We start from the raw sequence: 54,361 nt of genomic DNA, 5'->3' as shown, positions 1-54,361 counted from the left end.
GGCCTGCCGTTCGCCTGGTGGCTGGCGCTGGGCGCGTTGGTGCTCGTCCCCCGGCCGCCCACCTGAAGTGGCGCAACCGCGGCTACGCCGTCGGCGAGAACCACGTCCTGACACGGAACGGGTTCTGGGTGCGGCAGACGAAGATCGTCCCCTACTACCGAGTCCAGACCGTGGTGAGTTCGTCGACGGTGTTCCAACGCCGTCGGCGACTCGCCACGGTGACGATCGACACCGCCGGCGCCCGAAGCCTCGTTGGCAACGACGCCAAAGCCGTCGACGTGGACGACGCGACGGCGACACGGCTACGCGAGGAGATCGCCGCGAGCCTGTACACGGCGCTGCGACGGCGTCGCCACGACGCGGGGCGACACGGGCGCCACGGCGGCCGACGGCAGTCGTCCGGCGAACCCGCGGCAGGGGAGTGAGATGCGGGCCGGGGCGCTCGTTCGGAACGGCTCCTGACCGTTCGAAACTGGCCGGACCCGTTCGGGACCATTCGGAACCGATCGGAACACCAGGGGTTCCACTTATCCCGTCGTCGGCACACCACTCGGTAGATGCTGCGAGACGCGACGGTGTTCGAGGACGAGCACCTCCCCAGGGAGATCGTCGGGCGTAACAGCCAGATGAACGAGGTGACCGACGCGCTCGCCCCCGTCGAGAACGGCGTTCGGGCGGAGAACTGCTTCCTCTTCGGCCCGAGCGGCGCCGGCAAGACCACCGTCGCCCGCGCCGCCGTGCGAGAGCTCCGACGCGAAGTGCTCGACGTGCCGACCGCCTACGTCAACTGCTGGAAGGACTACACCCGCAGCAGCGTGCTCGAGCGCGCCGCGAACACGCTCGCCGACGCCGCCGTCCCGAAGAACGCCCCGACGCGGGAGCTGCTCGACACGCTGCAGGACGGTCTCGACGCCCCCAGCGTCATCATCCTCGACGAGGTAGACCAACTGCAGGACTCGGACGTGCTGTACGACCTCCACTCCGTCCCCGGCCTCGCGTGGATCTGCATCGCCAACCGCGAGGTCGACCTGCTCGCGCGGCTGGACGAGCGGGTCCACTCCCGCATCTCCGTGGGCTACCGTGTCCAGTTCGATCGCTACACCGTCGACACCGTCACGGAGATCCTCGACCGCCGGACGGCACAGGGGCTCGAACCGGGCGCCGTCGAGCACGAGACGCTGCGACGGATCGCCGAGCTCGTCGACGGCGACGCGCGGCAGGCGATCACGGCGCTGCGCGTGGCCGCCCGCAAGAGCGAGCGCGAGGGGCTGTCGATGATCCCTCAGCGGCTCGTCGACGACGCCGTCCTCGACGCCGAGGCCGAGGTGCGCCGGAAAACCATCTCGAAGCTCAACGACCACCAACGCGTGCTGTACGAGTGTATCGAGGAGCACGGCCCGCTGATCCAGAAGGCGCTGTACCGCCGCTACCAGCAGGCCCATCCCGACCCGATCACCCTCCGTGCGCTGCGCAAGAACCACCTGCCGAAACTGGAGCACTACAACCTGATCGAGACGGAGCGAAGCGGCGACGGCAAGACCTACCTGCTGTCCTCGTAGGCCTCACGGCCACGCCGGATCGACGCCGACGAGCGCCGCGCTCCGCTCCCAGAGTCGCTCCCGGAGTGCCGGGTCGGTGGCCTCGGGGGCCGGCTCCTCGATCCCGTCGCCGGTCACGTACACCCCCGTCCGCTCGCCGAACGTCCGGTCGGTCACGAGCCGGACGAGCCGGTCGGCGGCCGCCTGCGGCGAGGTGCCGACGCCGGGGACGAGCCCTGCGAGCCGCACCAGCAGCCGTGTCCGCCGGGCGGCGTCGCGGAACAACCCTGTCGACGGGACGAACCCCGGGTGGAAGCTGTTGGCCGTGACGCCACTGTCGGCCGGGAGCCGCGCCGCGAGTTCGAGGGTGAACGCCATCAGCGCGAGCTTCGACCGGGAGTACGCCCGCCGGGCGTCGTACCCGGTCTCGAACTGGAGGTTCTCGAAGTCGAGCGTCGCCCGCCGGTGGAGCTCCGTGCCCGTGGTGACGATCCGGGCCGGCGCCGACGCACGCAGGCTGTCGAGCAGTTCGTGCGTGAGCAGATACGGCGCGAGATAGTTGACCGCGAACGTGCGTTCGATCCCGTCGGCTGTCTCGATCCGGTCGCTGCCCGAGAGGCCGGCGTTGTGGACGAGCGCGTCGATCCGGGCGTACCCGTCGCGGAGTTCGGCCGCGAGCGACCGCACGCGGGCCTGTGTCGCCAGATCCGCCCGGTGGAACCGGATCATCCCCGACGCCGTCGACGACTCGGCGGCGAGGGACTCGCCGGCGGCGCGGTCGCGCCCGACGACCGCGACGGTCCAGCCCGCGGTGGCCAGCGTCGTCGCCGCGATCCGGCCGATGCCGCTGGTGCCGCCGGTGAGCACGACCACGCCCCGGTTCTGGCTCATACGCCATCGTTCGACCGGCGGCGAAGTGAACGTTCGGGACCCGCGCCGGGCGAGAGGGGCACCATCAGCGTCGCTCCGGATCCCGACGACGACGCAGCCGACCGTCACCAGCCCGGTGGGTTCGACGCCGCGGGCGAGGGGACGCCGACCTCCCAAGCCCGTGCAGCGCAGCGACGACGACGCCTGCGGCGAGCCAGATACCCACCTCGGCGTCGATCACGCCGGTCTGGTAGCCGAGCTGGAGCGCCAGCCAGAGCAGCCCCGCGGTCGCGATCGCCCGCCTGCGGCCGTCGGCGAGCGTCAGCGCGCCGAGCAGTCGGACCAGCCCGTGTGGCAGATCGACACCGAGCGCCTGCGTGGGCATCGTGCCGACTTGCGGCGGGGAGTCGGCCGTCGGCGGCCGCCGTGGCGGGGTCGTGTGGGAGCGTCGTGGCGCTCGGCGCTCGCTCGTGACTGCGGGTGGGCCTGTGCGACGGCGCCGGCGGGCGGGCGCGGTCGTCCGACGCCCACGCCGGCGCCGTGGCTGGCCGCTCGTCCGGTGCGATCCACTCGAGGGTGCTCGCTGCGGATGCGTCATCGTACGCTCACTCGCCGCCACACCCCCATCAAGGCTCTCCGGAGGGTTCCGTTCGGTTCTGATCGCCCGGAAATCGACCGGCAGGGTCGCGAAACGAACGGTTCCGGTCGGGTTCCGCGCCGAGGACCGGCGACCGACCCCACCGTGTCCGCTGTTCCTCGGGAAGGATCACCGTGCCAGCGACACGCACGGAATGGACGACGGAGAGCCGTTTCCGGGACAGACTCACCGACACTCGCGTAGCCGGCACAGCTTGCCGGCATCGCTACGGGCCACACCACTGTGTCCGCGGTAGATGGCGCGAGAACGGCGGACATCGTGGTGTGGGTAGGAGCGACGGTCCCAAGCGACGCGGCGGGCACCGGGCGGGGCCGTTCGACGCCCGTACCAGAATTGTCAGGGGCGTCGAGCCCCAATCACTAGCGTGAATCACCCCGGAATCGACCGGCGCGGGCGTCGTCCCGCGCGGTCAGAACGGCAGGTACACCGGGACCTCGACGTGGGGGATTTCGATGCCGAACAGGCTGAGCGAGTGGGCGATCGGCATCCAGCCCATGACGAGGAAGGCGACGCCGAGAGCGCGGTGGAGCCGCTCCCGGTGGCGGTTGCCGATCGTCTGGATCACGGTGCCGTAGAGGAACAGCGTCGGGAACGTCCCCAGCCCCAGCAGCGTGAGCGAGACGGCGCCGACCCCGGGCGACCCCTGGGCGAACGCGTAGAGGAACGCGGGGTAGAGGATCGGACAGGGGAGCAGGCCGTGGACGAGGCCGAGCCCGAAGATCCCCGGGCCGTTGGCCCACTTCTCGACGTGCGCGGTGAGGCGGCCGTAGATCGAACTGAACCAGCTGCCGCCGCCACCGAACAGCCCGTGCCCGCCGAACTGGCCGAGCACGTACCGGGCGCCGACGACGAGGATCAGGACGCCGACGACCAGTCCGGAGACCGCCCGGACCGTGTCGCCGATGGCGGTGACCGTCGACGCGGCGCCGAACACCACCGAGCCGAGCAGGCCGAACAGCGCGCCGATAACGGCGTAACTAACCGTCCGGCCCGCGTTGAACAGCGCGTGTTGCCGCACCTCGTACAGACTGAGCACGTTCTCGCTCCCGCTCTCCATTCTGTCGGCGTACATCGTCACCAGCGGCCCACACATCCCCAGACAGTGGGCGCCCCCGAGCAGCCCGACGACGAGGAACACGACGGTCTCGACTTCGCCGGTCGGCAGCGGCCCGACGTGTGCCGGCGTCGGAATCATCGCGCCCCCCGGCCCGATCGGCCCGTCGACGACAGTCGATCACGGATCACGATGCAGGGCTACGGGCCCCACGGGGTTTTCAGTTCTGGTGTGACTCTCGAACGGCGCCGGGTGATCCGGCCATGACGGCGAGCGCCGACGAGGGCGAGTGTGCCCTCTGTGGCCTCTCGCTCTCGCGGGGTCGCGTCGAGGGCGAGGACGCAGTCTACTGCTGTACTGGCTGTCGGGACGTGCACGACGCCCTCGGCGACGCCGCGGTCGAGGCCGACGACGTGCGCGAGGCGGCCGCCGAGGACACCGCACTCGACGAGGAGCCGCCCGAGGGGTACGAGCGGTCGTACTTCCACGTCAGCGGGATGCACTGCACCACCTGTGAGGCGTTCCTGGAGTCGGTCGCGGGGGCCGAAGAGGGGATCGACGCCGCACAGGCCAGCTACGTCACCGAGACCGTCCGCGTCGATCACGACCCCGAGCAGGTCGACGAGTCGACCGTCCAGGACCAGCTGACGACCGCGGGCTACGTCGCCGACGACCGCGAGGAGGGGACGGCCGGCGCCCACGCCGAGGACACGCTGCTCTGGCGGATCGCCGCGGGCGTGATGCTCGGGATGGCGGTGATGCTCCCGTACTTCATCTACATCTACCCCGTCCACTTCGGGCTCTACCCGCCGTGGATCGAGGAGATGGCCCGCTCTCAGCTCCAGGGGGCGTCGTACTTCTACGTCGTCCTGTTCCTGCTGACCTCGCTGGTGTTGTTTGGCGTCGGGAAGCCGATCCTGCGGGGCGCGATCGTGAGTTTGCGCGCGAGATCGCCGAACATGGACTTGCTGGTGGCGCTCGCGGCCGTCAGCGCGTTCGCCTACAGCACGCTCGCGGCCGCGCTCGGCCGGATCGACATCTACTACGACGTGACCGTCGCGATCGTCGTCGTGGTCACCGCGGGCAACTACTACGAGTCCTCGATCAAGAAGCGCGCGATGGGGCTGCTCTCCGAGCTGGGCGACGAGCAGGTCTCCGAAGCGACGCTGCTCGACCCCGACGGCTCGACGACGACCGTCGACGTGAGCGACCTCACCGAAGGGGACCGCGTGCTTGTCCGGACTGGCGACCGCATCCCCGTCGACGGTACCGTCGTCGACGGGACGGGGACGGTCGACGAGGCGGTCGTCACGGGCGAGTCACTCCCGGTCTCGAAGGAGCACGGCGACCAGGTCGTCGGTGGCTCGGCGCTCTCGGACGGCTCGCTCACCATCGCGGTCGGCGAGGGCGCGACGAGCAGCATCGACCGCGTGACGAACCTGCTCTGGAACCTCCAGAGCGCCAACAGCGGCGTCCAGAAGCTCGCAGACCGGCTGGCCGTGATCTTCGTCCCGACGGTGGTGGTGCTGGCACTCGGCGCCGGAATCACCTACCTCGCCCTCGGCGCCGGGCCGACGCAGGCGGTGCTCATCTCGCTGACCGTGTTGCTCGTCTCCTGTCCCTGTGCGCTGGGGCTCGCGACACCGCTGGCGGTCGCCTCGGGGATCCGAGACGCCATCGAGCGCAGCATCGTCGTGTTCGACGAGACGGTGTTCGAGCGGTTCCGCGGCGTCGACACGGTGGTGTTCGACAAGACGGGCACGCTGACCACGGGCGATCTCGAAGTCACGGAGACAACGGCGCCCGAGAACGCACTCGCGGCGGCGGCCGCGCTCGAACGCCGCTCCTCTCACCCCGTCGCGACGGCTATCGCCGACGCCTTCGACTCCGAGTGGGACGGGGACCCCGTCGAGGCGTTCGAGAGCCACACGAACGGCGTCTCCGGCACCGTCGACGGCGAGTCCATCGTCGTCGGCCACCCCGATCTGTTCGACGAGCGCGGCTGGACCGTCAGTGACGACGTACGCGAGCGGGCGGCGGCGGTCCGCGAACAGGGGAACCTCCCGATCCTCGTCGGCCGCGACGGCGAGTCCGAGGGCGTGATCGTCCTTGGCGACCAGCCCCGAGCGGGCTGGGAAGAGACCGTCACCGGGCTCGCCGACCGCGGCGTCGACGTGGTGCTGCTCACCGGCGACGAGAACGAGGCGACGGCGACGTACCGCGACCACCCGGCGATCGATCAGGTGTTCGCCGGCGTGCCGCCGGAGGGGAAAGCCGAAACCGTGCGCCGGCTCGGCGCCGGCCGGACGCTCGCGATGGTCGGCGACGGCACCAACGACGGCCCCGCGCTGGCCAGCGCCGACCTCGGGATCGCGCTCGGCAGCGGCACCGCCATCGCCGTCGACGCCGCCGACGTGGCGATCATCGACGACGATCTAAGTTCGCTTGAGACCGTGTTCGACCTCTCGAAGGCGACCGGGACGCGCGTCAAACAGAACATCGGCTGGGCGTTCCTCTACAACGCGGTCGCGATCCCGCTGGCGCTCTCGGGGATGCTCAATCCGCTGTTCGCCGCGGTCGCGATGGCCGCCAGCAGCATCCTGGTCGTGACGAACTCCTCGCGCCCGCTGCTCGAGGAGTAGCGGGCCGGCGAGATCGTTTCTCTGTACGGATTTCGCGTAACCGCTCGAACATACCGACTGCGGACAGAAAAGTAGGCCTCAGTTCGCGCTCTCGATCACCGCATCGCCCTCGAGGATGGATCGCCGCGAAACGAGTTCGATCTCCGTCTCGAAGCCCATGGTCGTGCCGCCCTCGATCGCCTCGACGCGGAGCACCACGTCCTGCGGGCTCGCACAGCCGCAGTTGACGAACTCCTCCCACTCCTCGCCGACGGCGACCGGGCCGGCGTGGGCGCGCTGGAGATACTGCAGGTAGGTGCTGTCGTTCATGTTCTCCTGGAGCCAGGCGCTGTCAGCGACCCACCAGGTGCTGTCGTCGTCGGGATCGGCCTCCGGCGACCGGAACGAGAGGACGATCCGGTCGGCCTGGTCCTCGACGCTCGCCGGGTCGATCGTGTCGATCGTGTTTTCGGTCGTTCCCATCAGTCATCAGCCTCCATCGGCGGCGCCTCCGCGGCGGCCGCCGACGGCGCGGGCGTCGACTCGAGCCACTCCTCCGCGTCCAGAGCGGCCATACTGCCCATGCCGGCGGCGGTGACCGCCTGCTGGTACGCACGGTCCATTACGTCGCCCGCCGCAAAGACTCCCTCGGCCGCCGTCGCCGTGGTGGCCCACGAGTCGGCGTCGGTCGTCCGGACGTAGCCATCCGAATCGAGTTCGACCGGCGTGTCCTGCAGGAACGCCGTGTTGGGCTCGTGGCCGATGGCGTAGAACACGCCGCCCACGTCGACCTCCTCGACGGTCACGTCCTCGCCGTTCTCGTAGCGCTCGCTGGGGTACCCCTCGGGATGGGAGACCAGCCTCGCACCGGTCACGCCGGCCTCCTGGGAGCCGTCGATGGCCAGCAGTTCGGTGTTCCAGGCGAACTCGATGTCCGCGTGCTCGCGGGCCCGGTCGGCCATGATCTCCGAGGCCCGGAGTTCCTCGCGGCGGTGGACGACCGTGACGCTGTCGGCGAACTTCGCGAGGAACAGCGCCTCCTCCATGGCGCTGTCGCCGCCGCCGATGACGAGCACGTCGTCGCCGCGGTGGAAGGCGCCGTCACAGGTGGCACAGGTCGAGAGCCCGTACCCCATCAGCTCCTCCTCGCCGTCGGCGCCGACCCAGCGGGCGCTCGCGCCGGTCGCGACGATCAGCGCCCGCGTCCGGATCGTCTCACCCGTCGAGAGCGAGAGTTCGAGCGGCCGCTCCTCCACCTCGGCCGCTTCAATGCTGCCGTGCTGGAACTCGGCGCCGAAGCGCTCGGCCTGCTCTTTCCCGCGCTGGATCAGCTCCATCCCCCGACGCCCTCGGGGAAACCGAGGAAGTTCTCCACGTCGGTCGTGAGCGTCAGCTGGCCGCCCGGCTCGTCGCCCTCGAGGACGAGCGGGTCGAGGTCGGCGCGGGCCGCGTAGACGGCCGCCGAGAGACCGGCGACGCCGGAGCCGGCGATGACGAGCGATCGCGTGTCCCCAGCCATTTATTCGGCGTAGCGCTCGATCAGCGAGCGAAGCTGGTCCTCACCCTGGACGCCGACGATCTCCTCGACCTGCTCGCCGTCGGCGAACAGGACGAGCGTGGGGACGCCGCGGACGCCGTAGGAGCTGGCCAGCATCTGGTTCGCGTCCACGTCGACTTTCGCCACGGCCGCGGGCGTCTCCTCGGCCAGCGATTCGACGACCGGCTCGAGCATCTGACACGGGCCACACCAGTCCGCATAGAAGTCCGTGAGGACCACGTCGTTCTCGGCGACGATCTCGTCGAGGTCCGCCTCGCCGTCGACGTAGACTGGCTCGGTGGGCGTGTCGGTGCTTCCGTCCGCTGTAGAGTCAACTGACATCACGCTACCGTAGGCGACCTACAGTTGTTAAGGGTTGTGGGCTAATCGTACAATACAGCGATGCCGCGGGCACCGTACAAAAAGCAAAGACGGTATTTCCTTCGCCCGTGAAGAGTCGCGCATGGCTCCCGACCGTGAGTGCCCCGACTGCGGCGAACCGCTGGAAGCAATGACGCTACAGGGATCAAGCGCGCTCGGTGACGTGATGCTCGTCTCCGAGGGCGACGACGACGGCCTGCTCGGCGGGCTCCGTGCGAACGAGATCCTGAAGCCAGTGCCGTACGTCTGCCCAGCGTGTCGACGGACGCTGTTCTACGCGGAGGCGTAACGCAGCAGTAAACGAGTCCGGGGCGTTAGCTTTCGGCGGACTGCGATGGCGTGTACGACTGCTCGTACTTGTTCTCGAACTGCTGGATGAGCTGGCCCATCTTGGCGTACCAGTCGTTGAGGATCCGCTGCATGTCGTCGGCGATCTTCGTGGGGTCGGTCGGGTAGTAGACGTGGTAGTAGCCGCCCTGGTCGTAGTTGATCTGCTCCTTCTGGATGAACCCGGTTTTGAGCAGGCGCTGGACCGCTCGGTACGCAGTCGAGCGTTCGCGATCGACCCGGTCGGCGATCTCGTCGACCGTCAGCGGCTCGCTCGAATCGACGAGCGCCTCGAAGCACTCCCGATCGAGCTGCTTCAGCCCGTGGAAACACTCGAGCAGTCCCTCACACACCATATCCCGCTGCAGTTGTTCGGCCATTGCGTCCGGCATTAGTAGTTGGCCTACCACACTAGCGCCTAAAAGACTTGTGCGTGGGTTGTACAATCTTCCGACGGAGAACACGGCCGCCGCTCAGCGCTCGAACGGGGCGGTGTCACACAAAAAGGCAGCAGCGGTCGTCGGCGCGAGGCGTTCGAACGGCGTGTCGTTAGTGTGTGACGCTCGTCGTCGAGTCAGCCTCGGCCCGGAGCGCCCGAATGGAGCTGACCACGACGGCGCCGGCGACCAGCGTCGCGGCGCCGAGGATCACGACGAGGGAGACCGTCTGGAGCACCGGAATGTCCATGAAGTTCCCGATCTTCCGCAGGGCGACGGCGATCGCACCCAGCAGAAGCATCACGCCGAAGTACACCTTGATCTCGTCCTCGTCGACGAGGCTGGTCGCCGCGGCACCGATGCGGGCGCCACCAGCACTCCCCGCCAGCAGCGGGACGACGATCGAGAGGTTCACCGCGCCGTCCATCGCGTAGAGGAAGCTCCCGATCCCGCCCGAGAACACGATCTCGAACAGGTCGGTCCCGACCGCGATCGGGACGGGCACGCCGATCAGGTAGAACAGCGCGGGCATGCGGATGAAGCCGCCACCCACGCCGAGGAACCCTGAGAGCAGCCCCGTCGCGAACGCGACGAGGAGGATCATCCACAGCGAGACCTGGATCCCGCCACGGAGCTTCATCATCGGCGGGATGCGGTAGGACTGGATCTTCTTCGCGATATCCGGAATGTCGTCCGCGTTGATCTCGCCGTCAGCCTCGTCGTGATCGGGGCTGAGGCCACCGCCGTCGCCGCCTTTGACGGCATTGTAGGTGATGAACACGCCGATCCCGCCCAGCAGCAGGACGTAGATGACGCTCACGACCGTGTCAGCTTGGCCGATCGACTGAAGGTAGTGGAGGCCGATCTTCCCCACCTCGATCCCGCCGGTCGTGCCCGCGATCATCAGTACCCCGAGCTTGTAGTCGACCTGCCCGAGGTCACGGTGTTTCAGTGTCGCGATCACGGAGGTCGCGAACACGAACGCCAGTCCGGACGCGACTGCCACGTCGGTTTTGTACCCCATCACCATCAGCGCCGGCGTAACGAGGAACGACCCCCCATTCCGAAGAACCCGAACAGGAGGCCGATCAGCACACCGAAACCGGCGAACAGCGCCAGCAGCGCGACGGAAACGCCGAATAGTTCCATCATTATTTACCACCTATCGCGTCGATGAGCGTCGGGCCCACCACCCGCTCCAGCAGCCCGTAGCCCACGTACAGGATGATTGCTTCGAGTAGTACGACTCCGATGACGAGCAGGGCGCCGCTGATGCCCGTGGCACCCTCAAGCCCGAACATTGTTCGACACCTCGTGCGGTATTGTCTTGATCATGGATTACTGCTCATTCCCCGCTAATCCGCTACGGCATATAACGGTTGTGGGATGGAGATGCAATATTACTGCGGTGGATGCCACGGCTAACAGACGCGGATATACCGATAAGTTATCCGAATACCGGGGGTCTCGAGAGGGGGCTGAATAGAGGGGAAAACACGGGGTTCGAGGCTCGCGCGCGGCGGGGTATCGAACCGCTCCGATGGGCGACTTGTCGGGAGGCAAATCACTATATCCCTGTGGCACCAATATTGAACTATGCGTGCAATATATGCGACAGACCTCTCGGCAGCGAGTCGGGCGACGATCGAGAACGAGACCTGTCTGGACTGCCTCGAACGGATCGGCGTCGACGAGGTCCATCTGCTGACGGTCGTCCCCTCGAACGTCCACGCGGGGATGCCCGGGATGAACCTCGAACAGCGACGCGAGCGTGGGCTCAAGGAGTACCAGTCGGTGATGGAGGAAGCGGGGTTCGACGTCGAAACACACATCGTGCGCGGGACGCCCCACCGTCGTATCAACGGCGTCGCCGAGACCGTTCGGGCGGACATGACGATCATCGGCTCGCGGGGACAGAGCCCGCTCGAGAACCGCGTGATCGGGTCGACCGCACGGAACCTCGCGCGGACGACGGTCGTGCCGCTACTGGTCAACCGTATCGAACGCGAGGCCGAGGAGCCCGAGATGTTCCGTGAGCACCTGTTCCAGCGGATGCTCTACGCGACTGACTTCTCGGAGAACGCCGAGCGCGCCTTTGACGCGTTCAACTACCTCCGGCACGCGACCGAAGAGGCGACGCTCGTCCACGTACAGTCGCCGAAAGAGGAGCTCGAGCTCGATCCGCAGTCGGAGCTCGACGAACTCGCCGACACCCTCGAACAGTGGGACATCGACACCCGGACCGTCATCCGCGACGGCGATCCGTCCGAGGAGATCCTCGACGTCGAGGAATCGGTCAAACCGACGACGACGCTGATCGGCTCACGCGGTCGGAGTCGGCTCCGACGGCTGATGCTCGGCAGTGTCTCCGAAGATATCGTCGCCGGCGCGAAAGGGAACGTGTATCTCGTCCCGCCCGCGCGGACGGCGGGCTACAACCTGCTCTAAGGGTGGGTACCTACGGCAGCGGCAACACCACCACCGCGCCGTAGCCGAGGACGAACGCGAGGACGAACGATCCCGCCCAGGCGGCGACGGTCACCCCCAATTTTCGTGCGTCGACGGCCTCACCGCCACCGACGGCCGCGCCGCTGCCGATGATCGCGCTGACGACGATCTCGTTGAACGAGACCGGAACGCCCAGCAGCACGGCCACCTGTGCGATGAGGAACGACGGTACGAGCGCCGCGATCGAGCGTCGCGGCCCCAGCGAGGAGTAGTCCTGCGCGAGGGACTTGATCATCCGGGGCGCGCCGGTCCACGAACCCACGAGGATCCCCAGTCCACCGCCCGCGAGGACGGCGATCGGGGGATCACCCCCACGTCGTCGAGCAGGGGCATCAGCGGGCCGACCGCGAGGCCGACCTGGCTCCCGCCCGCGGAGAAGGCCACCAGCGACCCCAACGCGAGCAGGAACCGACGGAGGCCGCCTGCCTCGTCGCGCCGCACGTCCCACCCGACGAGGCCACCGACGCCGGCGGCCGCCACGAGCGTGATACCGACCGTGACGGGGAGACCAGTAACGCCGAGGGATCGCCCGACCGCGCCGGTGATCGATCCCGCAGTGCCGTTTGGCCCGAGCATGGTGAAGTTGACGTTGGCGAGGACGGCGCCGACGAGCGCTCCCAGGAGGGGGATACTGTACACCTCCGGCACCCCCTCCCGCGGCAGGAGGCTCGCGATACCGTAGGCGACACCGCCGCCGATGAAGGGGGTCAGCACCCAGACGGCGCCGACCTGCAGGTACTTCGGCCAGACGGGGCTGCCGCCGATCGCGAGCCCGACGCCGATGACCGATCCGGTGACGGTGAACGCCGTCGCGATGGGGTAACCGGTTTTGATACCGATGGCCATGAGGCCGGCCCCGATCAGGAGGACGAGGATGACGCCGCTGGCCGGTAGGCTGACGCCGCCGATCAGTCCACTCCCGATCGCTTCTGAAACGTTCGCACCCTGCGTCACGGCGCCCGCGAGCCCGAGGATACCGACGATGAAGGCGGCACGCATCGTCGAGATGGCGTTGGCACCGACCGCCGGCGCGAACGGAGTCGCACCGCTCGAGCCGGCGCCGATGACCCACGCCATGAACAGACTCGCGAGCCCGGCGACGAGGAATAGCGCAACTGTAGCTAGTTCCATTTGAGTAGCTAAAACGGATGAGGGGTTAAAAGGGTGAAACGTTAGTCCGCGCCCGCGAAGGCGGCCTCGGTGTCGGTGGACTGGCTCCGCCAGTACCCCTGGACGTAGGCGCCGAGGAACATCCCGGCGAGCGCCCAGAGGATCGTGACGTTGCCAGTGCCGAGGCTCGCGTAGGCCGCACCCGGGCAGATCCCGGAGAGCCCCCAGCCGACGCCGAAGACGGCGCCGCCGACGAGGACGTTCCGGTCGAACGGCTTCAGGCGGCGTTCGTACGGGTTGCCCGTCAGCGGCGCGGCGTCGCGGATCCGGGGCATCAGCGCGAAGGCGATCCCGGAGACGATCGCGGCGCCGAACATGACGAACGGGAGCCCGAGGTCGTCGAACTGCAGGAAGTTCAGCACGACCTCCGGCCGGGCCATGTGGCTGAAGCCGAGCCCGAACCCGAACACCAGGCCGCCGACGAACACCAGCGGCTTGAACAGTGGGTGTCGCTCGGTCATGGGCTCACCCCCAGGGCGGCGACGACTTGTGCCGTCCCGATCGCCACGGTCAGGAACGTTGCGACGCCGGCGAGCGACGTCTTCGACGCCGAGCCGACGCCACACACGCCGTGGCCGGACGTGCAGCCCTTGCCGATTCGGGTGCCGATCCCGACGAGGATCCCCCCGAAGAACAGCCGCCAGGGCTGGACATCAGTCGTCCAGAGCGTCACGCCGGCGACCTCGTAGAGCTGCCCGGTCGACCCCGCTTGGTACAGCGAGCTCGAGACGACGCCGGACTGGACCGTCGCGGCGAACACGAACGCGCCCAGGATGATCCCGGCTGTGAACACGAGCCGCCAGTCCCGCGAGGCGACGTACTGCTGGAACCGCGACTGGCTCGAGACGTACGACAGCGTCGACTCGAGGAACGTGCTCGCCCCGGCGGGGATCCCCGTTCCGATGTAGATCAGGACGGTTCCGAGCCCGACGAGCAGGCCCCCGACGGCGTACCGACTGATCCCGTTCGGGAACAGCTCGGAAGCCAACTGGAGCGGGACTGGATCAGCGACCATCGACGGAGTTAGTCACCCGCGAGCGACTCCTGGCTCGCGGCGCAGTTGTTCGGGCCGAGCTCGAGGGTGAACGCCTCGTCGTCGTCGACGGCCTTCTGGCCGAGGTTCGTCGCGATGATGTCCTCGTAGTTGGCCGGACGGGGCGGCATGTCCGAGAGGATGAGCTCGACGAACTCGTCTTCGTCCATGGTCAGCGCGTCCATCTCCTCCACCAGCTGGCCGATGGGCGCCGTGTAGGTGCCGTCGTCGGCCGACTCGGCCGCGTCGCTGAAGTGGGCGCCGCCGATCAGCGTGTCGTCGGGCAGCGTCAGCACGCGCTCCTGCAGGGACTCGTACAGCATGCGCGCCGCGTCGGGCGCGCCGTCGTCGCCCTCCTCGAGGTCGGGGCGGGCGACGCTCTCGATGAACAGCCCGTCACCCGTCGCGAGCAGGCTGTCGTCGACGAGGTAGGAGGTCATCCCGGTCGTGTGCCCGGGCGTGTACACCGTCTCGATGGTGGCGTCGCCGACCTCGAACGTGTCGCCGTCGGCGGCGGTCGTCAGCTCGTCGGCGTAGGTGACGCCGCGGTCGACGGCCGCCTCGGGGATGACGCCCTCGACGCCTTCCTCGTCCAGCGCGCGGACGCCGGAGATGTGGTCGGCGTGGATGTGGGTGTCGATCGCGTACTGCAGGTCGACGCCGAGCTCCTCGGCGTCGTCGAGGTAGCGGTCGGTGAACGCCCGCAGCGGGTCGATGATGGCGGCCTCATCGTCGTCGTAGACGAGGTAGCCGAGACAGCCCGAGGAGGGGCGCTGATACTGCAGCAGCGTGCCGGCGCCGTCGTAGTCCTCGACCTCGACGGTCTCGTAGATGCGCGCCCAGCCGTTCATGCCGTCCTCGAGCTGGTTGACATCGTAGTCCCGCTTGGACAGTTCGGCCGCGACGTACTCGCTGGAGCCGCCCTTCGCACAGAGCACGGTGACCTCGCGGTCGTCGGGCACCTGATCGAGCACGTCCTCGTCGATCTCGTCCTCGAGGAACTCGAAGTAGGGGATGTTGATCGACTCGACGGTCTCGCCGTCGATGCGCCATTCCTCGTACTCGGACTCCATCCGAGTGTCGAGCAGCGTGACGGATTCGCCGTTGTCGATGCGGTCCTTCAGCGTTTCCGGCGCGATCGAGTCGACCTCGACGTCCGGAGTCGGGAAGTCATCAGCGTCCATGTACACTCCATCGTATTAGGGCGGTTCACAAAAAGGTTTGCATAATAATCCACAGAATGTGCAATACCACCAGGCGATCGAACGCCGGGTAACGCTCGCTCACACGCGTAACAAACTATCTACAAATCGCTATCTCACCGCTGTATTGCGGTCGTTTTCCGAATCGGTATGCTTTTACACAAGGGTTTGGTATTGTGGGTTAGCTCCAATACAGAACAACGGAGCAGATCAACAATGAGTTCGCAATTCGATATCACGGAGACGCTCGACGTGAAAGGTGCATCGTGTCCCATGCCGGTCGTGAAGACGAAGTCCGCCATCGACGACCTCGCAGAGGGCGAGGTTCTCGAAGTCGTCGCGACGGACTCCGGCAGCATGAGCGACATCGAGGGCTGGGCCGACAGCACGGGCGGCGTTGAACTGCTCGACCAGGTCGAGGACGACGACGTGTTCAAGCACTACGTCCGCAAGACGGAGTAACTATGAGTACGGATACGCCCGAGGCGTCGGCGGACAACGCGCCCTCGCGTGCGGAACTCGCCGCCCGCGTCGAGGAGCTCGAGGAGGAGCTCGCCGACGTGTCAGCCGAGGTCGGCGACGACAACAAGAAGATGTCCATCATCTCGACGAAAGGGACCCTGGACATGGCCTACCCGCCCCTGATCCTGGCGAGTACGGCCGCCGCCTTCGGCTACGAGGTCACCGTCTTCCACACGTTCTGGGGACTGGATATCCTCCACGAGGAGCGTTCGAAGGACCTCAAGCTCAGTTCGGTCGGCAACCCCAACATGCCGGTGCCGAACGTCGTGGGTGCGATCCCCGGCATGGACCGCATGACCACGAAGATGATGGAGAAGAAGATCGAGGACAACGAGACCGCCTCGATCGAGGAGCTCATCGAGACCTCACTCGACATGGGCGTCGAGTTCCAGGCCTGTCAGATGACCATCGAGCTGATGGGCTACGACGAGGAGAAGTTCTACGACGGTGTCACCACCGGCGTCGGCGCCGCCACGGCCATTCAGGACATGGCCGAGGCCGACATCCAGCTCCTCGTCTGATGGGCAACGTACCCGCTCGGCCGGCAACGAAGGTGATCGACGCGCTCGCCGATCACGTGGGCGTCGACCCAACGGCACTCACGCCGCCGCTCGCGGCAGCCGTCGATCCGGACGCGCTTAACGCGCTCGTCGAACGCGCTGACACCGCCGACGCGGTCGCGGTCAGCTTCGACTACGAAGGTCACGAGGTCGTCGTCCGGGGCGACGGGCGCGCCGCTGTCCAGTAGTTTTCTGCATCGCTACCGAGCGACACAGCCGTCGCGAGTTACACACAGAAGGCGCCGTTGGCGCCGACGTTACAGTGAGTCGAGCACGCGCTCGAACCGTTCACTGACCTCGACGCCGATCGACTCGAGGTCGTCGTTCTCGGTTACGTCGAGGAGTTGCTCCGGATCGACGGCACTCACGACGACGCCCCCGTCGTCTTCCTCGTAGACGACGACGTTGCAGGGGAGAAGGGCGCCGAGTTCGACCTCCGTGCCGAGTCCCTCGAACGCCAGCCCGGGGTTGCACGCTCCGAGGATGCGGTACTGGCGGAACTCCTCGTCGAGCTTCTCGGCGAAGGTCGCCTGAACGTCGATATCACAGAGGACACCGAACCCTTCGTCACCGAGCGCCTCGATCGTTCGATCCACTACGTCGTCGAACGCACCGTCGACGTGCCGTTGTCGGGTATACTCCATGCGGGATCGTTTCGTCGGGGAACGGATTACTGTTTCGCGCGTACGGTGGTCGACAACCCGTCGTCGCCCAGCAACCGACCCGGTGGGGCGCCGGTGTCCCCGCGCCGTCCTGGCGGGTGGAGTGACACCGCCAGCCACTGCAACTGAGGTACCCAAGCAAGCTACCTTAGCTAAGGTAGCTAAGGCAACTTAGCCACCTACGGTAACTGAGGCCGTAACTACCGCGATAGCGTCGGTCGTAGGTAGATTCAAGGCAACCCGTACGAACGTTGTAGACAAGATGGGGCAACAGTCGGCGGAGTAGGTACCGTACCTACCTCAGGTGCCTTAGCTGCCTTAGCCAAACGGCGTCGGTCGGCAGGTGCCAACGCTGTCGCTGGGGCAAGGCTGCCCCGGACCGGGGCAGCTACCGCAGGTGCCTGAGCCACGGACGGTGCCGTCGCTGCCTCATCCACAAGCCAACCATGAGTGATCCAGCACCACGGGCGGTCAGCGTCGGCGTACTGAAGGGGGGTTCGGGAAGACCACGACCGCGATCAACACCGCGCGCGAACTCGCCCACCGGAACGGCAGCGCGCTCGTCGTCGACCTCGACGACAACGGGCACATGACCCGCCAACTCGGCTTCGAGGACGCGTTCGCCAGCGACACGAACCACACCCAGCGCGTGCTCGTCGACGGCGGCGATCCGACGGAGTACACCGAAACGGTCGTCGACGGGCTCGACCTGTTCCCGGCACATACCGAGTTGGAGTCCGTCGAGAACGAACTCCGGAACGCAACGATGGGCAGCGCTCGACTCCGAAAGCACCTCGTCGACCCGCTGCTCGGCGAGGAGTACGAGTACATCGTCGTCGACTGCCCGGCGAACCGCGGCAAGCTCAACGACAACGCCATGTACGCAACCCAGAACATCATCATCCCGCTCAAACCCGAGAGCGGCTACGAATCGGGGCTCTCGAACACGATCCAGCGACTGGTCGAGGAGGCCCGCGAGTACTTCGAACTCGACATCCTCGCCGTGACGCCGACGGCGCTGAACGGCCGCATCGACCAGGACACCCGCGATCGCGGGCTGCTCGAACAGCTCAACTCCCTCGACATCGCCGACGACATCGTCCCCTCGTACGCGCGGATCACCGAGGCGGACTGGGAGGCCATCGACGCCGGCGAGTACGAGGGCGACCTGCCGGGGATCCGGTTCCGCGGCGCCATCGACGCCGCGCACGACGCCGGGCTGCCGGTCCGAGACTACGACGAGAGCTGCGACCAACTCGAGAACTACGCCGAACTGGCTCAGATCGTCGAGCAGGGAGGGATCGACCGATGACGGGGTTCGACGACCTCAACGAGGCGGGGAAAGAGCAGGCCGCTGCCGACGAACAGGAGCCCGGCGAGGAGGAGACACCGGATTCGGCGGAGTCGGCCGACAAAGGGCGCCAAGAGCCTGCGTTCCCGTTCGACGAGTCGGTACAGGCCCAGATCTACCCACGCCAGTCGACGCACGAAGCGTTCGAGGATTTCCTCGACATCGACGTGAAGCGCCACCTACGGGACCGGGATATCCGCAACGAGACGGGCCGAGAGCTCCACGAAGCCGTGCTGCAGGTCGCGATGGACCATCCCGAAGAGATCGCCGAGGCGCTCGCTGCGAACCGTCGAGAGTAGCGCGGCCGGGAGGCTGTTTGCGGGCGGCGTTCTGTATCGCGTTATAAGGTTTACAACTGTGGTCGACTGGTGGCAGCGGCCTCGATCCGACGCCGGGCTCCCCCGCCTCACGTAACAGACGTACTGGCGTTATTTCTTGGGACCCACAAACATATATCGGCGGGAGCACAGCGTCCGAAAGTGAGCGATTCGGCATCGACGAACGGCCGACGAGGGAAGGTAGCGAGGCTGATCGAGGAGCACAGCCTCGAGGGAGTCGGAGACCGCCTCGAGCGGCGTTGGACCGCGGACGGCGACGAGCGGCTGAGCCTGCGCGACCTCGCTGGGGTGTTCAACCGGGAACTCCTGCGCGCCGCGATGAGCGAGGCGGGCATGCAGCCACTCGATGGGGACGTCGAGAACGTGTATCGGCTTCTGACCGACGAGGAGGTCAGCGGCGCCGACCAAACCCGTACCGAACGCCGACTCGACCGGGAGGGCGTCGACGTCGACCAGATCCGCCAGGAGTTCGTCACGTACCAGGCGATCCGGACCTACCTCAAACAGCACCGGGGCGCCTCCTACGACCCGGAGACGGGCGATCAGGTCGAATCGGGAAAGGAGCACATCCAGCGGCTCCGCGGCCGGGTCCGGACGGTCACCGACAGCAAGCTGTCGCAGTTGCGCCAGACCGACGAGATCGAGCTCGGTTCGTTCCGCACGCTCGTCCAGGTCAACGTGCTCTGTGAGGACTGTGGCACCCAGTACGACGTGGAGACGCTACTGGACAAGGGCGGCTGTGACTGCGGCGACTCGGAGAGGCCGTAGTTCTCCGGGATCGTCCCGTCGGGCGATCTGCGGGCGATGCTGGCGACGCCGACAAGTTTATACGATTTTCCCCTGACTAGCTGGCTATGCAGCGACAACAGGCCTCAGCTCCGAGGACGACTGTCCACGCCCGAAACATCGGGGGATTCAGGAGACGGAGGTCACCTTCGACCCCGGCGTGACGATCTTTGTCGGCCGAAACGCGACCAACCGGACCTCGTTTCTCAAGGCTGTGATGGCCGGCCTCGGCAGCGAGAACGTCGCGATGAAGGGCGACGCCGACGAGGCCGAGGTCACGATCGATCTCGGCGAGGAGACGTACACGCGGACGTTCTCCCGGCGGTCGGAGGGAGTCGACCGGGCCGGCGAGCCGTACCTCGACGATCCCGGGGTCGCGGACCTGTTCGCGTTCTTGCTCGAGTCGAACGAGGCCCGGCGGGCGGTCGCGACCAGCGCCGACCTGCGGGAGCTCATCATGCGCCCCGTCGACACCGAGGAGATCCAGGCCGAGATCGATCGCCTCCAGGACCGGCGTGAGTCGCTCGACGCCGAACTCGACGCCATCGACGACCGGAAAGGGGAGCTTCGCGAACTCGAAACCCGCCGCGAGACGCTCAAAGCGGAGATCGAGTCGACCAAAGCCGACCTGGAGGAGACGGAGGCCGCACTCGACGCCGCCGACGCCGACCTCGAGACGCGCCGTGAGGAGCAGTCCGAACTCGAGAACCGACTCGAGGAGCTCCGGGAGAAGCGCGCCGCCCTCGACGACGTCCGGTACGAGCTCGAAACCGAGCAAGAGAGCCTCGACGAACTCCGGAAGGAGCGCCGAGAGTGTGAGGACGCGCTGGACGAACTCGACGACGACGCGGACGCCGACGCCACGGCGATCGACAGTCGGCTCCGGGAGCTTCGGGAACGGAAGGGCGAACTCGAGACGCAGGTCGACGAGCTCCAGAGCGTCATCCGGTTCAACGAGGAGCTGCTCGAGGACGACGGGCCGACCTCGCCAGTCGCCGCGGGCGGCGACGACGGCGCCGTCACGGACCAGCTCGTCGACGACGCCGTCACCTGCTGGACCTGTGGCACGGCGGTCGACCCGGAGCAGATCGAGTCGACCGTCGCGCAGTTGCGCGAGCGCAGTCAGTCGACGGTCGGTGAGGTCGACCGCCTGGAGCGGGAGATCGAGGAGCTTCGCGCCGAGAAACGCGAGATCGAACAGCGCAACGAGGAGCGCGAACGGACCGAAAGCCGGCTGGCCGAACTCGACGGCGAGATCGAGCGGACCGAGGCCGCCGTCGACGACCTGCGGGACCGTCGCGAAGCGTTGACCGACGAGATCGAGCAGGTCGAAGCCGCCGTCGAGGAGCTGGAGGACGAGGCGCACGAGGAGATGCTGGACCTCCACAAGACGGCGAACGAACTGGAGTACGAACTCGGCCGGCTGGAGGGCGATCTCGAGGGCGTCGAGGCCGACATCGCCGAGGCCGAGGCCCACATCGGCGAGGAGAGCGACGTGGCGGCGGAACTGAACGACGTGAACGAGCAGATCGAACAGCTCCGGACCCGAATCGAGCGCATCGAACGGAACGCGGTCGAGGCGTTCAACGAACACATGGACTCGATCCTCGACCGGCTCGACTACGAGAACCTCGACCGGATCTGGATCGAGCGCGTCGAGCGCGAGGTTCGGAAGGGCCGCCGGACCGTGAGCGAGCGCGCGCTCGAACTCCACGTCGTCCGCACGACGGAGTCCGGCGCGGCCTACGAGGACACCGTTGCGCATCTCTCCGAGAGCGAGCGTGAGGTGACGGGGCTGGTGTTCGCGCTCGCGGGCTATCTCGTCCACGAGGTGTACGAGACGGTGCCGTTCATGATTCTGGACTCGCTCGAGGCGATCGACTCCGCGCGGATCGCGGCGCTCGTCGACTACTTCGCGGAGTACAGTCAGTACGTGCTCGTCGCGCTGCTCCCGGAGGACGCTGCGGCGCTCGACGACGCGTACGATCGGGTCACGGAGATCTGACGATCTCGCGGTTGGGGCGTCGCCGGCCGGCGGTACCATTAACAGCCCGGCCCCGACAGGATGGGTATGAGCGAATCGCCGTTCGCCGCGTTCGACGCGATCGACACCCAGATCCTGGTGATCCTCTCGGAGGATCCCCGGATGTCCTACCAGACGCTCTCGCGGCGGCTTTCGGAGGAAGGCTACGAGATGAGCGCCGAAGGGGTGCGCCGCCGCGTGACCGACCTGATGGCGGCGACGACGCCGTTTTTCCTGCTCAACCCCGAACAGCTCGCCTGGGAGATCGTCCGCATCTCCGTGCGGGCGACGGACGGCCCGGGCGACAAGGACGAGGCGTTCGAGCGCATCGCCGAGTTACCGTTCTGGCACGTCACCAAGGGGATCGGCACGTACGACATCTACGGCGTCGGGATGGCGCCGACGATCGCCGACGTCGAGGAAATGGTCGCCGAGATCCGGGGGTACGACTGCGTCGCGCAGATCGACTTCATCGTCGTGACCGACCGCCGAAGCGATCTCGAGGACTACTACCGACAGGAGCTGCGGGAGACCGACGACGCCTGAGGCCGGAGCTATTTCTGCCTCCGGCCGGTAGTCGGGCGCAATGAGCGATCACGGCTGTAAGGTGTGTCGGGTGCTCGACGACCGGGGGCTCGGACGGCTCGACGACGAACTCGTCGGGCGCTGGCACGGCGAGTCGGGCGAACGGATGGGCTACCGCCGGCTCGCAGACTGGCTGAACGCCACGTTGCTGCGCCGCGAAATGGAGCGTGCCGGCGTCGCGACCGGCGGCGGCGAGGCCCGCTCTCGGTACGACCGGCTGACGGGCGACGACGAGGCCACCGCCGCCGCGGTCACCGATCTGCTCCGCCGGGAGGGCGTCGCCGTCGACGCGCTGCGCGACGATTTCGTCTCTTACAGCGTCGTTCGGACGCATCTCCGGGACTGTTTGGACGAGGAACGCGAGCCCGCTCCGCCCGCGGAGTGGGAAGCCGACCGCCTCGAACAGCTAGCGACGTACACGGCCGCGGAAGCCAGCGACGCGGTCCGCTCGCTCGTCAACAAGGGCGAACTCGAGGCGGGTGGCGACATCGAACCCGAGGTCACCATCCGCGTCAGTTGCAGCGACTGCGGCGCCGCCGTGCCGATCGACGACGCGCTGGCGGCTGGCGCGTTCTGTGACTGCCCGGAGTGACTGTGCCACCGGATGACACAATTCCCGCGTCGGGATTTGGGATAGCCGATCATTCGAGGTCCTGGTACAACGGGTATGGGTGTTTTTACTAGCGGTTAATCGGTGAATAACTATTGAGTTCAAAAGAATGTCGCGCGAATTATCCAGTAGTGATCGACGGGGATTTGTCCCGAAAACGGCCTCGTGTCGGGTGGTCACGGCAGTCGTCGACGCAGGGAGACAGCGACGAAGTCAGCAAAAACAGCGCCAAATACCGCCGGAAAGCGAGCGATACCGAACTGGCGGGCGTTACCAGACCTGTTCGAGCACGCGGAGCACGTTCCCGCCGAGCACTTTTCGGATCTCCTCGTCGCTGTAGCCGTTGGCGACCAGCCAGCGCGGGATGTTCTGCCACGCCTCCGTGGGGTTCTCCAGGCCGTCGACGTACTCGCTCTCGAGCGTGGATTCGGGGAGTTCCATCCCGTGGAACTCCGAGAGCGTGCGCAGGAGTTCGGTGTGGTCGCCGTACAGCACGTCCGGCCCGAACGCCACGTGGTCGATGCCGATCAGGTCGACGACGTACTCGAAGTGCTCCATGTACGTCTCGATGTCGGGCAGATGCGTCGAGGAGAGCAGGCCGACGACGCCGCCCGTGTCGGCGATGGCCTCGAACACCTCGTCGGAGGTGCCGCGGGCGCCCATGCCAGCGCCCTTCGCCAGCGCGTGGGTGTCGAACACGGGCTGGTCGCTCACCTCGCACACGTCGAGTGAGGTCTGCGGGCTGGCGTGGCTGACCGAGACCGCCATCCCCACGTCGTTCATGCGCTCGACGGCGCGGGCGCCGAACCCGGTGAGGCCGCCGTCACGCTCGCGGATGTCGCCGCCACCGGTGCCCAGCGCGTTCGAGGTGTTGTAGGTGATCCCCATCGAGCGCACGCCCATGCCGTACAGCTGCTCGATGCGGTCGAGTTCGTTCTCGATCATCGCCGCCGACTCGACACACTGGACGACGGCGATCTGCCCGTTCTCCCGGGCGCGGTGGATGTCGTCGACGCTCCGGCACTGGAACGCGTACTCCGAGTGTGCGAGATCGCAGGCCCGCATGCTGACTTCGTGGGTGATGTCGTCCCACTTCCAGCCGTGCAGCGAGTGGACCGAGGAGAGCCCGTCCAACTGCATGTCGAAAACGGCGTCCAGCGGCGTCTCCGCGAGGAACTCGTAGGCGGTGTGGATCCGCCCCTCGCGGATGTAGTCGAACAGGTCCTCGTCGATGTCCGCAGGGAACTGGAACGCGTGCTCGTGCAGCGAGAGCACGGTGTCCTCGGTGAGTTCGGCCAGGCGTTCCTCCTCCTCGTCGGTGAGTTCGAGCGTCCGGGGCTCGAAGCCCGCGGTTTTCGAGGTGAGGTCGAAGTGGCGGTAGTCCTCGTCGGCCTCGAGGTAGTCGTACGGGTCGTAGCCGTCGTACTGCTTGTCTGCGCCCATAGTTCCCACAGGTGACGGAGCGCTACTTAGCCGTTTGGGTCGTCACACCGCCACACGGCGCGCGGCGGCCCTATCGCGGTAAGTGTGACCTGTACACAAGCTATTTGCCGGGCCGCCCGAGTGGGTATGCCGAGGATGTACGCAGAGATCAACGGGGCCGACCTCTACTACGAGGTCCACGGTCCAGAGGATGCGCCGGCCATCGTGTCGCTGCACGGCGGGCCGGGCATCAGTGACCACCAGAAAGGCAAGGAAGCCTTCGAAGCGCTCACCGACAACTACCGCCTAGTCGTGTACGATCACCGCGGCTGCGGCCAATCGAGTCTGACCGAGCCCTACTCGAACGAACAGTACGCGAAGGACTGCGAGGGACTGATCCAGCATCTCGGGCTGGATGAGGTGGTGCTCGTCGGCGGCTCCTACGGCGGCTTCATCACCCAGGAGTACGCCACCCGCTTCGGCGAGAAGGACCACTTCAAAGGGTTCGTCCTGCGGGACACCACGGCCTCCCACGCCTACGAGGACAACTCCGTGGAGAACGCCCGCGAGACCTGGGACGCGATGAAGGCTCGGAACTTCGACCTGCCCGACATCACCTGGGAGGAGTTCATGACCGTGATGGACGGCAACGTCGAGTCCGACGCGGAGTTCGAACGCATTTGGCTGGGGATGCTGCCGCTGTACGCGCCGACTCTCGACGAGTTCGACGTGGAGTCGGCCAAGGAGGCGACCGCCGAGCGCGACTTCCACCACGAAACCCACAACGAGATGTTCACCAACGCCTACCCCAACATGGACTACACCGACGACCTGCCGGACGTGGACGTGCCCGCGCTGGTCACTGTGGGCCGCCACGACTGGATCACGCCACCGGAGGCAAGTGTCGAGATCGCCGACTTGGTGCCGGACTCCCGGTTGGTGATATTCGAGAGTAGCGGCCACTCGCCGAACTTCGACCAGGCCGACCAGTACCTCGCCAGAGTCAGGGAGTTCTTCGACGAGATCGGGTACGGCGAACCCTACGCGGATCGGGAGGCCGAAGCTGTGACCGACGGCGGTGGCGCGCGGGCGGACGGTGACAGCGGATCGGCCGATTGGGGTGAGCGCCGATGACGGAGACGAGCGATCCGGACGTGATGAACCTCGCCGACGCCCTCTCGGTGACGTGGCGCCCGGGCGAGCCGCGACGACTCACCTACGTCGAGCGCGAACGCGGCGCCGATGCGGTCTACGACTACCGGTTCGACATCGACGCCTCCGAGCGCGTGGCCGCGTTCGACGAACGCATCTCCGGGCGCTGGGGGCAGGTGGACTGGTGCCCGGCGGGCCGGCACCTGCTCTACACCCGCGACGGCGACGTTCGCGTCTACGACACCGAGACCGGCGAGGAGTCGACACCGGCGCCGAGCGACGCGTTCGACAACGCGCCGCGGTTCTCGCCGGACGGCGAGCGCATCGCGTTCATTTCGAGCCGCGGCGACGCCGGCAACGACATCTGGGTGGTCGACAGGGACGGAAGCAACCTCGAACAGGTCACCGAGGGCGCGAACCCCCACGACGACAAGCGCTGGGAGCCGTCGTGGTCGCCGGAGGGTGACCGGATCGCCTACGTTGGCGCCGCCGACTGGCAGGGCCGTGACTGGGCCGACGAGGCCCACGTCGTCCACGTGGGGACCGGCGAGGTCGACCGGCTCACTCGCGGCCTGAGCGTCACGTCAGTGCCGTCGTGGTCGCCCTCGGGCGACCGCGTCGCGTTCTTCGCAAAGGAGGTCGCGGAACCGTGGTACCGCCACTCCGAGGACATCCACGTCCACGACCTCCGGAAAGGGAGCCGGGAGATCTACCCGGTCGAGGCATCCCACCAGTACAACGTCCAACAGCCGGTGTGGGACGGCGACGACCGCTTGTTCTTCCCGACCCGCGAGCGTGGGGAGCAACAGATCGAGGCGATGCTGCTCCACGACGAGAGCGACGCGCGGGGGATCCCGACCCGGGTGACGGTTCACGACGGCGTGTTCGGTGCCGGGCCGATCGCGCTCTCGCCGGACGGCGAGTACCTCGGCTTCTCGTACGCCGAAGCGGATCGCCCGCCCCACCCGCGGGCGATCCCCACTGCGGGCGGCCACGAGCAGCAGCTCCGCGACCCCGAGGTGCCCGACGGCGTCGTCGTCCCCGAGAACGTTACCTACGAGAGCTTCGACGGGCAGTACGTCAACGGCTACCTCTACAAGCCGGAGAGCGTTACCGAGGACGATCCGGCGCCGGCGCTGGTACAGGTCCACGGCGGGGGCCACTTCCAGTACGGCGACGGCTGGCATCCGATCGAGCAGTATCTGGCGGCCCATGGCTACGTCGTGTTCGCAATCGACTTCCGCGGGTCGGGCGGCTACGGCCGCGCGTTCCAGGAACTCTCGATGGGGACTGGCACGGCGGGCAGGTCGACGACGCCCGCGAGGCCGCTCGGTTCGTGCGGTCGCTGCCGTACACCACGGACGGTGTCGGTATCTACGGCGGGTCGTGGGGTGGCTTCATGACGCTGATGAGCGTCACTCGCTACCCCGACGTCTGGGACGCAGCCGTGGAGTGGTACGGCGTCTCGAACCAGTTCACCGACTACGAAGAGGTCGACCGCGTCGGCCGCCTGCTCACCGAGCGAGACATGGGCGGCACCCCGGAGGAGGAGGAAGAACTCTACCGCGCCGCCAGCGCGGCGTTTGCCCTCGACGACGTCGAAACGCCGCTCCGCGTCCTCCACGGCGCCGAGGACGAACGGGTCCCGATCAACCAAGCCGAAGCGCTGATCGACGAACTCGACGACGGCCCCGTTCCCTTCGACGCCACCATCTACGAGAACGAGGGGCACGGCTTCCGCGACGAAGCCAACCGGCGTGACGCAGTCGAGCGGACGCGGTCGTGGTTCGACGATCATCTCTGAAAGGCGGGAGTATTTCTTTTTCGACAGTTTCGAGCGCGGCCCTATGCTAACACTTATCCCTCGGGGCTCGTTCGCGTGGGATAGAGCAACATGCCAGAAGACAGCCCAGAGTTCGAGCAGTTGGTAGACCGTCGGTCGGTCCTCCGGTACGGCGTCATCGGCGGCACGGTGGCGCTCGCCGGTTGTACCGGCGGCGACGGCACGGAGACGGCCACCGGCTCGGCGACTGACAGTCCGACCGGCACCGCGGAGGGACCCCGCTCTCGACCGATGAGGACGTCCAACGCGGGGGGAAGCCGATCGTCGGCCTCGGCGCGGAGCCACAGGCGTTCAACCCGCTCGTCACCTCCGACGCCGACGCGTGGGCGATCATGGACCGTATGTATCCGTACCCGACGGTACGCGACCCCGCCGACGTGGAGAACACCCACCCCTACGTGTTCAACGATTGGTCGTTCGATCCCGATTCGCTCACCGGTGAGGTGACGCTGACCGAGGGGTTCCAGTGGTCCGACGGCGAGCCGCTGGACGCCGAGGGGTGGCGTGGTGGTTCCAGTACCTGATGGACCAGTCCGGCCACCGCTACGAGTCGAACACGAACCAGCTCGCGAGCATCGAGGCCACCGGCGACTACTCCTTGGAGTTCGAACTCGAGAGTAGCACGGCTGCGGTGTTCACGCCCGAGACCGGGGTGTTCGCAGTCCCCCTCCTGCCGGCACACGTCTGGCAGGAGGTCGACGACTACACCCAGTACTCGCCGGACGAACTCATCGGCGCACATGGGTTCGAGTGGTCGGACTCAAACCCCGGGAACTGGTACGAACTCACCGCCAACCCCGACCTGCTCCCCGACGAGATTCACGAGGGGCCGTTCATCGAAAACCTCCGGTTCCGCGTGTTCGGCGACATGACGACGCTGATCCAGGAGCTCCAGCGGGGCAACGTCGACTTGACGTACAGCTCCATCACGCCGAACCGTGCGTTCCAGCTCCAGGACACTGACTCGGTCAAGGTGTGGAACTCACGGGCGCGTGGCTACAACTACATCGCCCACAACATGCGCCGGGTCCCCTTCGACGACAAGCCGTTCCGCCAGAGCCTCGGGTTCATCTACCCGTACAACTACTTGCAGAGCCAGCTCCGGCGCGGCCTGACCGAGACCGGCGACTACGTCGCCGCGAAGGTGTACGAGCCGTGGCGTCCCGACAGCTTCGACCAGCCGATGGACCACGGCCCCTACAAGACTGACGACGGCGAGCTCGACGTGGAGCAGGCTCGTGAGTTCCTGCGCAACGCCGACGGCGACCACGAGTACACGTTCGGCCCGGTCGAGTCCGACGTGGTCACCGGCGATCAGGAGATCCGCGTCGACGGCGAACTGCTCACCGAGGCCCACACGAACAACGATGGTGAGGCCGGCCAGGGCCCGATCAGCCTCGTGATTACGCCACCCAGCACCGCGCCGGTCGAGGCGCAGGCGGGCGCCAGATTCGTCGAGAACCTCAACGAGGTGGGGATTCCCGCGGAGACCCAGCCGGTGGCCGAGGGGTCCCAGAACTCCCTCATCTGGGTGCAGGAAGACTTCGACATGTGGTCTTCGGGCTGGATCTGGATGCCCAAGCCCCACATGTACATGGGGTTCTGGCTCACGAGCGGCAGCGTCGACGCCGACTCGTCGAGCGACGAGGTCAACCTCAACCCGATGGGGTACACCAACGCCGACGACCTGATCTCGAAGGTGCAAACCACCTTCGAGCCCGACGCCCAGAAGGCGGCCACCAAGGAGGCGCTGGCCCGGGTGTACGAGGACCAGCCGGTGCTCGTGACGGAGTACCCCAACCGGCTCCACGCCTCCTCGAACGCGTTCGAGGGGTGGGTGAAGGTACCGGGTGGCATCACGCAGAACCCGTGGACCTACCTCAACGTCCGCGAAGCCTAACCCCCTCCACCGTCATGGTTCGAATAACCGGTCGATATCTCCTCCGCCGAGTGGCGATCAGCGTCGTCACGATCTACGTGCTCGCGAGCCTGCTGTTCGTCTTGATGCACGCGATGCCGGGCAGCCCGATCGACGCACTCGTGGGGCCGGGGATGACGAGCGAACAGATCGAGAACATCAAGCAACGGTTCGGCCTCAACCAACCCCTCTGGCGGCAGTACATCGAGTTCATCACCACCGTGACGCTGTTCGACTTCGGCTACTCTGTCCAGACGCTAGAGCCGGTTCGCGATCGACTGCTCGACCGGTTCGTGCCGACGCTGGTGCTGTTCGCGCCGGCGTTCATGCTCCAGTACTCGATGGGGACGATCATCGGGACCTTCCTGGGCTGGAAACGCGGCACGAAGACCGATCTCGGGGGTTCACGACGGGGCTGTTCATGTACTCCATTCCCTTCTTCTGGCTGGGGTGGATCCTCGTGGGCGTGTTCTCCTACGAACTGGGGCTGTTCCCCAGCGGGTCGATGATGCCGGCGTTCACCAGCAGCTTCGGCTGGGCCGGGGCGGTGACCAACCTCCTCTGGCACATGACCCTACCGGTGCTCTCGCTGGCGTTGGTCGGGTGGGCCGGCCCGATGCTGATCATGCGGACGACGATGCAGGACGTTGTCGACGCCGACTACGTCGACTTCGCCCGCGCTCAGGGGTACGACGAGCCGACGGTGATGACCCGGTTTGGGGCTCGGAACGCGCTCATCCCGGTCGTCACGCAGGGCATCATCGGCATCGCGTTCATGATCGACGGCTCGGTCATCGTCGAGACGGTGTTCTCCTGGCCGGGCATCGGCCAGCTCCTGGTCAACGCCATCTTCGCGAAGGACTTGCCGACCGCGCTCGCCGCGTTCTACACGCTCGGCGTGTTGATCGTGGTGCTCAGACTGATCACGGACGTGGTGTACACCATGATCGACCCGCGGATCGAGTTCGGGGGTGAGGCCTGATGGCCACCGAGACCAAAGAGGTCGAGGCGGACACCGGCAGCGCGGTTCGCGAACGGCTCTACCCGTTCGTCGTCGGCGCCCGTCGGACCTGGAAGCAGTTCACCCAGTCCAAACTGGGTGTGATGGGGCTGTTCATCATCGCGGCGATCTCCTTCATCGCGGTGTTCGCCCCGTACATCGCCCCGCACCCGCTGGAGTGGCAAGCCTTCGGCAACAACCCCACGTTCCAGCAGGCGAGCCAGCTCCCCCACCCGCCGGCGTTCGGTGACCCGTTCTTCGCGCCGCTGGGGACCGACCACCTCGGCCACGGGATCCTGACCCAGCTGATCTACGGCTCCCGGACGGCACTGTTCATCGGGCTGGCCGCGGGGATCCTCTCCTCGCTGGTCGGGGTGCCGCTGGGAGTGATCAGCGGCTACTACAGTAACACGTGGGTCGACGAAGGGATCCAGCGGGTCGTCGACGTGATGTACGGCCTGCCGTTCCTGCCGCTGGTGATCGTGCTGGTGTTCATCAACGGCGTCACGACGACGAACATCATCCTCGGCATCGTCGCGAAGTCGTGGCTGAACAACGCCATCGTCGTCCGCGGGCAGGTGCTCTCGCTGTCGAAGCGCCCGTTCGTGGAGGCTGCGGAGGCCAGCGGCGCGAGTGACTTCCGGATCATGTGGCGACACATCCTGCCCAACGTCCTGCCGCTGGGGTTCATCTACCTCGCACAGGACGCCGCGTTCGCCATCCTGATCCAGGCAAGCCTCGCGTTCCTCGGCCTCGCGGACTTCACGCAGGTGTCCTGGGGACGATGCTCCAGTGGATTCAGGTACAGGGGTACATCTACACGGCGCCGTGGTGGCTGATCCCGCCGGGAATCATGATCGCCCTGCTGGCGGCGTCGTTCTACTTCATCGGCTACAGCCTCGAAGACGTCATGAAACCCGGATCGAACCAATGAGCAGCACGACCACACCGACCACGACCGACGAGTCGCGCGGGACGGTCCTCGAGGTAGAGGACCTCTCAGTCACGTACCGCATGGAGGACAAACAGGACGTTCACGCCGTCCAGAACGTGAGCTTCTCGATCGAGGCCGGCAGCACGTTCGGCCTCGTCGGGGAGTCCGGCTGTGGGAAGACCACCGCGGCCCGCGCGCTCATCGGCTTGCTCGACGACAACGGCGAAGTGACGGGCGGGAGCGTCCGGAAGGACGGGCGCGACCTCACGGCGGTGAGCGACGAGGAACTGCGGGCCACGCGCTGGAACGAGATCGCGACCATCCCGCAGAACGTGATGAACTCGCTCAACCCCGTCGAGACCGTCGGCTCCCAGATCCTCGACGTGATCCAACTCCACACGGACCGCAGCCGGGAGGAGGCCCGTGACCACGCCGAGGACCTGTTCGAGCAGGTGGGGCTCACGCCCGACCGGATGGCGGACTACCCCCACGAGTTCTCCGGGGGATGCTCCAGCGGGCGGTCATCGCGATGGCGATGTCGTGTGACCCGGACCTGATCATCGCCGACGAACCCACGACCGCGCTCGACGTGGTCGTGCAGGACGAAATCCTCGCCGAACTGGAGACGCTCCAGCGCGAGATGGGGGTCTCGATCCTCGTCATCAGCCACGACATCGGCGTGATGGCCGAGACCTGTGACGACGTTGGCGTGATGTACGCCGGCGAGCTGATGGAGGTCGGGAGCGCCGAGGACGTGTTCGGCAACCCATCGAACCCCTACACGCTGGGACTGGCGAACTCGTTCCCGGACATCACCGATCCGGACCGCGAACTCGTGGACATCCCCGGCACCGCACCGGAACTGACGGGCGAACACCAGGGGTGCCCGTTCGTTGAGCGCTGCCCGTTCGCCACCGAGGAGTGCGAGCAGTACCGCCCGGAGCTGGCGTCCGCACCCGGGGCAGCCGACCACCGCTCGCGGTGTCACTTCGTCGACGAGGTCGACCGCCTCCGAGAGGAGGCCGCCGACCCCGAGACGTGGGGTGGCGCCGCCGGGGGTGACGCCGACGACGCGGAGCCCGGCGAGCGATCGGTGCTCGCGGCCGAGGGCGTTCGGAAGTACTTCGACGCCGAGAGCGGGCTGCTCGACTCGATCCTCGGCCGCGAGCCGACGCCGGTGAAAGCCGTCGACGGCGTCTCCTTCGACGTGAAGGAAGGCGAGATCTTCGGCATCGTCGGCGAATCGGGGTGTGGGAAGTCGACGCTGGGCCGGACGCTGCTCAACCTCCACCCGGCGACGGAGGGGACAATCTCGTTGGACGGCGACGCCATCGGCGACATCCCCAACGAGGAGTTCCGCCGCGCGGCCCAGATGATCTTCCAGGACCCGTTCGAGAGCCTGAACCCGCGGATGACGATTCAGCAGACGGTTACGGAGCCGCTGGCGCTGCTGAACCGCGACCTGAGCTACTCGGAGCGGACCGCCGTCGCCGAGCAGACGCTCGCGGAAGTGGGGCTCTCGCCGCCGGAAGAGTACCTGACGCGGTTCCCGGACCAGCTCAGCGGCGGCGAGCGCCAACGCGTCTCGATCGCGCGGGCGCTGGTCGTCGATCCGAGCTTCTTGCTCGCCGACGAGCCGGTCTCGATGCTCGACGTGAGCATCCGGGCGAGCGTCCTCAACATCCTCCGGCGACTCCGGCGCGACGAGGGGCTGACGCTGTCCATCATCAGCCACGACCTGAGCCTGATCCGGAACGTCAGCGACCGGACCGCCGTGATGTACCTCGGCGAGTTCGTCGAAGTCGGCGACACCGACCGACTGGTCGAGGATCCGAAACACCCCTACACAGCGGCGCTCGTCGACTCGGTCCCAGTGCCGGATCCGACGGTCGAACGCACGCCGGTGGACATCAGTGGCGAGCCGCCATCGCCGCGGGACCCGCCGTCCGGCTGTCGGTTCCACACCCGCTGTCCGGCGGTTATCCCGCCGGAGGAGTTCGAGTTCGCGGACGGTCGCTTCCGCCAACTGATGGACCTCCGGCAGGCCCTAAACGACGGCTCGGTCCGGGTCGACCGCGCGCGGAAACAGGCCGCGGACCCGGACGATCCCGAGTCGGTCGCCGCCGCCATCAAGCAGCGTCGGTTCGACGGCGCGTTCGTCGACCCCGACGCCGAGTCGGTCGTCGACGACGCGCTCCTCGCGTTGGCCAACGGTGACGACGACGAGGCGGCCCAGCGACTCGCCGACGCGTTCACGACGCCGTGTGAGCGTGACAGCCCGGAGCTGGTCGAGCTGGCGGACGGTCGGCAGGTCGCCTGTCACCTGTACGACTGAGGTGGCTCGACCGGCAGCCAAACCGCTGGACGGTTCCAGTTTGGCCGGCTCGCGGCGACACCGTTATGTGGTACCGCAACACGTGACTATCCAATGGCTGAAAGCGCAAACCCCGTGAGTCGACTGATCGCTGCCGGTGGACAGACGCTGTTCATGCTGACGCTGAGCGTCGCCGCAGTGCTGGCGGCGGTCGGGCTCTCACTCGTGGTTTTCGGCGCGTTCTCGGACCTCGTCGCGACGACGACGGACCGAGTGATGGTAGTCGGGATCGGCGCCGTCCTGATGAGCCTGGCCAGCGGCCTCGGGTACTCGGCGCTGAACTGAGGGATCGACCGCCGTCCGGAGTTGGGTCCAGTTGCGCCGGCCCGCAGCGGATTCAGTTGGGCGGGCCCAAGAGCCCGAGTCGGGCGTTCGCCTTACCAGACCGTTTCGAGCACCCGCAGCGTGTTCCCGCCGGTGACCTTGCGGATCTCCTCGTCAGTGTAGCCCTCGCGGACGAGCCACCGGACGATGTTGTGCCACGCTTCAGTGGGGTTCTCCATTCCCTCGACGTAGTCGAACTCGATATCCTGCCAGTCAGGGTACTTGTCGTAGTTCTTCCCCATGTACTTGTGGAGGCCGACGTGGTCGCCGTAGAGCGTGTCGGGACCGAACGACACGTGGTCGATGCCGACGAGGTCTTTGACGTACTCGAAGTGGTCCATCACGGACTCGATGGTGTGTTTCGGGTGGTCGGGCGAGGCGACGTTGTGCGGCGCCGATTGGATTCCGATGACGCCGCCGGTGTCCGCGACGGCCTCGAGCACCTCGTCGGCGTCGAGGCGAGTGATGTCGAGGAGTGCTCGCGCGCCGTTGTGTGAGAGCATCACCGGGTCGTCACTCGCTTCGCAGGTATCGAGGGTTGTCTGCCTGCTGGCGTGGCTCGGGTCGATCAGGATCCCGAGTTTGTTCATTCGCTCGACGGCGTCCTCGCCGAAACTGGTGAGGCCGCCGTCGCTGTCCTCGTCGTTGATACCGGTGCCCAGTGCGTTCGACTCGCTGTAGGTGATGCCGAGTGCGCGGACGCCGAGCCCGTAGAGGACGTCGAGCCTGTCGAGTTCGTTCTCGATCATCATGCAGCCCTCGATGCTCGGTACGATCGCGACCTGCCCGTTCTCGTGGGCCTGCCGGATGTCGTCGACGTCCCCGGCTCGAGTCACGAACTCCTGTTTGGCGATGTCGGCGGCCCTGATCCCCAGGTCGTGGACGACCTCGGAGAACTTCCACCCGTTTTTCGAGTGCATCCGGAGCACACCGTCGAGATGCCAGTCGAACACCGCGTCGAGGTTCGACGCCGCCAGCGCGTCGTAGGCGGTCATCGCCCGCCCCTGCCGGCAGTAGTCGTCGATCTCCTCGATGTTCTTGGGGAAGTAGAACGCGTGTTCGTGGAGCGAGATGATCGTCTCGGCCGCGGATAGTCGGTCTGCCCGCGCCGCCGCTTGCTCCCCGAGCGGGATCTCGTACGGGTCGTCGAAGTAGTGCGGGCCACGCTGGGTCTCGAACTGGTCGTAGTCCTCGCCAGCATCGAGATAGTCGAACGGCTCGTACCCCTGGTACTGCTTATCAGTCCCCATGGGTAGAGCTACCACTAAACCGGCATAGTTCTTTCGAGCGAACGCGTGAGGCCACAGTGGGTCTGTACGCACTACCGGGGCGGTCGAACGGCGACGGTTCGGAGCACCTGTTGCTGATGACCTCGTGGCCCGCAGCTAGCCCTGACAACGGCGGCACACGGTCGGGTACGGGTCCGAGATTGCCTTGAGCAGCCGACGCTGCGTGTGAGGGAACTCTTAGCGGGCCCACATCGGCGACTTCGGTTGCTCAAGCGGTCGATCACTCGTGGGAGCTGTGATCACTCGTACGCTGGACTCGGCCAGTGGCCGAAATGTAGGTGTTTCGTTATTTCGGGGGCGAAAATCCGGATGGACGGGAATTCTGTTCCATCCAGCGGAAAACTTAACCCCGACCCTTGCGAACGTGATGCACATACATGGCAAATAGTTCGAGCTCGTTGAAGTCAGTCGAGCGATCCTTTCGGATCCTCGAGTTCGTTCGAGACAACGAGCCAGTGTCCCTGACAACGGTCTCTGACGCGCTCGAGTTGTCAAAAAGCACGATCCACCGGCACCTCTCGACGCTGGTGTCGGCGGGCTACCTGATCCGGGAGGACGGCCAGTACCGCGTCTCCTTCGAGTTTCTCAGCTACGCGAACCAGATCCACTTGCGGGATCCGTCCTACCCGAAGATCAAGCGAAAGGTCCGTGAGCTCGCCGACGAGTCCGAGGAGCTCGTCCAGTTCACGACGAACGAGGAGCGCCGGCTCGTCTACCTGTTCAAAGAGACCGGGCGCAACGGGCTGCTCTCCCAATCGGACGCACGGACGTTCCGGCCGTTGCACTCGACCGCCGGGGGAAGGCCATCCTCTCGACGTGGCCACGCGAGAAAGTCGAGGCGTACATCGACCAGAACGGCCTCGAAGCGATCACCGAGCAGACGATCACCAGTCCCGACACGCTCTTCGAGCGGCTCGAGCAAGTCCGGGAACGAGGCTACGCGACCAACAAGGAGGAGACCGTCGAGGGGCTGGGAGCGGTTTCGGTTCCGGTCCAGGACCAGGACGACAACGTGATCGGGGCACTCGGCATCTCGGGCCCGATCAACCGTGTCGTCAACGACGACGGCGAGTACTCCCAACTGCTTCTGGACGCGAAGAAGGAGCTCGAACTCACGATTCGACTGCTGTAAGAGTGTGTTAATTATTGCCATAGTGAACCCGCGTTCCGGTACGAGAGATATTTCCGCTCGGTCACGAACGAACGGAGAATCTATCACAAGCGTACGGTTGTTATCTTGATTCAGTATTTCCCGCACAACAGAACTCTCATTTCGAAGAATGGGATGTGTTATTAGTTAACATGCATTTTCGGGAGGAATTACCCTACACCCGAGGTCAGAATACGCGTTCCGTCAGCAGAAAGCGGGGGCGGCTCAGTACCGCCCGGCAGACTGTTCCGTTCTCCGGGACAAATATCTACTCAGGCGGTCGTCGACCGCCTGTCGCCGTCAGTTCGGGAGCCGATCCCGGGCCGTTCGGAGTTCGTGGACCGTCTCGTTCTGGGCTCGCTTCAGTTGGACCTGGAGGAAGCGCGCGTCGTCGCCGTCGATGTGGGCGAAGTCGCGGGCCGGATCGTACCGCGGGACGGGGTTGCGGCTCGTCGCGGGGTCCTGCTCGAACTGCCCGTCCTCGACGAGGTAGAGCCGCGTCAGGGTTCGCGAGAGCGCCGTGATCGCCCGGTTCGCGGTCTCGGGGTCGATCTCGCCGGCCTCCGCCCGCTCCCGGAACGACGCGATCTCGTCACGAAGCGCCCGGAGCTCCTCGAGGGTCGGGCCGAAGTCGAACTGGTCGCCCGCGGCGTCGTCGTACTCCTCGACCTGGTCGATCAGCCGGTCCGCGTACCGGGTGTGATCGAACGGCAGCAGCTCCGCGTTCAACACGCGCAGGATGCTGACCGCGTAGATGCGGATGTCCCGCAGGAGTTCGTCCTTCCCGGCCTTGTCGAGCGTGTCCGTCGAGACGTGCCAGGCGTCGGAGTTGCCGCCACAGCCGCCGACAGGGTGGTAGCCGCGCTCGTCGCGGATCTCCTTCGGGATGTTCGAGCCGAGCATGAAGAACCCGGTCACGCCGATGTTGTCGAAGGAGTAGTCGCCCGCCCGGGGCGGGAACTGCTCCGCCGACGGGATGCCGGCCACGTCGTCGATGGCGTCGGTCACGAGCCCGTGGGCCTCCGGGGTCCAGCAGGACATGTCGGTGTACTCCGCGGAGTCCTTCGCGCCGGGGCTGTCCATGTTGACCTGGGCGACACAGCGCTCGGCGATCTCCAGGGCGTGCTCGTCAGTGTACCACGTCGACCCGGCGTAGCGGCCGGTCGAGTGCGCGGGCCACCAGCAGATCCGGATGTCGCGTTGCAGGTCGTCGCTGTGTGCCTCGAGGACGCGGGCGAGTTCCAGCATCCCCGCGTCGCCGGTGGCGTTGTCGGTGATCCCCACGTACCAGGAGTCGTAGTGGCCGTGCAGCAGCAGGAAGTCGTCGTTGTCGGGGTCGGCCTCGCCCTCGATCCGGGCTTCGACGATGGGGCACTCCATCCACTCGGTGGTGAGGTCCGTCGAGAGTTCGAGTTCGAGCCCTTCGTCGCTCTCGGCCCACTCCCGGAGGATCTCGCCGTCGTGTTTGGTGACGTTCGCGATCGGTACGTCAGGGACCCGTTCTTTCTCGTCGTACGGCGGCGCGCCGCCCCAGACGGGCGTGGCGATGCCGTCGTGTGGCTCCCGGCGGTGTTCGTGGATCGCGATCACGCCGCCGGCGCCTTTCTCCTCCAGCACCGTCGTGGCGCCGATCGAGAAGCTCCCCCCGTCGACGAGGGCGATCCGCCCTCGAGGTCGTCCAGATCCGCGAACGGCTCGCGGGGGCCGGCCTCCCCGTCGTCGACGAGGTCGCTGCTCGCCGTCCCGACGTACTCGACGTCCGCCTGGACCGTCGTCGACGCCGAGAAGCCGACGGTTTTGACGATGCCTGGCTCGAACGTCTTGTTGATCGTCCGGATCGTCGCGTCGTGTGGCTGGCTGATGTACAGCTCGGGGTCGTAGCGGTTGTAGTCGACGCCGAAGCTCTCCAGCCGGTCGGTCAGATACGCCGCAGCCGCTCGTTCGTCCTCGGAGCCGGAGAGGCGTTCGAGTTCGGAGAACTCCTCGAGGAGACTCCAGGGCTCCTCGATCGATATCTCGTCGACGATCCGCTGCTCCACGTCGCTCAGCGCGCTCCTGTCAGTGATTGCCTCGCTCATACGGGTGTGTGTTGCGAACCGAACTATTTGAATACTCGTATGGGGGTAACTATCACGGCGGGACCGCCGGAACGCTTAATTGGGTCGTTCGCAGTGATGTTCCCATGATAACGAGTGTCGAGGTCGTGAGTCGTGAGATTCCCTACGCCGACGCGTTCCCCACGTCGTACGACGACCAGAGCCCGACCCAGCACGTGTTCGTCCGGATCCGGACCGACGACGCGACGGGCTACGGCGAGGGGTCGGCGCTGAAGTGGTTCACGGGCGACACCGCCGACACGATGGCGGCGATCGTTCGCTCGGAGTTCGTCCCCGCTATCGAGGGCAAGCCCGTCGGCGAGGCGCTCGGTGACTGCCGGGAGCTTGCGAACCGGCTCCCGGGCAACCCCGGCGCGAGCGCTGCCGTGGAGATGGCGCTGCTCGACCTCCGCGCCAAGCAGATCGGCGTCCCGGTCCGGGACCTGCTCGGCCAACCCAGGCGGGAGTCGATCCCGTTGGCGTTCGCCTCGGGCGCGCTCCCGGCGGAGACGGTGGCCTCGAACGCCGTCGACGCCTTCGATGCGGGGTTCCGGACGTTCAAAATCAAGGTCACCCCTGACCTCGAGAGCTCGGCGGCGCGGATCAACGCCGTCACCCGGGAGCTGGCGGCGCGTGCCGATCCCGACGAGGTGTTCGTCCGTGCCGACGCGAACACCGGCTGGGAGTCCTACGAGCGGGCCACCAGCGCGATCGACCGAATCGACCGCCAGGCGTTCATCGAGTACTACGAACAGCCCGTCGCGGCCGACGCGGTGGGCGACCTTCGATCGCTGCGAACCAGCCGCGGCGTCCCCGTGTTCGCCGACGAGGCGGTCCACGGCGTCGACGAGGTACGCGAACTCACTCGCGAGCCAGCGGCAGTCTCGGGGGTCTGTGCGAAGCTGGCCAAAGCTGGCTCGCTGGGCGAGATCGTCCGCATGGGCGAGCTGGCGGCCGACGCCGGCCTGCCGGTGACGCTTGTCAGCGCGTTCGAGAGCTCTCTCGGCGTCGCAGCGAACCTCCACATCGCGTCAGTGCTGCCGACGCTGTCGTCGGCGGCGGAGTTGGGCGCCAACCTCATCGCAGAAGATCCGGTCGATCGGTCGATCGAGCGGGCGGCCGACACGCCGGTGCCGGAGGGGCCGGGGCTGGGCGTCGAACTCGACGACGCCCTGTTCGATTGAAATTAGGTCGGTGGCGTCAGTTCGGCAGCTGCTCCTGCAGCCGCCGTAGTTCGAACACTGCGTCGTTCTGGGCGCGCTTCAGTTCGACCTGGAGGAACCGGTACTCGTCGTCGTCCTCGTCGTACAGGTCGAACAGCGACGTGTTCTCGAACCGCGGGTACGGCGGTCGGTTGTACGCCGGGTCCTGCTCAAACTGCCCGTCGCTGACGAAGTTGAGCCGCGTCAGCGTTCGCGAGAGCGTCTTGATCGTCTCGTTGGCGGTCGCGGGGTCGACCTCGCCCGCCTCGACGGCGTCGTAGAACGCGTCGACGGCGTCGGCCACGTCGTCGAGGGCGTCGAGCGTCGGCCCGAAGTCGAACGCCTCGCCCGCGAGGTCGTCGTAGTCGGCGACGATCGATCGGTGGCGCTCGACGTTGCGGGTGTGGTCGTGCGGGAGCACGTCCGCGCGGAGCAGCCGCGAGACCAGCACCGCGTACATCCGGATGTCGCGCACCAGTTCGGGTTTGCCCGCCTTGTCGATCGTGTCGGTGCTGAGGTGCCACGCGTCCGCGTTGCCCCACAGCCGCCGACGGTGTGCCAGCGCATCGTCTCCCGCACGTCGGCGGGGATGTTCGAGGAGAGCGTGAACGCGCCGGAGAGCCCGAGGTTGTTGAACGAGTAGTCGCCGGCGCGGCGCGGGCGGTTCTCGCTGTAGGGCGCGCCGGTGGCGTCCTCGATGGCCGAGGACACGACGCCGTGCATCTCCGGCATCCAGCACGCCATGTCCACGTACTCGGTAGAGCCTTTCGCGCCGGGGCTGTCCATGTCGACGTGGGCCACGCAGTCCTCGACGAGATCCATCGCGAACTCGTCGGCGTACCACGTTGAGCCGGCGTAGCGCCCGGTCGAGTGGCCGGGCCACCACGCGACCCGGAGATCGCGCTGGAGGTCGTCACTGTGCTCGTCGAACACCCGGGCGAGCTCCAACAGCCCGGCGTCGCCGGTCGCGTTGTCGGCGATGCCGACCGCCCAGGAGTCGTAGTGGCCGTGCAGCAGGACGAAATCGTCGTCCTCGGGGTCGGCGTCGCCGGCCTCGATCCGCGCCTCGACGATCGGACAGGCCATCCAGTCGGTGGTCACGTCCGTTTCGAGGGTGACCTCGTGGGTCTCGTCGGCGTCGGCGTACGACCGCAGTTCGTCGCCGTCGGGCCGCGTGACGTTCGCGATGGGGACGTCGGGAATCCGCTCTTTCTCGTCGTAGGGGGCGCCCCACCCCAGACCGAGGTGGCGATCCCGTCGTGTGGTTCGCGCTCGTGTTCGTGGATCGCGATCACGCCGGCAGCGCCTTTCTCTTCGAGCACCCGCGTCGCCCGGATCGAGAGGCTCCCGGCCGCGGTCAGCGCGATCTTCCCGCGCAGGTCGCCGACGTCCCCGTAGGGGCGGGTGACGTTCACTGCGTGGTACTGGCTCTCGTCGTCGGCGCCCACGTCGCTCTGCTCGGCCTCGCCGACGTACACCAGTTCGCCGGTCACTGCCCGCGACGCCGAGAACGCGACCGTCTTCACCGGCCCCGGCTCGAAGACGCCGTCGTCGACGGTGATCGACGCGTCGTGGGGCTGGCTGATGTACAGTTCGGGGTCGTAGCGTTCGTACGTGACCCCGAACTCGTCGAGGCGGCCGGTGAGGTACTCGGCCGCGCGGCGCTCGTCTTCGGTACCCGAGACGCGCTCGAGTTCGGCGAACTCCTCGAGGAGCGCCCAGGGTTCGTCGATCGACACCGCGTCGGTGAGCCGTGATTCGTACTGGTCCAGCGACTTCTCGCCGGTGCGCTGCTGAGACATCGTGTTGGTAAGTCACAGCACACCACTAAAAGCTTCCGTGGGCTGCACTCCCCAGCGCGGTGCCGTCACGCCCCCGGCGTGACGACGACCTTGCCGAACACCTCGCGGTTCTCGATCGCCCGGTGGGCCCTCGGCGACGCGCTCGAGCGGCAGCACGCGGTCGATAACGGGCGCGACCTCGCCCCGTGCGATCAGCCGCCCGACGGCGCGGAAGTCGCGTCGATTGCCCATCGGCGTCCCGAGGATCCGTCGGTGGCGCTGGTACACCGAGCGGATGTCGATATCCGGGTCGGCGCCCGAGGTCGCGCCGCAGATCACCATCCGCCCGCCGGTCGCCAAGCTGTCGATGGACTGCTGCCACGTCGCCTCGCCGACGTGGTCCGCGACGAGGTCCACCCCGCGGCCGTCCGTGAGTTCGACCACCCGTTCGTCGAAGGGAACCTCGGTGTAGTCGATGACAGACGCCGCCCACTCGCCAGCCCGCTCGGCTTTCCAGTCGGCCGAGGTCGTCGCGTACACCTCGGCGCCGATCCGGTCGGCCAACTGGAGCGCGGCGTGGCCGACGCCGCCGCTGGCGCCGAGGATCAGCGCCGACTCGCTCGGTTCGAGCCCCCGCCGCTCACGAGCATCCGCCACGCGGTCGTGAACGAGGAGGGCCACGCGGCCGCGGTCTCCATGTCGACGTGTTCGGGGACCGGCTCGAGGTTCGCCGCCGGCACCGCGACGTACTCCGCCAGTCCGCCGGGGAAGTCGCTGCCGAACTTCCGGTCGTGGGGGCACATGGTCTGCTCGCCCCGCTCGCAGAACTCACACGCCCCGCAGCTCACGTGGTGGTAGACGTTGACGCGATCGCCGGGCGACCAGCCGTCGACGGCGTCGCCGACTTCGTCGACGACGCCGGCCATTTCGGTGCCGGGCCGCTTCGGGAACTCGTCCTCGATCTCCGGGTGGCCGGTGCGGGCGAACACGTCCGCGTGCTGGAGCGCACACGCCCGCACCTCGAGTCGCACTTCGCCCGGGCCGGGGTCGGGTCGCGGGCGGTCGCGGATCTCCAGTACCTCCTCCGGCGGACCACTCTCGACGATGTGAACAGTACGCATATTCCGTCCGTTGGGGGCCAGCACCATATCTCTATGCGGCGCTCGAGGATTCATTCGGCCTCACCAGACGCTGAGTGTACGGTTTCTCATGTGACCGCAACCCAAGATACTATATACCATGACAGATAGAACCAAACGTCAGCCTATGACCGACCAGAGACCGGACAACCCGCTACAGAGGCGCAACTTTCTGAAAAAGACCGGCGCGGTGGGAGCGACGGTGACGCTCGCATCGTTCGCCGGCTGTGCAGGCGACGGCGACGGCGATGGCGACGACACCGACACCGAGACCGTCGCGGGCGGCGGCGGCGACGACACCGTCCAGATGGAGGGGTTCCAGGTCCCCTCCGAGAACGTCGTCCCGCAGAGCGACCTGGACGACGCACAGGCGATCCCCGAGCTCACCCTGATCGTCAACCCGCCGGACGCCCAGCCCGACGACCACGAGACGTCGATGTTCGTCAGCGAAGAGATCGCCAAGCTCGGCCTCGACACGACCGTCGAGACGATGACGTGGCCCTCCCAGTCCTCGACCGTCTGGGACGGCACCGACTGGGACATGACGTTCTGGCAGATGGTGGGGCGCCCGTCCCGGCTGGACCCGGACGAGTTCTCCGTCCAGATGGGTCACTCGAGCTTCCAGGAGGGGTACAACTACTACTTCTGGGAGGACGACGAGTACGACGAGAAGGTGATGGCCCAGCGCGAGGAGCTGGACCAGGACACGCGTGAGCAGCTCATCAAGGAGTGTCAGCAGATCTTCCACGACCGGGGGCCGAGCACGTTCCTGATGTACCCCCAGAAGACGATCCCGTGGAACAGCGAGCGCTGGGACGGCGTCGTCGAGCTCAACGGGATGGGCGCGGTGAACATGCTGACGTTCTCCAACATCGAGCCCACCGGCGACCGGACGGAGCTCAACATCGCCTACGACCAGGAGCTGCAGGCGCTGAACCCGTTCGACCAGTCCGGCGAGATCGACATGATCCAGCACCGGATGATCTGGGACCGCCTCGCGTGGCCCAACGAGTCCGCGCTGCCCGAGCCCCGACTGGCCGAGGAGTTCAACTGGAAGGACGACACGACGCTCGAAGTCCCCATCAAGCAGGGGCACACGTTCCACGACGGCGAGCCCGTCACCGCCGAGGACGTGAAGTACAGCTACAACATCCACCGCGACTACTCGACGTACTTCTCGGGGCCGGTCGAGCCGGTCAACGAGATCACGGTCGTCGACGACCACACCGTCGAGTTCAGCTTCGACTACCACTTCGCGCCGTTCCCGATGGCGGCGATGGGCCGCATCGCGATCATCCCCAAGCACAAGTGGACCGACATCATCGAGAACAAGATGGACGTCGACAGCCCGATGCTGTACCAGGAGGACGAACCCCTCGGGTCGGGCCCGATGGAGTTCGTCCACTGGAAGTCCTCCGAGGAGGTCCGCCTGGAGCGGTTCGACGACCACTTCGACCCGATCGCCTACGAGGCGCGGAACTCCCGGATCATCCCCAGCGTCCAGACGATGCTGACCCAACTCGAGAACGGCACGCTGGACATGCTGGCGAACTACCGCGGCGACAAGGACGTGCTCAAGGACCGCGTCGAGTCCAACGACAGCCTCAGCATGGCTGCCACGACGACGGTCGGGTTCAAGCAGATCTCCTACAACAACGACCGGCCGCCGTTCCACATCGACGGGTTCCGCCGCGCGATGAACCACCGCTTCGACAAGGAGACGATCGTCAACGACATCTACAGCGGGTGGGGTCGATCGCCCCGAACAGCCTGGTCTCCTCCGCACTGGAGAGCTGGCACAACGACGAGCTCGAGCGCTACGAGTTCAGCCTGCAGGCCGCGGCGAACGAGCTCATCGAGGCCGGGTTCGTCTGGGACGAGAGCGACGGGATGCTCTACATGCCCGCCGACAACACCGAAGTCGGCAACTAACCCCCTCCATTTCGAACTATTATGGGACTAAAAGAATTTGTCACGAGACGTATCATCCAGATCGTCGTGCTCTACTTCGCGATCGCGACGATGCTGTTTTTCCTGTTCCGCGCGGCGCCGGGTGACCCGCTCGCGGCGTACATCGGGACAGGGTTCACGGAGGAACAAGCGGCCCAGATCCGGGCGACGTTCGGGCTCGACCAGCCGCTGCACGTCCAGTACTGGAAGTACATGACCAGCCTGGTCACGTTCAACTTCGGCCTCTCCTACATCACGGGTGATCCGGTCTGGGGGATCATCCAGGACCGGATCTGGAACACGCTGGTGCTGATGGGGACCTCGGTCGTACTCGCGTACCTGATCGGCGTGCCCTTCGGCGCGTACCTCGCCTGGAACCGCGGGACGAAACGCGAGCGCTTCGGCGTCGTGTTCGCCCTGATCTCCCGCAGCGCGCCGGTGTTCTGGACCGGGCTGCTGGGGATCTGGATCTTCTCGTTCAAACTCGGATGGCTCCCCGCGGGGTCGATGTCCCAGCCGGGGGTAACCTACTCGAGTAAGCTGGCGCAGTTCACCAGCCCGAGCTTCCTCCGGCACCTGATCCTCCCCGCGCTGGTCCAGGCGTTCTACTTCTACAGCCTCCCGGCGTTGCTCATGCGGAACAGCATGCTCGAGGTGATGAACGAGGACTTCGTCGACTTCGCGGAGCTCAAGGGGATCAGCGACTTCGCGGTGATGCTGAAACACGCCGCCCGGAACGCGCTGCTCCCGATCGTGACGGCCTTTGCCGTCGCCGCGGGGTTCGCCGTCGGCGGCAGCGTCGTCCTCGAGACCGTGTTCGCGTGGCCGGGGCTGGGCCGGGAGATGGTCCGCGCCGTCATCGCGAACGACTACCCGGTGGCGCAGGCGACGTTCCTGATCCTCGCCGGGCTGGTACTGATCGCGAACTTCCTCGCGGACTTGGCGTACGGCTACCTCGATCCGCGGATCACCTACGACTGACACATGAGTGACCAGAACACAACGGCCCTCGACTCGGAGTCGAACGTCGACGCCCTCGACACGGAGCTCTCGACGTGGCGCGAACGCCAGGCGGACGCGTGGCGTCGACGGCTCGCCTTCCTCAAGCGCGAGCCGATGGGGCTCGCGGGCATCCTCATCATGCTCGCGATCGTCCTCGTCGCCGTCTTCGCGCCGGTGATCGCGCCGTACAACCCGACAGAGACCGACTACGGCAACTCGCTGGAGCCGCCCACCGCCGAGCACCCGCTCGGCACCGACAGCGCGGGCCGGGACATCTTCAGCCAACTCGTCTTCGGCGCGCGGCCGGCGCTCCAGATCGGCCTGCTGAGCGCGATCAGCGTCGCCTTCGTCGGCATGAACGTGGGGTTGATCGCGGGCTACTACGGCGGCTACGTCGACGACGCGCTGATGCGGCTGGTGGACTTCGCCTACGGCATCCCGTTCACCCCGTTCATCATCGTCCTCGTGGCGCTGTGGGAGCCCTCGAAGTGGACGATCGTCGGCGCCATCGCGCTGCTGCTGTGGCGCCAGACCGCCCGTGTCGTCCGCTCGCACGTGCTGAACCTCAAGGAGAAGCCGTTCGTCAAGAGCGCCCGGACCGTGGGCGCCAGCGACCGGCGCATTATCTACAGACACATCGCCCCCAACGTCCTCCCGCTGGTGTTCCTCTACGGGAGTTTCGCGATCGCGTGGGCGATCCTGACCGAGGCGGCGATCAGCTACCTCGGCTTCGGTGACCCGACCGCGGTGACCTGGGGGCAGATGCTCCAGTCCGCCCAGCAGTCACAGGCGCTGGCTCGGGACGCCTGGTGGTGGTTCACGATGCCCGGCATCGCGATCATGCTGACCGTCATCTCGGCGTTCCTGATCGGCCGCGGCTACGAAGAACAACTGAACCCCGAACTCCAAGAGCCATGACACTACTCGAAGTCAACGACTTGCACGTGACGTACGCGGGCGATCCGGACGTCGAAGCCGTTCGGGGCGTCTCGTTCACCCTCGAAGAGGGCGAGACGCTGGGTATCGTCGGCGAGAGCGGCTGTGGGAAGACGACGCTCGCACAGGCCATCATGGGCGCGCTCCCCGACAACGGCCGGATCACCGGCGGCGAGATCATCTTCGACGGCCAGGACATCACCCACCTCTCGAACCGCGAGCGCCGCGAGATCCGGTGGGAGCGGATGTCGATGATCAGCCAGAGCGCGATGAACAGTCTCGACCCCGTCTACCGGGTCAAAGACCAGATCAAGGAGGCCATCCAGGAGCACCGTGACGTCTCGGACGCAAAGAGCTACGAACGCGCTCGGGAGCTGATGGAGCTAGTGGGACTCGATCCCGACCGTGTCGAGGACTACCCCCACCAGCTCTCCGGCGGGATGCGCCAGCGAGTCATTATCGCGATGAGTCTCGCGCTCGATCCTGACCTCATCATCGCCGACGAGCCGACGACGGCGCTTGACGTGATCATCCAGGAGCAGATCCTCTACCGGATCAAGGAGCTCCAGCGGGAGCTCGGCAACTCGATGGTGATGGTCACCCACGACATCAGCGTCGTCGCCGAGACGTGTGACAGCATGGTGGTGATGTACGGCGGCGAACTGATGGAGTCCGGCAACGTCGACGAGATCTTCAACAACGCACACCACCCCTACACGCTGGGGCTCCAGAACGCGTTCCCGAGCGTCGAGGGCGAGAAGCGTGACCTCACCAGCATCCCTGGGTCGCCACCCGACCTCTCGGAGCCGCTCGAGGGCTGCCCGTTCGCGTCCAGATGTCCGTTTGCGGCCCCGGAGTGTGAGGAGACGGTGCCAGTACAGGAACCGGTCGACGGTCACCGAGTTCGGTGTCACGAGCCGGTTCCGTTCGAACAGATTCGCGACCGATCCGGCGAGGACGAGACATGGCTATCACAGAACAAAGTCTGAACTGGGACTACGACGGTCCCATCATGGAGGTAACGGGACTCGAGAAGCACTTCCCACAGAGTACGGGGATCATCCACCAACTGATCGGAGGGGAGACGAGCCACGTCAAAGCCGTCGACGGCGTCGATATGGCTATCGAGAGCGGCGAGACGATGGGGCTGGTCGGCGAGTCCGGCTGTGGGAAATCCACGCTCGGCGAGGTCCTCATCGGGCTGCAGGAGCCCACTGGCGGCTCCATCAAGTTCCTCGGCACGGAGCTGGACTCGATGTCCGACAGCCAGCGCAAGGAGTTCCGCCGGAACGTCCAGATGATCTTCCAGGACCCCTACGAGTCCCTGAACCCGCGGTTCTCCGTCGAGCAGTGGATCCGCGAGCCGCTCGAGGTCCACGACATGGACAACCAGGACGAGCGCATCTACGAGGCGCTCGAGCGGGCCGAGCTGACGCCGCCGGAGAACTACATCGGGGAACACCCACACGAGCTCTCCGGCGGGGAGCGCCAGCGCGTCTCGATCGCTCGCGCGCTCGTCCTCGAGCCGAAGTTCATCGTCGCCGACGAGCCGGTGTCGATGCTCGACGTGTCGGTCCGGGCGAGCATCCTGAACCTGCTTCGCGATCTCGTCGACGACCTCGACATGGGCGCGCTGTACATCTCTCACGACCTCTCGCTGATCCGGCAGATGTGCGATCGGACGAGCGTGATGTACCTCGGGAAGGTGGTCGAGCGCGGGCCGACGGAACAGCTGATCAAGGGGCCCAAACACCCCTACGCGCGAGCGTTGCTCGACGCCGTCCCGGTTCCGAACCCGGACCACAACATCTCCGAACCGCAGCTGGAGGGTGAGCCGCCGGACCCCGTCGAACTCCCGGAGGGCTGTAACTTCCGGCCCCGGTGTCCGTTCGCCGCCGAGGAGTGTTTCGAGGAGCCGGGCCTCGACGCCTTTCAGACGGCCGACGGCGAACACGCGGCCGCGTGCTGGCGGGTCGAAACAGTCGACAACATGTAACCCCGTCGGCGCCGCACCGACGGGGTCGTCGCCAGCTACAGACTCTCGCGCCGCCGACTACAGGTCGTAGATGTCGGCGTACTTCTCCTGAATGCGGTCGACGAAGTACTCGGTGGTGAGTCGCTCGCCCGTCGCGACCTCCGGCAGCACGTCGGTCTGATACCGCTTCCCGTGGCGGTGGACGTGCTCCTCCATCCACTCGCGGATCTCGTCGAAGCGCTGCTCACGAACCAGTTCCTCGAGCGGGGCGCCGAAGTCTTCCTCGAGGGAGTGTTGAAGTTGGGCGGAGAACACCGTCCCGAGCGAGTAGCCCTGGAACGTGCCGATGCGGCCGATGCTCCAGTGGATGTCCTGCAGGCAGCCCTCGGTGTCGGTGTCGGGGCGGATGCCGAGGTACTCCTCGTACTTGTCGTTCCAGACCTCCGGCACGTCCTCGACTTCGAGCTCCCCGTTCAGGAGCGCACGCTCGATCTCGAACCGGACGACGATGTGGAGGTGGTACGTGACCTCGTCGGCCTCGACGCGGGTGAGGTTGTCCTCGTACACTTGGTTGGCGGCCTCGTACGCCTCCCGCGGCGTCACGTCCGAGAGCCGGGGGAAGTGCTTCTGAACGATCGGGAGGAACTGCTCCCAAAACGCCTCGGAGCGACCGACGTGGTTCTCCCAGAAGCGGCTCTGTGACTCGTGGATCGAGTGGCTCCGGGACTGGCCGAGCGGGCCGGGGAACCCGTCGGGGTCGAGCCCCATCTCGTACGTCGCGTGGCCGTACTCGTGAAGCGAGCTGTCCAGCCCGTCGATGGGGGAGTGATCGTGGAACCGGGTCGTGATCCGCATGTCGTACCGGTTGCCGTAGGAGAACGGGTGTGGCGACGTGTCGAGTCGGGCGCGGTCCCAGTCACACTGGACGAACGAGAGGGCGTCCTCCGAGAGCGCCATCTGGGTGTCCGCGTCGTAGGGGCCGCGCTCGACGAACGGGCCGGAGGGGTCCACGTCGCTCGCCCGGATCTCCTCGATGAGGGGGACGAGCGCCGCCTTCAGGTTGTCGAGCACTCGCTCGGCGGTGTCGACGCCGACGTAGGGCTCGTACTCCTCCAGCATGACCGCGAAGGGCTCCTTGTCGGGGTCGATCTGGTTGGCCTGCTCGCGCTTGAGTTCGAGCAGCTCCTCGAGGTAGGGAGCGAACGTGTCGAAGTCGTCGTTCGCCTTGGCCTCCTCCCAGGCGTCGTTGGCCTCGGAGATGACCGAGTTGATCTCCTCGGTGAGGTCCTGATCGACTGACGCCTTGCGCTCGTGTTCGCGTCGGACCTCCCGGACGACCGCCTGCTGGTCGTCGTCGAGATCGGCGTCGGCGACGGCGTCGAGCCACGCCTCCACGTCGTCGCCGGTGAGCGCCTCGTGCTGCAGCGAGGAGACGAGTCCACGCTGGGTCGACCGCGCCGGTGTTCCGCCCGGGGGCATCATCACCTGCTGGTCCCAGAACAGGAGGTTGTCCATCGTTTCGAGCGTCCCGACCCGCTCCGCGCGGTCGAGGAGTTGCTGGTACGCGTCCGCCGGGGATTTTTCGCCCATAGTGATACGTTACCGTACAACGACGAAAAGCTACCTCTACCCGTCACGCTGGCCGGTACCTCCACGTCGGGGCCGCACTCCGGATCCGGAGGTAGCTTTATCGCGGTACAGCCGTCAGGTCGAACCGTGACAGAAATTGCCTACCTCGTCCCGGGGCGGGGACTGGACGCGGCGGAGCTCGACCGCCGCGAGGGGATCGCCAACGAGCTGACCGACGCCGACGTGACCGTGATGGACGCCGACGACGGCCCGCTCTCGATCGAGAGCGAGGTCGAACACGAGTGGTGCGTGCGGAGCCTGCTCGGCCTCCTCAGGGAGACGGAAGACGACTACGACGGGTTCGTCATCGGCTGCTTCGGCGACCCCGGGCTGGCGGCGGCGCGGGAGTTCGTCGACAAACCCGTCGTCGGCCCCGCGTCGGCGACGTTCCACACCGCGGCACAGCTCTCCGATCGCTTCTCCTGTCTGACGATCCGCTCGACGCCGGCGTCGAAGCGCCGACAGATCTTCGCCGACGGCCTCGGCCAGCAGTTGGCGAGCGTCCGCGTCGTCGAACAGGGGGTGCTCGACGTGGACCACGAGTCCGAAGAGACCGTCCAGAAGATGGTCCGAGAAGCCGAGAGAGCGGTCGAGGCGGACGGCGCCGAGTCGGTCGTCCCCGGCTGCATGAGCCTCGCGTTCATGCAGGTCCACGACCGCATCGCCGACGGCCTCGGCGTGCCGTTCCTGGACCCCGTCCGGATCAGCCTCGGGACGGCCGCGATGTGGGCCGACCAGGGGCTGACCCACAGCCGGGTCACCTACCCGGCGTTCTCGGCGGATCGAGAAGCCAGCCTGTTCGAGTAACAGCGCGGCGGGCGCTACTCTCTGTGGAGGTGGCAGGCGGCGAAGCGAGTCCCCGAGCGGTCGGACTCGAGTTCGTACGCCGGCTCCTCCTGGGCGCAGATGCTCTGCTCGGCGAACGCTTCGGTGAGCAGGTCCGTCGCCGTCTCCCACTCCGCCGCGAGAACGTGATCGATCGCGTCCTCGACGACCGCACCCGGCTCGCCGTCGAGGCTCACGCCGTCGAAGAACTGGCTCTCGACGGCCGCGCGGTCGTCCGGGTCGAACGCGCGGCGCCTGACCGCGCGCATGAACTCCCGAACCGCCGCCCACTCCCCGTCGTCCAGATCGTACGCGTCCGGCGGGATGAGCTCCGGGCAGCGCGTCCGGAACCGACAGCCAGACGGCGGGTTGACCGGGTCCGGCACGTCGCCCTGCAGGATGGTTCGCGATCCGGCTTGGGAGGGGTCGGGGACCGGAATCGCCGAGAGCAGCGACCGGGTGTAGGGGTGCTTCGGGTCCTCGAACAGCTCCTCTTTCTCCGCCAACTCGACGATCTGCCCGAGGTACATCACCGCGACGCGGTCGGAGATGTGCCGGATCACCGAGAGGTCGTGGCTGATGAACAGGTAGGTGAGGTTGAACTCCTCCTGGAGCTCCCGCATCGTGTTGAGCACCTGTGCCTGGATGGAGGCGTCGAGCGCGCTCGTCGGCTCGTCACAGACGATGAAGTCCGGGTCGACCGAGAGCGCTCGTGCGAGGTTGATGCGTTGGCGCTGCCCACCGGAGAACTGGTGTGGGTAGCGGTTGTAGTGCTGCGGGTCGAGCCCGACCGCCTCCAGCAGTTCCCGCGCCCGCTCCTCGCGACCGGCCTTGTCGTAGAGGTCGTGGGCCTTCATCGGCTCCTCGACGATCGGCCCGACCTTCATCCGGGGGTTGAGCGAGGACTGGGGGTCCTGGAAGATCATCTGCTGATCCTTGCGCGTCCGACGCAGTTGGCCCTTGTCGAGCTCGGCGATGTTTCGCCCCTGGAAGTAGATCGCCCCCTCTGTCGGCTGGAGCAGGCGGAGGATCGTCCGCCCGAGCGTCGACTTCCCGCAGCCGGACTCGCCGACGAGCCCCAGCGTTTCCCCGCGTTCGATCTCGAAGGAGACCCCGTCGACGGCCTTGACGTGCTCGATAGAGCGCTTGAGCGGGAACCCACCGCTCAGGTCGAGTTCGACGGTGTCGAACACGCCGCTGCCCGTCGAGAAGTGTTTCTTGAGGTTCTCGACGCGGAGGATCGGCCCCGCGTCGTCGGCCTCGCTCATCGGCTCCCCTCCGTCACCTGCAGATCCTCACCGAACTCGTCGCCCTCGGACTGGATCGGCGTGCTGTGTTCGTAGTCCACGTCGAACGCGTCGTGTTTCACACACGCCGCGTTGTGGCGGGTGTCGGTGTCGCTCACGTTCCGTGGCTCCGGGTTGACCTCCCGACAGACCGCACGGGCGTCCGGACACCGCGGGTGGAACCGACAGCCCGATGGCGGGTTGATGGCCTCGGGCATCACCCCCTCGATCGGGGTGAGCGACTCGACGGTTTTGTCGGGTCGCGGGACGGACTGCAGCAGCGCCTCGGTGTACGGGTGTTTCGTGTTGTCGAACAGGTCGTGAACGTCGGCCTGTTCGGCCATCTGCCCGAGGTACATCACGTTCACGCGGTCACAGATGTCCGCGACGACAGCGAGGTCGTGGGTTACCCAGACGAAGCTCGTGCCGTACTCCTCCTGGAGGTCCGAGACCAGATTCAGGATCTGGCCCTCGACGGTCACGTCCAGCGCCGTCGTCGGCTCGTCGGCCAGGATCAGCGACGGCTGGCACGCGATCGCCATCGCGATGAGGACGCGCTGGCGCATCCCGCCGGAGAACTCGTGGGGGTAGTCGTCGAACCGGTCTTCGGGTTTGGGGATGTCGACCTCCCGGAGCGTCTCGATCGCCACGTCGCGGGCGTCTTTCGGCGGCAGCTCCCGGTTGATCTCGATGAACTCCTGGAGCTGGCTGCCGATCGTAAAGACGGGGTTGAGACTCTCCATCGGGTCCTGGAAGATCGTCGCGATCTCGCGCCCCCGGATGCGTTGGCGGAACTCCTTGTTGGAGAGCGACTCCGGGCTCTGTCGGCGCTCACCGTTCGGCCCCTCCTCGAAGCTGAGGAGCGTCTCGCCGCGGAAGCGGATCTCGCCGCCGACGATCTCGCCGGGCGACTCGACCAGCCGGAGAACACTGGAGATGGCGACCGATTTGCCGGCGCCGGACTCGCCGACGAGACCGACGGTCTCCCCCTCGTGAACGTCGAAGGAGATGCCGTCGACCGCGCGGACGGTGCCTTCGGCGGTTTCGAACTGTGTCTGGAGGTTTTCGACTGAGAGTAGTGGTGTAGTCATGGTTAGTTTTCGAGACGCGGGTCCAGCGTGTCGCGGAGCCCGTCGCCGAGAATGTTGAACGCCATCACGGTGATCAGGATGGCCAGCCCCGGCCAGACCGAGAACCACGGCGCCGGAAGCATGTAGTTACGCGCGATCGAGAGCATCTGCCCCCACGACGGCGTCGGGGGCTGGGCGCCGAAGCCGAGGAACGACAGCCCGGCCACGATCAGGATGTTGGTCCCCATCTGGAGCGTCGTCTGCACGACCACCGGCGCGAAGCTGTTTGGGATCACGTGCCGCAGCAGGATGTTCCGATCTTTCACGCCCGCCGCCTGGGCGGCCTCGACGTACGTCTCCTCGCGAATGCTGAGCACTTCAGAGCGGATCAGCCGGGCGAAGATCGGGATCGAGATGATGCTCACGCCGATCATCGCGTAGATGAGCTCCCGGCCGAACGCGGCCATGAACGCGATCACGAGCACCAGGAACGGGATCGAGTAGAGGATCTCCACGAACCGCATCAGCACGTCGTCGATCCAGCCGCCGTAGTAGCCCGAGACGGCGCCGACGGTCGTCCCGACGACGACGCCGATGGTCGTCGAGACCAGCGCGATCTGGATGGCGATCCGGGAGCCGTACAGCAGCCTGACCGCGATATCCCGGCCGCGGGTGTCGGTGCCCAGCGGGTGGGCCAGCACGCCGTCGCCGAACTGGTTGCTGAGGCCGACCGGCGGCAGCAGCGGTCGGGTGCCGGCGTTGTTCCGGAGCGGGTGGTAGAGGTAGGTCTCTGCCAGCCGATAGTCGAGGAACTCGGCGTCGACGAACGCGAACAGCGCCATCCCCGAGATGATCGCGATCAGAATCAGGCTGATCCGGGCGGTCGTGTCCTGGAGCAGCCGGGAGAGCATGTAGGAGGCACCGACGCGGGACTCGTACTCCTGGTCTTCGGTCTCCTCGGTTTCAGCCGCCATCAGTCCTCACCCTCGTAGGTCACGCGGGGATCGAGATACGCGTAGGTCAGGTCGGTGAGCAGCGTGCCGATCACGAACATGACCCCGAAGAACAGCGTCGTCCCCATGATGAGCGCGTAGTCCTGCGTGCGGACCGCCTGGATGATCAGTCGGCCCATCCCGTTGATGTTGAACACGGTTTCGGTCAGCACGGCACCGCCCAGCGCGGACGTGAGTTGGAGGCCGATGATGGTCACCACGGGCAACTGCGCGTTGCGGAACGCGTGTTTCCGGGTGATGACCGACTCCTTCACCCCGAACGCGCGGGCGAGGTTGAT

Annotated in this window: 59 protein-coding genes and 5 pseudogenes (2 of these 64 running past the window's edge); 36 read left to right on the top strand and 28 right to left on the bottom strand. The window is 66.7% G+C overall.

Translation table 11 applies throughout. The annotated features are described in order from the left end of the window. The 3 genes from SY89_RS14770 to SY89_RS14765 form a co-directional block, all read left to right on the top strand. A protein-coding gene (locus SY89_RS14770) for a PH domain-containing protein (RefSeq protein ID WP_189319214.1) crosses the window boundary here: on the top strand, positions 1 to 66 show its final stretch. The gene continues 1,158 nt to the left of window position 1, outside the view; the window shows 66 of its 1,224 coding nt (coding positions 1,159-1,224); its start codon lies beyond the left edge, outside the window; it ends in the stop codon at positions 64 to 66. Beyond that, the gene (locus SY89_RS17490) at positions 18 to 425 is read left to right on the top strand and encodes a PH domain-containing protein (protein ID WP_189319213.1); all 408 of its coding nucleotides are present in this window, start codon (positions 18 to 20) and stop codon (positions 423 to 425) included. The genes SY89_RS14770 and SY89_RS17490 overlap by 49 nt, the downstream gene beginning before the upstream one ends. Positions 426 to 557: 132 nt before the next feature. Further along, a complete protein-coding gene (locus SY89_RS14765) occupies positions 558 to 1,559 on the top strand; it encodes a Cdc6/Cdc18 family protein (protein ID WP_054584918.1) in 1,002 nt (333 codons plus the stop codon). Between the two features lie 3 nt (positions 1,560 to 1,562). Here SY89_RS14765 and SY89_RS14760 read toward each other — a convergent pair whose 3' ends face one another. The 3 genes from SY89_RS14760 to SY89_RS14750 form a co-directional block, all read right to left on the bottom strand. Then, positions 1,563 to 2,429, bottom strand: coding sequence for an SDR family NAD(P)-dependent oxidoreductase (locus tag SY89_RS14760; protein WP_054584917.1), 867 nt, complete (start codon positions 2,427 to 2,429; stop codon positions 1,563 to 1,565). A gap of 64 nt (positions 2,430 to 2,493) precedes the next feature. Continuing rightward, positions 2,494 to 2,793 (bottom strand): hypothetical protein, encoded by a 300-nt coding sequence (locus tag SY89_RS14755; RefSeq protein WP_054584916.1) that lies wholly within the window; start codon positions 2,791 to 2,793, stop codon positions 2,494 to 2,496. 682 nt (positions 2,794 to 3,475) lie between these two features. Further along, positions 3,476 to 4,261: a sulfite exporter TauE/SafE family protein gene (locus SY89_RS14750; RefSeq protein ID WP_054584915.1), complete on the bottom strand. Its 786-nt coding sequence runs from the start codon at positions 4,259 to 4,261 to the stop codon at positions 3,476 to 3,478. Between the two features lie 122 nt (positions 4,262 to 4,383). Between SY89_RS14750 and SY89_RS14745 the strand changes: the two genes are divergently transcribed. Then, positions 4,384 to 6,762, top strand: a complete 2,379-nt coding sequence (locus SY89_RS14745; RefSeq protein ID WP_054584914.1) for a heavy metal translocating P-type ATPase — start codon at positions 4,384 to 4,386, stop codon at positions 6,760 to 6,762. A 78-nt stretch (positions 6,763 to 6,840) separates the two neighbouring features. On the opposite strand, the gene SY89_RS14740 is transcribed toward SY89_RS14745, so the two are convergent. The 3 genes and pseudogenes from SY89_RS14740 to trxA all read right to left on the bottom strand — a co-directional run bounded on the left by SY89_RS14740 (position 6,841) and on the right by trxA (position 8,620). After that, positions 6,841 to 7,224 (bottom strand): hypothetical protein, encoded by a 384-nt coding sequence (locus tag SY89_RS14740; RefSeq protein ID WP_054584913.1) that lies wholly within the window; start codon positions 7,222 to 7,224, stop codon positions 6,841 to 6,843. Then, positions 7,224 to 8,260, bottom strand: a pseudogene (locus tag SY89_RS14735) (NAD(P)/FAD-dependent oxidoreductase). The gene SY89_RS14740 and the pseudogene SY89_RS14735 overlap by 1 nt, the downstream one beginning before the upstream one ends. Further along, positions 8,261 to 8,620 carry a thioredoxin gene (gene trxA / locus SY89_RS14730; RefSeq protein WP_054584912.1) on the bottom strand — a complete coding sequence of 120 codons (360 nt, stop codon included), beginning with the start codon at positions 8,618 to 8,620 and terminating at the stop codon, positions 8,261 to 8,263. It abuts the pseudogene before it with no gap. A 121-nt stretch (positions 8,621 to 8,741) separates the two neighbouring features. Here trxA and SY89_RS14725 point away from each other — a divergent pair, with 121 nt between their 5' ends. Continuing rightward, positions 8,742 to 8,948, top strand: a complete 207-nt coding sequence (locus SY89_RS14725; protein ID WP_054584911.1) for a hypothetical protein — start codon at positions 8,742 to 8,744, stop codon at positions 8,946 to 8,948. Between the two features lie 25 nt (positions 8,949 to 8,973). Here the strand turns inward: SY89_RS14725 and SY89_RS14720 are convergent, their stop codons facing one another. The 3 genes and pseudogenes from SY89_RS14720 to SY89_RS17485 all read right to left on the bottom strand — a co-directional run bounded on the left by SY89_RS14720 (position 8,974) and on the right by SY89_RS17485 (position 10,724). Continuing rightward, positions 8,974 to 9,378, bottom strand: a complete 405-nt coding sequence (locus SY89_RS14720; RefSeq protein ID WP_054584910.1) for a helix-turn-helix domain-containing protein — start codon at positions 9,376 to 9,378, stop codon at positions 8,974 to 8,976. Between the two features lie 157 nt (positions 9,379 to 9,535). After that, positions 9,536 to 10,572 (bottom strand): annotated as a pseudogene (locus tag SY89_RS14715) (sulfite exporter TauE/SafE family protein). A 2-nt stretch (positions 10,573 to 10,574) separates the two neighbouring features. Continuing rightward, positions 10,575 to 10,724 carry a DUF7512 family protein gene (locus SY89_RS17485; RefSeq protein ID WP_189319212.1) on the bottom strand — a complete coding sequence of 50 codons (150 nt, stop codon included), beginning with the start codon at positions 10,722 to 10,724 and terminating at the stop codon, positions 10,575 to 10,577. A gap of 295 nt (positions 10,725 to 11,019) precedes the next feature. On the opposite strand from SY89_RS17485, the gene SY89_RS14710 reads away from it, so the two are divergent. After that, positions 11,020 to 11,871 (top strand): universal stress protein, encoded by an 852-nt coding sequence (locus SY89_RS14710; protein WP_054584909.1) that lies wholly within the window; start codon positions 11,020 to 11,022, stop codon positions 11,869 to 11,871. Positions 11,872 to 11,881: 10 nt separating this feature from the next. Here SY89_RS14710 and SY89_RS14705 read toward each other — a convergent pair. The 4 genes and pseudogenes from SY89_RS14705 to SY89_RS14690 form a co-directional block, all read right to left on the bottom strand. Beyond that, positions 11,882 to 13,062 (bottom strand): annotated as a pseudogene (locus SY89_RS14705) (anion permease). Between the two features lie 41 nt (positions 13,063 to 13,103). Beyond that, a complete protein-coding gene (locus SY89_RS14700; protein ID WP_054584908.1) occupies positions 13,104 to 13,562 on the bottom strand; it encodes a YeeE/YedE family protein in 459 nt (152 codons plus the stop codon). Next, positions 13,559 to 14,116: a YeeE/YedE family protein gene (locus SY89_RS14695; RefSeq protein WP_054584907.1), complete on the bottom strand. Its 558-nt coding sequence runs from the start codon at positions 14,114 to 14,116 to the stop codon at positions 13,559 to 13,561. The genes SY89_RS14700 and SY89_RS14695 overlap by 4 nt, the downstream gene beginning before the upstream one ends. 8 nt (positions 14,117 to 14,124) lie before the next feature. Continuing rightward, entirely contained in the window at positions 14,125 to 15,318 is a 1,194-nt protein-coding gene (locus SY89_RS14690) for an MBL fold metallo-hydrolase (protein WP_054585022.1), read from the bottom strand. A 234-nt stretch (positions 15,319 to 15,552) separates the two neighbouring features. Between SY89_RS14690 and SY89_RS14685 the strand changes: the two genes are divergently transcribed. From SY89_RS14685 to SY89_RS14675, 3 genes are read left to right on the top strand one after another with little or no spacing between them, the layout of a single operon-like run. Then, entirely contained in the window at positions 15,553 to 15,798 is a 246-nt protein-coding gene (locus SY89_RS14685; protein ID WP_054584906.1) for a sulfurtransferase TusA family protein, read from the top strand. A 2-nt stretch (positions 15,799 to 15,800) separates the two neighbouring features. Next, positions 15,801 to 16,379: a DsrE/DsrF/DrsH-like family protein gene (locus SY89_RS14680; RefSeq protein WP_054584905.1), complete on the top strand. Its 579-nt coding sequence runs from the start codon at positions 15,801 to 15,803 to the stop codon at positions 16,377 to 16,379. Beyond that, positions 16,379 to 16,606 carry a HalOD1 output domain-containing protein gene (locus SY89_RS14675; RefSeq protein WP_054584904.1) on the top strand — a complete coding sequence of 76 codons (228 nt, stop codon included), beginning with the start codon at positions 16,379 to 16,381 and terminating at the stop codon, positions 16,604 to 16,606. Before SY89_RS14680 ends, SY89_RS14675 begins: the two co-directional genes overlap by 1 nt. Before the next feature lie 69 nt (positions 16,607 to 16,675). Here SY89_RS14675 and SY89_RS14670 read toward each other — a convergent pair whose 3' ends face one another. Then, on the bottom strand, positions 16,676 to 17,062 hold the full coding sequence (locus tag SY89_RS14670; protein ID WP_054584903.1) for a DUF302 domain-containing protein: 387 nt from the start codon (positions 17,060 to 17,062) through the stop codon (positions 16,676 to 16,678). 464 nt (positions 17,063 to 17,526) lie between these two features. Here SY89_RS14670 and SY89_RS14665 point away from each other — a divergent pair. The 6 genes and pseudogenes from SY89_RS14665 to rdfA (SY89_RS14640) all read left to right on the top strand — a co-directional run bounded on the left by SY89_RS14665 (position 17,527) and on the right by rdfA (SY89_RS14640) (position 22,755). Continuing rightward, a pseudogene (locus SY89_RS14665) lies at positions 17,527 to 18,392 on the top strand (ParA family protein). After that, positions 18,389 to 18,730, top strand: a complete 342-nt coding sequence (locus tag SY89_RS14660) for a hypothetical protein (RefSeq protein ID WP_054584902.1) — start codon at positions 18,389 to 18,391, stop codon at positions 18,728 to 18,730. Before SY89_RS14665 ends, SY89_RS14660 begins: the two are co-directional and overlap by 4 nt. Positions 18,731 to 18,910: 180 nt before the next feature. After that, positions 18,911 to 19,537: a rod-determining factor RdfA gene (gene rdfA, locus SY89_RS14655; RefSeq protein ID WP_054584901.1), complete on the top strand. Its 627-nt coding sequence runs from the start codon at positions 18,911 to 18,913 to the stop codon at positions 19,535 to 19,537. Positions 19,538 to 19,682: 145 nt separating this feature from the next. Further along, entirely contained in the window at positions 19,683 to 21,560 is a 1,878-nt protein-coding gene (locus SY89_RS14650) for an archaea-specific SMC-related protein (RefSeq protein ID WP_054584900.1), read from the top strand. Positions 21,561 to 21,626: 66 nt separating this feature from the next. Beyond that, complete coding sequence (locus SY89_RS14645) at positions 21,627 to 22,124, top strand: Lrp/AsnC family transcriptional regulator (RefSeq protein WP_054584899.1); 498 nt, start codon at positions 21,627 to 21,629, stop codon at positions 22,122 to 22,124. Between the two features lie 40 nt (positions 22,125 to 22,164). After that, positions 22,165 to 22,755, top strand: a complete 591-nt coding sequence (gene rdfA, locus SY89_RS14640; RefSeq protein WP_054584898.1) for a rod-determining factor RdfA — start codon at positions 22,165 to 22,167, stop codon at positions 22,753 to 22,755. A gap of 288 nt (positions 22,756 to 23,043) precedes the next feature. On the opposite strand, the gene SY89_RS14635 is transcribed toward rdfA (SY89_RS14640), so the two are convergent. Beyond that, positions 23,044 to 24,216, bottom strand: a complete 1,173-nt coding sequence (locus SY89_RS14635; RefSeq protein WP_054584897.1) for a dipeptidase — start codon at positions 24,214 to 24,216, stop codon at positions 23,044 to 23,046. A 135-nt stretch (positions 24,217 to 24,351) separates the two neighbouring features. On the opposite strand from SY89_RS14635, the gene SY89_RS14630 reads away from it, so the two are divergent. The 12 genes from SY89_RS14630 to SY89_RS14580 all read left to right on the top strand — a co-directional run bounded on the left by SY89_RS14630 (position 24,352) and on the right by SY89_RS14580 (position 33,701). Next, positions 24,352 to 25,329 (top strand): alpha/beta fold hydrolase, encoded by a 978-nt coding sequence (locus SY89_RS14630; RefSeq protein ID WP_054584896.1) that lies wholly within the window; start codon positions 24,352 to 24,354, stop codon positions 25,327 to 25,329. Next, positions 25,326 to 26,750, top strand: coding sequence for a S9 family peptidase (locus tag SY89_RS14625; protein ID WP_054584895.1), 1,425 nt, complete (start codon positions 25,326 to 25,328; stop codon positions 26,748 to 26,750). Before SY89_RS14630 ends, SY89_RS14625 begins: the two co-directional genes overlap by 4 nt. Then, positions 26,684 to 27,151 (top strand): alpha/beta hydrolase family protein, encoded by a 468-nt coding sequence (locus tag SY89_RS17480; RefSeq protein ID WP_239685694.1) that lies wholly within the window; start codon positions 26,684 to 26,686, stop codon positions 27,149 to 27,151. Before SY89_RS14625 ends, SY89_RS17480 begins: the two co-directional genes overlap by 67 nt. A 380-nt stretch (positions 27,152 to 27,531) precedes the next feature. Next, positions 27,532 to 27,714: a hypothetical protein gene (locus tag SY89_RS14615; RefSeq protein WP_189319211.1), complete on the top strand. Its 183-nt coding sequence runs from the start codon at positions 27,532 to 27,534 to the stop codon at positions 27,712 to 27,714. Beyond that, complete coding sequence (locus SY89_RS14610; RefSeq protein ID WP_189319210.1) at positions 27,690 to 29,090, top strand: ABC transporter substrate-binding protein; 1,401 nt, start codon at positions 27,690 to 27,692, stop codon at positions 29,088 to 29,090. The genes SY89_RS14615 and SY89_RS14610 overlap by 25 nt, the downstream gene beginning before the upstream one ends. A gap of 14 nt (positions 29,091 to 29,104) precedes the next feature. Beyond that, a complete protein-coding gene (locus SY89_RS14605) occupies positions 29,105 to 29,617 on the top strand; it encodes an ABC transporter permease family protein (RefSeq protein ID WP_189319209.1) in 513 nt (170 codons plus the stop codon). Then, complete coding sequence (locus SY89_RS14600) at positions 29,530 to 30,090, top strand: ABC transporter permease (RefSeq protein ID WP_080506769.1); 561 nt, start codon at positions 29,530 to 29,532, stop codon at positions 30,088 to 30,090. The genes SY89_RS14605 and SY89_RS14600 overlap by 88 nt, the downstream gene beginning before the upstream one ends. Further along, on the top strand, positions 30,090 to 30,947 hold the full coding sequence (locus tag SY89_RS14595) for an ABC transporter permease (RefSeq protein ID WP_204374477.1): 858 nt from the start codon (positions 30,090 to 30,092) through the stop codon (positions 30,945 to 30,947). The genes SY89_RS14600 and SY89_RS14595 overlap by 1 nt, the downstream gene beginning before the upstream one ends. Further along, positions 30,893 to 31,042 (top strand): hypothetical protein, encoded by a 150-nt coding sequence (locus tag SY89_RS17835; RefSeq protein WP_204374476.1) that lies wholly within the window; start codon positions 30,893 to 30,895, stop codon positions 31,040 to 31,042. The genes SY89_RS14595 and SY89_RS17835 overlap by 55 nt, the downstream gene beginning before the upstream one ends. Further along, a complete protein-coding gene (locus SY89_RS18815; RefSeq protein WP_054584889.1) occupies positions 31,039 to 31,599 on the top strand; it encodes an ATP-binding cassette domain-containing protein in 561 nt (186 codons plus the stop codon). The genes SY89_RS17835 and SY89_RS18815 overlap by 4 nt, the downstream gene beginning before the upstream one ends. Next, complete coding sequence (locus tag SY89_RS14585; RefSeq protein WP_054584888.1) at positions 31,548 to 33,377, top strand: ABC transporter ATP-binding protein; 1,830 nt, start codon at positions 31,548 to 31,550, stop codon at positions 33,375 to 33,377. The genes SY89_RS18815 and SY89_RS14585 overlap by 52 nt, the downstream gene beginning before the upstream one ends. A gap of 93 nt (positions 33,378 to 33,470) precedes the next feature. Continuing rightward, positions 33,471 to 33,701, top strand: a complete 231-nt coding sequence (locus SY89_RS14580) for a hypothetical protein (protein WP_054584887.1) — start codon at positions 33,471 to 33,473, stop codon at positions 33,699 to 33,701. Between the two features lie 92 nt (positions 33,702 to 33,793). Here SY89_RS14580 and SY89_RS14575 read toward each other — a convergent pair whose 3' ends face one another. Continuing rightward, entirely contained in the window at positions 33,794 to 34,990 is a 1,197-nt protein-coding gene (locus tag SY89_RS14575; RefSeq protein WP_054584886.1) for a dipeptidase, read from the bottom strand. A 416-nt stretch (positions 34,991 to 35,406) separates the two neighbouring features. Here SY89_RS14575 and SY89_RS18810 point away from each other — a divergent pair. Then, a pseudogene (locus tag SY89_RS18810) lies at positions 35,407 to 35,574 on the top strand (helix-turn-helix domain-containing protein); the annotation flags it as partial. A 209-nt stretch (positions 35,575 to 35,783) separates the two neighbouring features. After that, positions 35,784 to 36,161 carry an IclR family transcriptional regulator domain-containing protein gene (locus SY89_RS18805; protein ID WP_080506767.1) on the top strand — a complete coding sequence of 126 codons (378 nt, stop codon included), beginning with the start codon at positions 35,784 to 35,786 and terminating at the stop codon, positions 36,159 to 36,161. A gap of 318 nt (positions 36,162 to 36,479) precedes the next feature. Here the strand turns inward: SY89_RS18805 and SY89_RS14565 are convergent, their stop codons facing one another. Beyond that, positions 36,480 to 37,796, bottom strand: coding sequence for a M28 family metallopeptidase (locus SY89_RS14565; RefSeq protein WP_239685693.1), 1,317 nt, complete (start codon positions 37,794 to 37,796; stop codon positions 36,480 to 36,482). Continuing rightward, on the bottom strand, positions 37,766 to 38,257 hold the full coding sequence (locus SY89_RS18800) for a hypothetical protein (protein WP_239685692.1): 492 nt from the start codon (positions 38,255 to 38,257) through the stop codon (positions 37,766 to 37,768). Before SY89_RS18800 ends, SY89_RS14565 begins: the two co-directional genes overlap by 31 nt. 104 nt (positions 38,258 to 38,361) lie before the next feature. On the opposite strand from SY89_RS18800, the gene SY89_RS14560 reads away from it, so the two are divergent. Further along, positions 38,362 to 39,459: a mandelate racemase/muconate lactonizing enzyme family protein gene (locus SY89_RS14560; RefSeq protein WP_054584885.1), complete on the top strand. Its 1,098-nt coding sequence runs from the start codon at positions 38,362 to 38,364 to the stop codon at positions 39,457 to 39,459. 16 nt (positions 39,460 to 39,475) lie between these two features. Here SY89_RS14560 and SY89_RS18795 read toward each other — a convergent pair whose 3' ends face one another. Genes SY89_RS18795 through SY89_RS18775 form a run of 5 tightly spaced genes read right to left on the bottom strand, consistent with a single transcriptional unit; the run spans position 39,476 to position 42,379 of the window. Then, positions 39,476 to 39,781, bottom strand: a complete 306-nt coding sequence (locus SY89_RS18795) for a hypothetical protein (RefSeq protein WP_239685691.1) — start codon at positions 39,779 to 39,781, stop codon at positions 39,476 to 39,478. Then, positions 39,682 to 40,578, bottom strand: coding sequence for a M28 family metallopeptidase (locus SY89_RS18790; RefSeq protein WP_239685690.1), 897 nt, complete (start codon positions 40,576 to 40,578; stop codon positions 39,682 to 39,684). Before SY89_RS18790 ends, SY89_RS18795 begins: the two co-directional genes overlap by 100 nt. Next, the gene (locus SY89_RS18785; RefSeq protein WP_239685689.1) at positions 40,575 to 41,279 is read right to left on the bottom strand and encodes a protease-associated domain-containing protein; all 705 of its coding nucleotides are present in this window, start codon (positions 41,277 to 41,279) and stop codon (positions 40,575 to 40,577) included. Before SY89_RS18785 ends, SY89_RS18790 begins: the two co-directional genes overlap by 4 nt. A gap of 12 nt (positions 41,280 to 41,291) precedes the next feature. Beyond that, positions 41,292 to 41,915: a zinc-binding dehydrogenase gene (locus SY89_RS18780; RefSeq protein ID WP_239685688.1), complete on the bottom strand. Its 624-nt coding sequence runs from the start codon at positions 41,913 to 41,915 to the stop codon at positions 41,292 to 41,294. Then, entirely contained in the window at positions 41,864 to 42,379 is a 516-nt protein-coding gene (locus SY89_RS18775) for an alcohol dehydrogenase catalytic domain-containing protein (protein WP_239685687.1), read from the bottom strand. The genes SY89_RS18780 and SY89_RS18775 overlap by 52 nt, the downstream gene beginning before the upstream one ends. A gap of 145 nt (positions 42,380 to 42,524) precedes the next feature. Between SY89_RS18775 and SY89_RS14545 the strand changes: the two genes are divergently transcribed. The 5 genes from SY89_RS14545 to SY89_RS14525 are packed head-to-tail and all read left to right on the top strand — an operon-like array spanning position 42,525 to position 48,281. Then, on the top strand, positions 42,525 to 44,360 hold the full coding sequence (locus SY89_RS14545) for an ABC transporter substrate-binding protein (RefSeq protein WP_054584884.1): 1,836 nt from the start codon (positions 42,525 to 42,527) through the stop codon (positions 44,358 to 44,360). Continuing rightward, positions 44,351 to 45,328, top strand: a complete 978-nt coding sequence (locus SY89_RS14540) for an ABC transporter permease (protein ID WP_054584883.1) — start codon at positions 44,351 to 44,353, stop codon at positions 45,326 to 45,328. The genes SY89_RS14545 and SY89_RS14540 overlap by 10 nt, the downstream gene beginning before the upstream one ends. Before the next feature lie 3 nt (positions 45,329 to 45,331). Next, positions 45,332 to 46,267, top strand: coding sequence for an ABC transporter permease (locus SY89_RS14535; protein ID WP_054584882.1), 936 nt, complete (start codon positions 45,332 to 45,334; stop codon positions 46,265 to 46,267). Next, positions 46,264 to 47,274 (top strand): ABC transporter ATP-binding protein, encoded by a 1,011-nt coding sequence (locus SY89_RS14530; RefSeq protein ID WP_054584881.1) that lies wholly within the window; start codon positions 46,264 to 46,266, stop codon positions 47,272 to 47,274. The genes SY89_RS14535 and SY89_RS14530 overlap by 4 nt, the downstream gene beginning before the upstream one ends. Next, the gene (locus tag SY89_RS14525; RefSeq protein WP_054584880.1) at positions 47,250 to 48,281 is read left to right on the top strand and encodes an oligopeptide/dipeptide ABC transporter ATP-binding protein; all 1,032 of its coding nucleotides are present in this window, start codon (positions 47,250 to 47,252) and stop codon (positions 48,279 to 48,281) included. Before SY89_RS14530 ends, SY89_RS14525 begins: the two co-directional genes overlap by 25 nt. Before the next feature lie 57 nt (positions 48,282 to 48,338). Here the strand turns inward: SY89_RS14525 and SY89_RS14520 are convergent, their stop codons facing one another. Next, positions 48,339 to 49,850 carry a carboxypeptidase M32 gene (locus tag SY89_RS14520; protein ID WP_054584879.1) on the bottom strand — a complete coding sequence of 504 codons (1,512 nt, stop codon included), beginning with the start codon at positions 49,848 to 49,850 and terminating at the stop codon, positions 48,339 to 48,341. A gap of 126 nt (positions 49,851 to 49,976) precedes the next feature. Between SY89_RS14520 and SY89_RS14515 the strand changes: the two genes are divergently transcribed. Further along, positions 49,977 to 50,696 carry an aspartate/glutamate racemase family protein gene (locus SY89_RS14515; protein WP_054584878.1) on the top strand — a complete coding sequence of 240 codons (720 nt, stop codon included), beginning with the start codon at positions 49,977 to 49,979 and terminating at the stop codon, positions 50,694 to 50,696. A 14-nt stretch (positions 50,697 to 50,710) separates the two neighbouring features. Here SY89_RS14515 and SY89_RS14510 read toward each other — a convergent pair whose 3' ends face one another. The 4 genes in view from SY89_RS14510 to SY89_RS14495 are tightly spaced (at most 2 nt apart) and all read right to left on the bottom strand, a layout consistent with a single transcriptional unit that may run on beyond the window. Further along, complete coding sequence (locus tag SY89_RS14510) at positions 50,711 to 51,982, bottom strand: ABC transporter ATP-binding protein (protein ID WP_054584877.1); 1,272 nt, start codon at positions 51,980 to 51,982, stop codon at positions 50,711 to 50,713. Then, positions 51,979 to 53,091 carry an ABC transporter ATP-binding protein gene (locus tag SY89_RS14505; protein WP_054584876.1) on the bottom strand — a complete coding sequence of 371 codons (1,113 nt, stop codon included), beginning with the start codon at positions 53,089 to 53,091 and terminating at the stop codon, positions 51,979 to 51,981. Before SY89_RS14505 ends, SY89_RS14510 begins: the two co-directional genes overlap by 4 nt. Positions 53,092 to 53,093: 2 nt before the next feature. Beyond that, entirely contained in the window at positions 53,094 to 54,044 is a 951-nt protein-coding gene (locus SY89_RS14500) for an ABC transporter permease (RefSeq protein ID WP_054584875.1), read from the bottom strand. Continuing rightward, positions 54,044 to 54,361, bottom strand: partial view of an ABC transporter permease gene (locus tag SY89_RS14495; RefSeq protein ID WP_054584874.1) — the 3' portion only. 681 nt of this gene lie beyond the right edge of the window; 318 of the gene's 999 nt are visible here — the last part of the coding sequence; the start codon falls outside the window, past its right edge — the gene reads right to left on this strand; the stop codon is at positions 54,044 to 54,046. The genes SY89_RS14500 and SY89_RS14495 overlap by 1 nt, the downstream gene beginning before the upstream one ends.

The organism is Halolamina pelagica (assembly GCF_001307315.1).
In the GTDB taxonomy this organism is placed as follows: Archaea; Halobacteriota; Halobacteria; order Halobacteriales; family Haloferacaceae; genus Halolamina; species Halolamina pelagica_B.
The sequence above is the reverse complement of the archived record's forward strand: the minus strand, read 5'-3'. Positions and strand labels throughout refer to the sequence as shown.

Excerpts from the sequence above, each read along its gene's own strand:
- SY89_RS14560 (WP_054584885.1), top strand. The coding sequence starts at position 38,362 with ATGATAACGAGTGTCGAGGTCGTGAGTCGTGAGATTCCCTACGCCGAC.
- SY89_RS17835 (WP_204374476.1), top strand. The coding sequence starts at position 30,893 with ATGCTCCAGTGGATTCAGGTACAGGGGTACATCTACACGGCGCCGTGG.
- SY89_RS14695 (WP_054584907.1), bottom strand. The coding sequence starts at position 14,116 with ATGGTCGCTGATCCAGTCCCGCTCCAGTTGGCTTCCGAGCTGTTCCCG.
- SY89_RS14615 (WP_189319211.1), top strand. The coding sequence starts at position 27,532 with ATGTATCCGTACCCGACGGTACGCGACCCCGCCGACGTGGAGAACACC.
- SY89_RS14625 (WP_054584895.1), top strand. The coding sequence starts at position 25,326 with ATGACGGAGACGAGCGATCCGGACGTGATGAACCTCGCCGACGCCCTC.
- SY89_RS14600 (WP_080506769.1), top strand. The coding sequence starts at position 29,530 with ATGTACTCCATTCCCTTCTTCTGGCTGGGGTGGATCCTCGTGGGCGTG.
- trxA (WP_054584912.1), bottom strand. The coding sequence starts at position 8,620 with ATGTCAGTTGACTCTACAGCGGACGGAAGCACCGACACGCCCACCGAG.
- SY89_RS17485 (WP_189319212.1), bottom strand. The coding sequence starts at position 10,724 with ATGTTCGGGCTTGAGGGTGCCACGGGCATCAGCGGCGCCCTGCTCGTC.
- SY89_RS14645 (WP_054584899.1), top strand. The coding sequence starts at position 21,627 with ATGAGCGAATCGCCGTTCGCCGCGTTCGACGCGATCGACACCCAGATC.
- SY89_RS14540 (WP_054584883.1), top strand. The coding sequence starts at position 44,351 with ATGGGACTAAAAGAATTTGTCACGAGACGTATCATCCAGATCGTCGTG.
- SY89_RS14525 (WP_054584880.1), top strand. The coding sequence starts at position 47,250 with ATGGCTATCACAGAACAAAGTCTGAACTGGGACTACGACGGTCCCATC.
- SY89_RS14740 (WP_054584913.1), bottom strand. The coding sequence starts at position 7,224 with ATGGGAACGACCGAAAACACGATCGACACGATCGACCCGGCGAGCGTC.
- SY89_RS14670 (WP_054584903.1), bottom strand. The coding sequence starts at position 17,062 with ATGGAGTATACCCGACAACGGCACGTCGACGGTGCGTTCGACGACGTA.
- SY89_RS14545 (WP_054584884.1), top strand. The coding sequence starts at position 42,525 with ATGACCGACCAGAGACCGGACAACCCGCTACAGAGGCGCAACTTTCTG.
- SY89_RS14595 (WP_204374477.1), top strand. The coding sequence starts at position 30,090 with ATGGCCACCGAGACCAAAGAGGTCGAGGCGGACACCGGCAGCGCGGTT.
- SY89_RS14585 (WP_054584888.1), top strand. The coding sequence starts at position 31,548 with ATGCTCCAGCGGGCGGTCATCGCGATGGCGATGTCGTGTGACCCGGAC.
- SY89_RS18785 (WP_239685689.1), bottom strand. The coding sequence starts at position 41,279 with ATGTCTCAGCAGCGCACCGGCGAGAAGTCGCTGGACCAGTACGAATCA.
- SY89_RS14580 (WP_054584887.1), top strand. The coding sequence starts at position 33,471 with ATGGCTGAAAGCGCAAACCCCGTGAGTCGACTGATCGCTGCCGGTGGA.
- SY89_RS14760 (WP_054584917.1), bottom strand. The coding sequence starts at position 2,429 with ATGAGCCAGAACCGGGGCGTGGTCGTGCTCACCGGCGGCACCAGCGGC.
- SY89_RS18815 (WP_054584889.1), top strand. The coding sequence starts at position 31,039 with ATGAGCAGCACGACCACACCGACCACGACCGACGAGTCGCGCGGGACG.
- SY89_RS14630 (WP_054584896.1), top strand. The coding sequence starts at position 24,352 with ATGTACGCAGAGATCAACGGGGCCGACCTCTACTACGAGGTCCACGGT.
- SY89_RS14605 (WP_189319209.1), top strand. The coding sequence starts at position 29,105 with ATGGTTCGAATAACCGGTCGATATCTCCTCCGCCGAGTGGCGATCAGC.
- SY89_RS14500 (WP_054584875.1), bottom strand. The coding sequence starts at position 54,044 with ATGGCGGCTGAAACCGAGGAGACCGAAGACCAGGAGTACGAGTCCCGC.
- SY89_RS14675 (WP_054584904.1), top strand. The coding sequence starts at position 16,379 with ATGGGCAACGTACCCGCTCGGCCGGCAACGAAGGTGATCGACGCGCTC.
- SY89_RS14755 (WP_054584916.1), bottom strand. The coding sequence starts at position 2,793 with ATGCCCACGCAGGCGCTCGGTGTCGATCTGCCACACGGGCTGGTCCGA.
- SY89_RS14720 (WP_054584910.1), bottom strand. The coding sequence starts at position 9,378 with ATGCCGGACGCAATGGCCGAACAACTGCAGCGGGATATGGTGTGTGAG.
- SY89_RS14765 (WP_054584918.1), top strand. The coding sequence starts at position 558 with ATGCTGCGAGACGCGACGGTGTTCGAGGACGAGCACCTCCCCAGGGAG.
- SY89_RS14530 (WP_054584881.1), top strand. The coding sequence starts at position 46,264 with ATGACACTACTCGAAGTCAACGACTTGCACGTGACGTACGCGGGCGAT.
- SY89_RS14660 (WP_054584902.1), top strand. The coding sequence starts at position 18,389 with ATGACGGGGTTCGACGACCTCAACGAGGCGGGGAAAGAGCAGGCCGCT.
- SY89_RS14520 (WP_054584879.1), bottom strand. The coding sequence starts at position 49,850 with ATGGGCGAAAAATCCCCGGCGGACGCGTACCAGCAACTCCTCGACCGC.
- SY89_RS18775 (WP_239685687.1), bottom strand. The coding sequence starts at position 42,379 with ATGCGTACTGTTCACATCGTCGAGAGTGGTCCGCCGGAGGAGGTACTG.
- SY89_RS14745 (WP_054584914.1), top strand. The coding sequence starts at position 4,384 with ATGACGGCGAGCGCCGACGAGGGCGAGTGTGCCCTCTGTGGCCTCTCG.
- rdfA (WP_054584898.1), top strand. The coding sequence starts at position 22,165 with ATGAGCGATCACGGCTGTAAGGTGTGTCGGGTGCTCGACGACCGGGGG.
- SY89_RS14635 (WP_054584897.1), bottom strand. The coding sequence starts at position 24,216 with ATGGGCGCAGACAAGCAGTACGACGGCTACGACCCGTACGACTACCTC.
- SY89_RS14685 (WP_054584906.1), top strand. The coding sequence starts at position 15,553 with ATGAGTTCGCAATTCGATATCACGGAGACGCTCGACGTGAAAGGTGCA.
- SY89_RS14505 (WP_054584876.1), bottom strand. The coding sequence starts at position 53,091 with ATGACTACACCACTACTCTCAGTCGAAAACCTCCAGACACAGTTCGAA.
- SY89_RS14575 (WP_054584886.1), bottom strand. The coding sequence starts at position 34,990 with ATGGGGACTGATAAGCAGTACCAGGGGTACGAGCCGTTCGACTATCTC.
- SY89_RS14680 (WP_054584905.1), top strand. The coding sequence starts at position 15,801 with ATGAGTACGGATACGCCCGAGGCGTCGGCGGACAACGCGCCCTCGCGT.
- SY89_RS14725 (WP_054584911.1), top strand. The coding sequence starts at position 8,742 with ATGGCTCCCGACCGTGAGTGCCCCGACTGCGGCGAACCGCTGGAAGCA.
- SY89_RS14750 (WP_054584915.1), bottom strand. The coding sequence starts at position 4,261 with ATGATTCCGACGCCGGCACACGTCGGGCCGCTGCCGACCGGCGAAGTC.
- SY89_RS14710 (WP_054584909.1), top strand. The coding sequence starts at position 11,020 with ATGCGTGCAATATATGCGACAGACCTCTCGGCAGCGAGTCGGGCGACG.
- SY89_RS14690 (WP_054585022.1), bottom strand. The coding sequence starts at position 15,318 with ATGGACGCTGATGACTTCCCGACTCCGGACGTCGAGGTCGACTCGATC.
- SY89_RS14510 (WP_054584877.1), bottom strand. The coding sequence starts at position 51,982 with ATGAGCGAGGCCGACGACGCGGGGCCGATCCTCCGCGTCGAGAACCTC.
- SY89_RS14535 (WP_054584882.1), top strand. The coding sequence starts at position 45,332 with ATGAGTGACCAGAACACAACGGCCCTCGACTCGGAGTCGAACGTCGAC.
- SY89_RS14700 (WP_054584908.1), bottom strand. The coding sequence starts at position 13,562 with ATGACCGAGCGACACCCACTGTTCAAGCCGCTGGTGTTCGTCGGCGGC.
- SY89_RS18800 (WP_239685692.1), bottom strand. The coding sequence starts at position 38,257 with ATGAGCGAGGCAATCACTGACAGGAGCGCGCTGAGCGACGTGGAGCAG.